This is a genomic window from Spirosoma flavus, assembly GCF_054778555.1.
The window spans coordinates 2,249,188-2,306,858 of record NZ_BAAGZL010000001.1; the positions used below are offsets into that span (position 1 = coordinate 2,249,188).

The 57,671-nt window shown below is 46.5% G+C and carries 43 protein-coding genes and 1 pseudogene (2 of these 44 only partly in view); 13 read left to right on the top strand and 31 right to left on the bottom strand.

Going from position 1 to position 57,671, the window contains the following annotated elements:
• On the top strand, window positions 1-761 hold the 3' portion of the coding sequence (locus ACYVF1_RS08750) for a DNA/RNA non-specific endonuclease (protein ID WP_461077638.1). The gene continues 193 nt to the left of window position 1, outside the view; 761 of the gene's 954 nt are visible here — the last part of the coding sequence; its start codon lies off the left edge, out of view; its stop codon occupies window positions 759-761.
• Between the two features lie 88 nt (window positions 762-849).
• Window positions 850-1,410, top strand: coding sequence for a hypothetical protein (locus ACYVF1_RS08755; protein WP_461077640.1), 561 nt, complete (start codon window positions 850-852; stop codon window positions 1,408-1,410).
• Between the two features lie 17 nt (window positions 1,411-1,427).
• Here the strand turns inward: ACYVF1_RS08755 and ACYVF1_RS08760 are convergent, their stop codons facing one another.
• Window positions 1,428-2,579: an amine oxidase gene (locus ACYVF1_RS08760; RefSeq protein ID WP_461077642.1), complete on the bottom strand. Its 1,152-nt coding sequence runs from the start codon at window positions 2,577-2,579 to the stop codon at window positions 1,428-1,430.
• 281 nt (window positions 2,580-2,860) lie between these two features.
• On the opposite strand from ACYVF1_RS08760, the gene ACYVF1_RS08765 reads away from it, so the two are divergent.
• From ACYVF1_RS08765 to ACYVF1_RS08780, 4 genes are all read left to right on the top strand, one after another.
• Window positions 2,861-4,042, top strand: a complete 1,182-nt coding sequence (locus ACYVF1_RS08765; protein WP_461077644.1) for a glycosyltransferase — start codon at window positions 2,861-2,863, stop codon at window positions 4,040-4,042.
• A gap of 344 nt (window positions 4,043-4,386) precedes the next feature.
• Window positions 4,387-5,703: a sensor histidine kinase gene (locus ACYVF1_RS08770; protein WP_461077646.1), complete on the top strand. Its 1,317-nt coding sequence runs from the start codon at window positions 4,387-4,389 to the stop codon at window positions 5,701-5,703.
• Window positions 5,704-5,910: 207 nt separating this feature from the next.
• Window positions 5,911-6,657, top strand: coding sequence for a ferritin-like domain-containing protein (locus tag ACYVF1_RS08775; RefSeq protein WP_461077648.1), 747 nt, complete (start codon window positions 5,911-5,913; stop codon window positions 6,655-6,657).
• A gap of 13 nt (window positions 6,658-6,670) precedes the next feature.
• Entirely contained in the window at window positions 6,671-7,456 is a 786-nt protein-coding gene (locus ACYVF1_RS08780; protein ID WP_461077650.1) for a ferritin-like domain-containing protein, read from the top strand.
• A 116-nt stretch (window positions 7,457-7,572) separates the two neighbouring features.
• Here ACYVF1_RS08780 and ACYVF1_RS08785 read toward each other — a convergent pair whose 3' ends face one another.
• The 5 genes from ACYVF1_RS08785 to ACYVF1_RS08805 all read right to left on the bottom strand — a co-directional run bounded on the left by ACYVF1_RS08785 (window position 7,573) and on the right by ACYVF1_RS08805 (window position 13,390).
• The gene (locus ACYVF1_RS08785; protein WP_461077652.1) at window positions 7,573-8,811 is read right to left on the bottom strand and encodes a glycoside hydrolase family 130 protein; all 1,239 of its coding nucleotides are present in this window, start codon (window positions 8,809-8,811) and stop codon (window positions 7,573-7,575) included.
• A complete protein-coding gene (locus ACYVF1_RS08790; protein ID WP_461077654.1) occupies window positions 8,730-9,485 on the bottom strand; it encodes an SDR family oxidoreductase in 756 nt (251 codons plus the stop codon). Before ACYVF1_RS08790 ends, ACYVF1_RS08785 begins: the two co-directional genes overlap by 82 nt.
• Before the next feature lie 29 nt (window positions 9,486-9,514).
• Complete coding sequence (locus ACYVF1_RS08795; protein WP_461077656.1) at window positions 9,515-11,794, bottom strand: hypothetical protein; 2,280 nt, start codon at window positions 11,792-11,794, stop codon at window positions 9,515-9,517.
• A gap of 190 nt (window positions 11,795-11,984) precedes the next feature.
• A complete protein-coding gene (locus ACYVF1_RS08800; protein WP_461077658.1) occupies window positions 11,985-12,704 on the bottom strand; it encodes a hypothetical protein in 720 nt (239 codons plus the stop codon).
• Between the two features lie 26 nt (window positions 12,705-12,730).
• The gene (locus ACYVF1_RS08805) at window positions 12,731-13,390 is read right to left on the bottom strand and encodes a DUF6766 family protein (RefSeq protein ID WP_461077660.1); all 660 of its coding nucleotides are present in this window, start codon (window positions 13,388-13,390) and stop codon (window positions 12,731-12,733) included.
• A gap of 673 nt (window positions 13,391-14,063) precedes the next feature.
• On the opposite strand from ACYVF1_RS08805, the gene ACYVF1_RS08810 reads away from it, so the two are divergent.
• The 3 genes and pseudogenes from ACYVF1_RS08810 to treZ form a co-directional block, all read left to right on the top strand.
• Window positions 14,064-14,744 (top strand): YciE/YciF ferroxidase family protein, encoded by a 681-nt coding sequence (locus ACYVF1_RS08810; RefSeq protein ID WP_461077662.1) that lies wholly within the window; start codon window positions 14,064-14,066, stop codon window positions 14,742-14,744.
• 178 nt (window positions 14,745-14,922) lie between these two features.
• Window positions 14,923-16,545, top strand: coding sequence for an alpha-amylase family glycosyl hydrolase (locus tag ACYVF1_RS08815; RefSeq protein ID WP_461077664.1), 1,623 nt, complete (start codon window positions 14,923-14,925; stop codon window positions 16,543-16,545).
• Window positions 16,542-18,248: pseudogene (treZ, locus tag ACYVF1_RS08820) on the top strand (malto-oligosyltrehalose trehalohydrolase); the annotation flags it as partial. The gene ACYVF1_RS08815 and the pseudogene treZ, both read left to right, overlap by 4 nt.
• A gap of 305 nt (window positions 18,249-18,553) precedes the next feature.
• Here treZ and ACYVF1_RS08825 read toward each other — a convergent pair.
• Both ACYVF1_RS08825 and ACYVF1_RS08830 read right to left on the bottom strand, forming a co-directional pair.
• On the bottom strand, window positions 18,554-19,243 hold the full coding sequence (locus ACYVF1_RS08825) for a DUF421 domain-containing protein (RefSeq protein WP_461077666.1): 690 nt from the start codon (window positions 19,241-19,243) through the stop codon (window positions 18,554-18,556).
• Between the two features lie 7 nt (window positions 19,244-19,250).
• Window positions 19,251-19,940, bottom strand: coding sequence for a YetF domain-containing protein (locus ACYVF1_RS08830; protein ID WP_461077668.1), 690 nt, complete (start codon window positions 19,938-19,940; stop codon window positions 19,251-19,253).
• Window positions 19,941-20,112: 172 nt separating this feature from the next.
• Here ACYVF1_RS08830 and ACYVF1_RS08835 point away from each other — a divergent pair, with 172 nt between their 5' ends.
• Window positions 20,113-21,846 carry an alpha-amylase family protein gene (locus tag ACYVF1_RS08835; protein WP_461077670.1) on the top strand — a complete coding sequence of 578 codons (1,734 nt, stop codon included), beginning with the start codon at window positions 20,113-20,115 and terminating at the stop codon, window positions 21,844-21,846.
• 171 nt (window positions 21,847-22,017) lie between these two features.
• On the opposite strand, the gene ACYVF1_RS08840 is transcribed toward ACYVF1_RS08835, so the two are convergent.
• From ACYVF1_RS08840 to ACYVF1_RS08900, 13 genes are all read right to left on the bottom strand, one after another.
• A complete protein-coding gene (locus ACYVF1_RS08840; RefSeq protein WP_461077672.1) occupies window positions 22,018-22,458 on the bottom strand; it encodes a hypothetical protein in 441 nt (146 codons plus the stop codon).
• Between the two features lie 530 nt (window positions 22,459-22,988).
• Complete coding sequence (locus tag ACYVF1_RS08845; protein WP_461077674.1) at window positions 22,989-24,077, bottom strand: type I restriction endonuclease; 1,089 nt, start codon at window positions 24,075-24,077, stop codon at window positions 22,989-22,991.
• Between the two features lie 56 nt (window positions 24,078-24,133).
• Window positions 24,134-24,985: a hypothetical protein gene (locus ACYVF1_RS08850; protein WP_461077676.1), complete on the bottom strand. Its 852-nt coding sequence runs from the start codon at window positions 24,983-24,985 to the stop codon at window positions 24,134-24,136.
• 11 nt (window positions 24,986-24,996) lie between these two features.
• Window positions 24,997-28,050: a tubulin-like doman-containing protein gene (locus ACYVF1_RS08855; RefSeq protein ID WP_461077678.1), complete on the bottom strand. Its 3,054-nt coding sequence runs from the start codon at window positions 28,048-28,050 to the stop codon at window positions 24,997-24,999.
• Between the two features lie 33 nt (window positions 28,051-28,083).
• Window positions 28,084-28,863, bottom strand: coding sequence for a hypothetical protein (locus ACYVF1_RS08860; protein ID WP_461077680.1), 780 nt, complete (start codon window positions 28,861-28,863; stop codon window positions 28,084-28,086).
• 21 nt (window positions 28,864-28,884) lie between these two features.
• On the bottom strand, window positions 28,885-33,114 hold the full coding sequence (locus tag ACYVF1_RS08865) for an Ig-like domain-containing protein (RefSeq protein WP_461077682.1): 4,230 nt from the start codon (window positions 33,112-33,114) through the stop codon (window positions 28,885-28,887).
• A gap of 50 nt (window positions 33,115-33,164) precedes the next feature.
• Window positions 33,165-34,430: a hypothetical protein gene (locus ACYVF1_RS08870; protein ID WP_461077684.1), complete on the bottom strand. Its 1,266-nt coding sequence runs from the start codon at window positions 34,428-34,430 to the stop codon at window positions 33,165-33,167.
• Window positions 34,427-35,362, bottom strand: coding sequence for a hypothetical protein (locus ACYVF1_RS08875; protein WP_461077686.1), 936 nt, complete (start codon window positions 35,360-35,362; stop codon window positions 34,427-34,429). The genes ACYVF1_RS08870 and ACYVF1_RS08875 overlap by 4 nt, the downstream gene beginning before the upstream one ends.
• A complete protein-coding gene (locus tag ACYVF1_RS08880; protein WP_461077688.1) occupies window positions 35,359-36,492 on the bottom strand; it encodes an OmpA family protein in 1,134 nt (377 codons plus the stop codon). Before ACYVF1_RS08880 ends, ACYVF1_RS08875 begins: the two co-directional genes overlap by 4 nt.
• Window positions 36,493-36,728: 236 nt before the next feature.
• Window positions 36,729-37,883: a hypothetical protein gene (locus ACYVF1_RS08885; RefSeq protein WP_461077690.1), complete on the bottom strand. Its 1,155-nt coding sequence runs from the start codon at window positions 37,881-37,883 to the stop codon at window positions 36,729-36,731.
• Window positions 37,884-37,902: 19 nt separating this feature from the next.
• Window positions 37,903-38,730 carry a hypothetical protein gene (locus tag ACYVF1_RS08890; protein ID WP_461077692.1) on the bottom strand — a complete coding sequence of 276 codons (828 nt, stop codon included), beginning with the start codon at window positions 38,728-38,730 and terminating at the stop codon, window positions 37,903-37,905.
• A 991-nt stretch (window positions 38,731-39,721) separates the two neighbouring features.
• On the bottom strand, window positions 39,722-40,402 hold the full coding sequence (locus ACYVF1_RS08895; RefSeq protein WP_461077694.1) for a M48 family metallopeptidase: 681 nt from the start codon (window positions 40,400-40,402) through the stop codon (window positions 39,722-39,724).
• The gene (locus tag ACYVF1_RS08900) at window positions 40,399-43,656 is read right to left on the bottom strand and encodes a type I restriction endonuclease subunit R (protein WP_461077696.1); all 3,258 of its coding nucleotides are present in this window, start codon (window positions 43,654-43,656) and stop codon (window positions 40,399-40,401) included. Before ACYVF1_RS08900 ends, ACYVF1_RS08895 begins: the two co-directional genes overlap by 4 nt.
• A gap of 80 nt (window positions 43,657-43,736) precedes the next feature.
• Between ACYVF1_RS08900 and ACYVF1_RS08905 the strand changes: the two genes are divergently transcribed.
• Together ACYVF1_RS08905 and ACYVF1_RS08910 are read left to right on the top strand one after the other, a co-directional pair.
• A complete protein-coding gene (locus tag ACYVF1_RS08905) occupies window positions 43,737-44,018 on the top strand; it encodes a DUF6364 family protein (RefSeq protein ID WP_461077698.1) in 282 nt (93 codons plus the stop codon).
• Window positions 44,015-44,458: a type II toxin-antitoxin system VapC family toxin gene (locus tag ACYVF1_RS08910; protein WP_461077700.1), complete on the top strand. Its 444-nt coding sequence runs from the start codon at window positions 44,015-44,017 to the stop codon at window positions 44,456-44,458. The genes ACYVF1_RS08905 and ACYVF1_RS08910 overlap by 4 nt, the downstream gene beginning before the upstream one ends.
• A gap of 48 nt (window positions 44,459-44,506) precedes the next feature.
• On the opposite strand, the gene ACYVF1_RS08915 is transcribed toward ACYVF1_RS08910, so the two are convergent.
• The 10 genes from ACYVF1_RS08915 to ACYVF1_RS08960 form a co-directional block, all read right to left on the bottom strand.
• The gene (locus tag ACYVF1_RS08915; protein WP_461077702.1) at window positions 44,507-46,216 is read right to left on the bottom strand and encodes a DUF262 domain-containing protein; all 1,710 of its coding nucleotides are present in this window, start codon (window positions 46,214-46,216) and stop codon (window positions 44,507-44,509) included.
• Window positions 46,217-46,348: 132 nt separating this feature from the next.
• A complete protein-coding gene (locus ACYVF1_RS08920) occupies window positions 46,349-47,599 on the bottom strand; it encodes a restriction endonuclease subunit S (RefSeq protein WP_461077704.1) in 1,251 nt (416 codons plus the stop codon).
• Window positions 47,592-50,039: a type I restriction-modification system subunit M gene (locus ACYVF1_RS08925; protein ID WP_461077706.1), complete on the bottom strand. Its 2,448-nt coding sequence runs from the start codon at window positions 50,037-50,039 to the stop codon at window positions 47,592-47,594. The genes ACYVF1_RS08920 and ACYVF1_RS08925 overlap by 8 nt, the downstream gene beginning before the upstream one ends.
• Window positions 50,040-50,332: 293 nt before the next feature.
• A complete protein-coding gene (locus tag ACYVF1_RS08930; RefSeq protein WP_461077707.1) occupies window positions 50,333-51,319 on the bottom strand; it encodes a DUF3871 family protein in 987 nt (328 codons plus the stop codon).
• Window positions 51,320-52,079: 760 nt separating this feature from the next.
• A complete protein-coding gene (locus tag ACYVF1_RS08935; RefSeq protein WP_461077709.1) occupies window positions 52,080-52,955 on the bottom strand; it encodes a phosphatase PAP2 family protein in 876 nt (291 codons plus the stop codon).
• 36 nt (window positions 52,956-52,991) lie between these two features.
• A complete protein-coding gene (locus ACYVF1_RS08940; RefSeq protein ID WP_461077711.1) occupies window positions 52,992-53,609 on the bottom strand; it encodes a sigma-70 family RNA polymerase sigma factor in 618 nt (205 codons plus the stop codon).
• Between the two features lie 126 nt (window positions 53,610-53,735).
• Window positions 53,736-54,176: an arsenic resistance N-acetyltransferase ArsN2 gene (gene arsN2 / locus ACYVF1_RS08945; protein WP_461077713.1), complete on the bottom strand. Its 441-nt coding sequence runs from the start codon at window positions 54,174-54,176 to the stop codon at window positions 53,736-53,738.
• On the bottom strand, window positions 54,160-54,600 hold the full coding sequence (locus ACYVF1_RS08950) for an arsenate reductase ArsC (RefSeq protein WP_461077715.1): 441 nt from the start codon (window positions 54,598-54,600) through the stop codon (window positions 54,160-54,162). Before ACYVF1_RS08950 ends, arsN2 begins: the two co-directional genes overlap by 17 nt.
• A 26-nt stretch (window positions 54,601-54,626) precedes the next feature.
• Complete coding sequence (locus ACYVF1_RS08955) at window positions 54,627-55,526, bottom strand: arsenite methyltransferase (RefSeq protein ID WP_461077717.1); 900 nt, start codon at window positions 55,524-55,526, stop codon at window positions 54,627-54,629.
• A 62-nt stretch (window positions 55,527-55,588) separates the two neighbouring features.
• Entirely contained in the window at window positions 55,589-55,918 is a 330-nt protein-coding gene (locus ACYVF1_RS08960) for an ArsR/SmtB family transcription factor (protein ID WP_461077719.1), read from the bottom strand.
• A gap of 319 nt (window positions 55,919-56,237) precedes the next feature.
• Between ACYVF1_RS08960 and ACYVF1_RS08965 the strand changes: the two genes are divergently transcribed.
• Window positions 56,238-57,671, top strand: the beginning of a protein-coding gene (locus ACYVF1_RS08965) for a SusC/RagA family TonB-linked outer membrane protein (RefSeq protein ID WP_461077721.1). Its footprint extends 1,779 nt past the window's final position; 1,434 of the gene's 3,213 nt are visible here — the first part of the coding sequence; it begins with the start codon at window positions 56,238-56,240; its stop codon lies off the right edge, out of view.

The window sequence follows — 57,671 nt, forward strand, 5'->3', positions numbered from 1 at the left end:
CGAACATCGACGGTACGTTGTTTAAAAGCATTGGCCGAAATGGGAGCTGGCGCAAGGATACCCGCATCAATGCCGAACACCAATGGGGCACCGAACTTTATGGCGCTGCCAAAAGCGATTTTGATAAAGGGCACATGACCAAACGCGAAGACGTGCAGTGGGGCGCCGATAATGCCATTGCCAACGAGGCTGGCCGGTCAACGTTTTTCTACACGAACGCGGTGCCGCAACACGCCCGACTGAATCAGCGCATCTGGAAAAAACTCGAAGATTATATTCTGCACGACGAGAGCGTTGACGATCAGCTACGTATCATGGTTTTCACTGGTCCCGTACTGAGCGATACCGACCCGGAATTCGTAACGCCTGTGCGCAATCAGACTGTACGGATACCGGTGCTGTTCTGGAAAGTGGTCGTATTCGCCAAATCCGACGGTACGCTTAGCCGGGTGGGCTTTCTGATGGGTCAGCGCACACTGCTCGAAAGTAATCAGATTGTCAGGGTTGACATTCTCGAAGAACTTGAGAATGAGGATAATCTTTTTCTACAGTTTGAGAAAGCCGATACATATCAGGTGAACGTATCGGTTATCGAGTCGCTTACGGGCCTAACCATGCCGGTTGCCAAAGACATTTATCAGGATGATCGGCCCACCAAGCTTGTGATACAGAAAGTGGACGTAACGCAGGAAATGTTTCCTATGGATATTCCCAGGCAGGCCGCAACGTTTGGGTTTGTGATTGAAGGGTTGGTATTATAGACTCAGGCTTAGCTGAAGGGTATGGCCGCTGCCTTATTTTTTGGCTGATTTCGCAGGCTGATACGTGGAAAACGGTGTTTTCAGGGGCATGCAGAACGATGAGACAAAGAACATGGCTTACTTTAGTCACCGTTCGTTTCCTGATGAAACTACGGCTCAGGAAGCGTTCGGGCGATCGATGGACAAATTGTTTCGGGTTAATGACTGGTCGGCATTATCGCATTTTGCGTCTGATTTTAAACTGCATAACCAGGCTGGCGAACCCAAAGCAGACGGTTATCCAGAAGTAGGCGATTTTATTCAGATTAAATTGCCCGGCCCAGTTCCCGAAAATTGGGTGCACGTTATTCATCGGACTATTGAAGAAAATCTTGCGTCGTTTACCGTGCGGCCCAGCCGTAATCCGCAGGAGTCTAAATCTGGCGAGATCATGCATTTTTTTCACGAGTTTGCCCAAAGCACCTTTCAGGTGGAACGCCTTGGAAATACCCTCACAGCCGCAGAGATCGGCTCGAATGAGGCCATTAATAATGAGGGCCCCGAGGCCGGAAATCGTGCTATAATCAACACGGTAATTGCCGAAGTGGGCTGGTTATTTTACCAAAAGTTGCAATGGAAACTGTTAACCGATTATCTGGTAGATGTTTAGAAGATAATCGGTAATTGTTATCTAAGTTTCTGCTGCACAGCTGATAACGCTTCGGCGTATGGCTCATTGAGGACTCGGCGGGGCGGCTGAACGCTTAAGTCGGCATCCCAAAGACCGGCATGGTGCCAACGATCAAGATGATCCCAGTCGGGCCGGTCGATGATCGGGTACAGACAAACGCCCCACAAAGGGACACCCGCCTGCCTGACAATTTCGCATTCCTGCCCGATCATGGAAATCCACTGAGGGCGGTGCTCGCCAGGGTGGCTGGTTTCGGTGATGGCTATGGGTTTCTGATACCGTCGATACGCTTTCATCATAAGCTTGTGGAGCGGAATCCAGCGCGGATCGGGTATGGGGTCTCCCCAGGGCAGAAAGTCAAAAAAATCAAGTACCCACTGATTGTTATAATAATAATTACAGCCTAGTATATCCAGGTAATCGGGAGAACCGCCCAATTCGGGAGCAATATTGCCAACGAGAATATCGACGGCCTGAAACTGATTTTCATCGGCGATGGCGGCATCGACAATCTGTTGGTTAGTGGCCGAAAGGGGCGGCACAATCTGAACCAGCGGTTCGGTCGTCAGAATCCGAATGGTTGGATCCAGTTCACGCATGGCCGCTACTCCTTCAATGTAAGCGCGCATCAGCCCCAGTTTCACCTCCCATCCTTGTCGGGTGCAATAGGGCGTGGTTCCCCGGGCATCGCCACCCAGCCAGGAAATAAAACTCACTTCGTTGATGGGCGTCACAATTAATGGCTCATCAGGATAAAGATCCCGATAGAACTGTACAAAGGCCCGGCACATTGCCGAAAAACGGCGGGCAAACATCGGATGTAAGGGCGACAGGTCGTCAGGATAGCCAAAATGACATAAATCCCAAAGCTGCTGAATGCCGTTGCGATGCCCAGCGGTAATGAGTTGCTTCACCGTGCTCCAGTCATACTGATAGGCTCGTTTTTCGACCTGGCTCCAGCGGATGCCTTCACGCACAGTACGAATATGAAACGGGGAAAGCTGCTGGTAATCGGCTTCTGCTACGTCGAGATGGCCCGTTGTCGTAAGCATATCGACCCGGTTACCAAAACAATTAAGCTGATCGGTGCATTCAAAGCCTGCCCACCAGAACGATTGAAAAGGATTGGTTGGTACTGATAAATCCATAAACGCAAAGGCGCATGCTGACCGTCATTGACTGACCAGACAGCATTGCCCAATATATGTCTATATCCGTAAAGCGTGCCGCTAAAGGAATTGTTTAGGGATTAGCTGCGCATTCGCAAATGGACCACCTGCTAACAATTTAGCAGCGCATCGGGTCTTCGAAAGAGCTACGAATCAACTCACCTAACAAACATATGCGTACACCGTTGATTGCTTGCTGACCCATTTGTAATGGGCATTACGTCACTCATTTTACGATTTACTAAATTTTATAGCCAATTATGACCCTGCCCGCTTTATCGATAGGACAGTCTGCTCAGACTCACTTAGGCGCTTCACATACGATACGTTCATCGAGTGAGGGCGTAACCGATCTGATTTGTTTTTCCCACCTACGCTGGAATTTTGTTTTTCAGCGGCCCCAGCACTTGCTCAGCCGGGCCAGCAAACAGTGGCGCATCTGGTTTATAGAGGAACCCATTTATGGCGATAGCGAACGGCTCGAAATTCGGTCGATTAATGAGCAATTGACGGTTGTTGTGCCCCATATTCTGCATAACAGCAGTGCTGATGCCGTTTTTTCCCAGCAGCGAAATGCGATTGATCAGGTTCTGGAGCAATACCAGATTCAACGATTTATTTCCTGGTATTATACGCCGATGGCTATGCCCTTTACCAGGCATCTGAACCCCCAACTGGTAGTTTATGATTGCATGGACGAACTCTCTGCGTTTTTGGGGGCTCCGGCGAATCTACTGGAGCAGGAAAAGCTACTGCTCGAACGGGCCGATCTGTTATTTACGGGTGGTCTGAGTTTATATGATGCTAAAAAGAACCGGCATCCGGCCGTGTTTGCCTTTCCCAGCAGCATCGACTTCGGCCATTTCGAAGCGGCCCGGCACGCGTTGCCAGAACCCGCCGACTTGGCGCCGATTCCAGGTCCCCGAATCGGTTTTTGTGGGGTCATTGACGAACGGCTGGATATAAATCTGTTGCGAACGTTGGCTACTCGGCGTCCTGAATGGCAGTTTGTGCTGGTGGGGCCCATTGTTAAAATTGATCCGGCTTCGCTACCGCAGGGGCCTAATCTTCATTATTTAGGAGCCAAGTCATATTCAGAACTTCCAGCCTATTTCAGTCATTGGCAGGTGGCTATGATGCCGTTTGCCATTAATGAAGCTACCCGATTTATTAGTCCAACCAAAACACCTGAATACCTGGCTGCGGGGCTGCCCGTTGTATCTACACCCATACGCGATGTGATACACACCTATGGAGGATGGTCGCCGGTACTTATCGCTGATTCGGCGGACACGGTTGAACAAGCTATCGTCAAGGCACTTTCTCATCAGGTAGATAACTGGCCTGTTGTTGATGATTATCTGCGGACCAACTCATGGGATGCTACGTGGACTAAAATGAATAATCTGATACAAACGCAGCTAAAACCGGTTTTTCAATAACCGTAGAGCAGTTGACAGTCAGATAAGATTTTATCAGCAGGTCACCCTCCCTAAAATAGCTTATTAATACGTTGGCTCGTACGGAAAAACGGCAGAATAACCTATTTACTGACAACGTATCGCTGTCGCCTGAGTTTTAACCGGGTAACAGCGATACGTTTGTTTATCCACAATACACGTTACGTCGGGTATCGCCCGCATACTGCGTCAACAACAAGCCCAGGATTCAGTTTAATCTACATTCCTAAGCAACTGGATCTGCTGTCAACGGGCCATCTCCGACGGTATATTAAGCAGATGCATTGTTAAACTATCTCCTTGAACGAAAGTGAAATCGTGCTACCATGGCTAAGCATTCAACTGAACACCAACAGGCACTCAGCGAACTAGTTAACTATTTATTTAACCGGCGGGAAACCGTGTTGAGCAACTGGCGAACCGCGTGTGGAACAGACCCTGACCTGAAGAAAATTTCGGTGCTCAGCCGGGAAGAATTTAATAACCTGATGCCCATCATTCTGGAGGCACTCGAGCAGCGCTTGTTGGGAAAACAACCCGATCCGAACCCAATAGTTGCCGCCCAGTCGCATGGGCTACAGCGTTGGCAGAAGTCGCTCGAGTTACCCGGCCTGGCCAAAGAATACAGTCATTTGTCCGTTATCTTATTTGAAGAACTGAGTCTGTTTCGCCAATTATTTCCTAAGGTAGATCCGGATGTGATTCTATTCGCGCAAAAACAGATTCTGCTGCTGATCAATGAAACCATTATCGGCAGTATTACCAAACACGACGAGCTGCAACGGTTGGAAGCGGCTAATCGGGCCGTCCGGCTGGAGCAGGCTTTACAGAAAATGGAGGAGCTTGCCCGTCAGCGTGGCGATGTTTTGCGCAAATCTTCCCACGATCTACGTAGCGGTCTGGGTATAAGCATGGGGGCCGCCTATCTGCTTCAGACGGAGGATTTAAGCCCCGAAGAACGGCAGCAGTACGTCGATATGCTTAACCGCAACCTGACCAACCTAGGATCACTGCTGACAGGCTTGATGGACCTGGCGCGGCTAGAAGCAGGTCAGGAACCGCTTCAGCTTGAAGAATTTGATGCGGCCCAATTGCTAACCGATTTAGTGGCAAGTGCTCAGCCAACAGCGGCTGAACGAAATCTTATTTTACGTGCCGATGGGATAGCTTCCCTGCCTGTAAAAACAGACCGGATTAAACTTTACCGAATTGCCCAGAATTTGCTGGTAAACGCGCTGAAATATACGCCCGCCCAAGCCGACCGCACAGGTATGATATCGGTAAGCTGGTCGACGGAAAATGAGCATCGGTGGGGGTTCAGCGTTCAGGATTCAGGTCCTGGCTTACCTAAAGGACTAATGGAACTGTTTCATAAACAACTCAAGCCCATGGTTGAAGGCGTAAGTGTGCTGTCTCCCGACGAAAGTCAGCCTGTTGCTCCCCTGCCCAATCAGGATCATAAAGTACCTGACGACCTGCCGATGGAAGAACCGTCGACGTTAAGTCAGGAAAAAGGAGAGGGGGTGGGTTTGCAGATCGTAAAACGGCTTTGTGAGCTGATGGGGGCTAGTATGGAGATTGAAAGTATTGCCGGACGAGGCACCCTATTCCGCATCCGAATGCCAATTCGCCCTGTTTTATAACCGGTCCGTTTCGTACACTAGTATTGAAAAAAATAGCCATGAAATAGACAGGTGATACGTTGATATAGACCGGCATGACCCATTTCCTCATTATGTTGCTCTATTAGTTGTTTTCTGTTGAGTTTGATTAACAAAGTCTTCTCTGGCTTGTAATGCCTTAGATTCTTCCGATGGTCGGAAGAGATTTTATTAACATTTAGTAACTCAATGGAAAAACTACAACACGATCCGACTGACCAAAAGCAAGGGCTGACGGACTCTGATTTCGCGACCTTCGGTCGGCGAAATTTCCTGCTCTATCTCGGAACATCGGCGGCGGCTGGTGTAGCATTAAGTGCCTGTCAATCTGAACTTGTTGACCCTACGACCCGGGGTGCCGGTCGTCCAGGCGAAACGATTGATTTGGGCGATATTGGCTACAACGACACCACCGTACTGAATTTCGCCTACACGCTGGAGCAACTGGAGTCTGCCTTCTACACCCAGGTCATGCTGACGCCTTACGCTGGCATGAACGGCTACGAACGGCAAATGCTGATGGAAATGCGGGATCATGAAATCAACCACCGCGAACTCTACCGGACACTGCTGGGTAGCGCTGCCATCCCCAACATCACGCCTAATTTCAGCATGGTCAACTTCAACAACCGGACCTCTGTGCTGCTAACTGCCCGTACGTTCGAAGCGATTGGTACGTCGGCGTATAATGGTTCAGGTAAGTTGCTCAAAGACCCCGAAAATCTGGCCCTGGCTGGCAAAATCGTCTCGATGGAAGCCCGTCACGTAGCCATCCTGAGCGAAATGCTTAGCCCTATGACGGCTTATTTTGCTGGTAACGATATTGTCAGCAAAGATACAGGCCTGGGTGAGGCACGTACGCCCGAAGAAGTGCTGGCCCTGGCAAGACCCTATATCTACGAAACCATTAACGGCAAAACCGCTCGGCAAGCCTAAACTTCTGACAAACATGAATTTACAAAACATACTCAATGAAATTGAAAAAGTGGACGCAGACGTATACGAACGTATTGACCACGTATCGCGTCGCCACGTATTTCATAATTTTCTGAAAAAAGCCGCTGCCGGGATTGCTCCCGTAGCTTTTGGCGCCCTTGTAAATAAGGCATATGCACAAGGTAATTCAACCGTTGTTGATGTGCTCAACTTTGCCTTGACACTCGAATATCTTGAAGCAGAATTTTACAACAAAGCACTCGGTTCCAGCGCCTTAATTATGGGCATGGAAGGCCAGCAGACGTTCCAGCAAATTGCTTTGCACGAAAACGACCACGTAATGGTCTTGAAACAAGCGCTGGGGGGAGCCGCCATTTCGAAGCCCAATTTTGACTTTACCGCCAAAGGGGCATTTCCGGACGTATTTTCGAATTATGCTACGTTCCTGAAAGTATCGCAGGCTTTTGAAGACACGGGCGTTCGGGCCTATAAAGGACAGGCTCCCCGCCTGATGCCGTTCCCGGAAGTGTTGACAACGGCGTTACGTATCCACTCGGTAGAAGCGCTGCATGCCGCCAAAGTGCGTTACCTGAACGGAGCGCGGGGCTGGATAACGAGAAATAGCCCTGGCACACCGGGTGTTCCGTCAGCTATTTATGCCGGCGACGAAAATACGATCCAGAAAGGTGTCGATACGTCTCAGTTGGGCGGTGTTGGCGTCGATCGGGCCACGGAATCATACGACGAGCCTCTAACCAAAGAAGCAGTGCTGGCTATTGCAGCTCCTTTCCTGGCGTAAAGGCCTGATGCTGCCTTTGGAATTTGTAGAGTTATAAAGCTGTAGGGTTATAAAGTTGCAGAGTTCCTGGCGCGTTAGCCGACTCTACAACTCTATAACCCTACAGCTTTATAACTCTATAACTTTACAACCTCCCCACCGATACTAAACTGTTCTTTCGGAATATGCGTAACCCGACAGGCCAGATCCGCTTCGCCCGAAACCACTACGTAGTAATCTCCACCGTCGGCGATGCCCGTCGTAAAAACAACATCGGTTAAATAAAGCTGATCGATGATGGGCTCCGTCAGCGCTGGATTGGCTTCGAGAATGGGCGTAGTATCTTCAAGCTGAAGAATCTGGCTGGGATCTTTGGCATCCAGCAACGCCCAGAATGTGCGATAAATACCCACTACGCCCCGTAATTCAACGCCGTGATACAGCATCAACCAGCCCTGATCCGTCAGAATGGGTTGCGTACCTCCACCCAGCTTCATCGTCGCGGCCGATCCTTTCCGCGCTCTGATAAATGATTTGTCATGCGGTTTCCAGTGCAGACCATCGGGCGAGGAGGCCAAATTTATCGACGGACCCGGATAGTACGTATCACCCGGACGAGCCGCAAAATACAGATCGCCCAGCGGCCGGGTCAGGGCGAAAATTTTCCCATCGATTCGCCCTTCAAACAAAACCATATCCTTATTCTGATGATCCAGAATAATACCCTGTAGGGTGTAATTCAGTCCATCGGTGGAGGTGTATAACGTAGTAGAGTGCCGCTCCGAACTAACCGAGCAGGTTGTCATGTAATACGTTCCGTCGATGCGCGTAATACGGGCATCTTCAACCCCATATTCCTGATACGTTTGCTGAGGTGAAATGCTTTTGTCGTAATGAATCTGGACAATTTCTGTCCCGTCAGGCGTCAGCTCAACCGGAAGCAGCCACGAAAGCGACGTCAGGGCCATCACCCGATAGGGGTAATTCAGTAACTGAAACTTGCGCGGGTCAGCCGCATTTACGCTGTTGAGGTCATACTCATCGAGCACGTAGCCCGCCACCGCATCCCAACGTATCGCGTGAATCAGCGCACCAATTATAGGTTGCCGCAGCGCTTCCGCGATACGTATCATGATCAGCAAATTGCCGTTGGGTAAACGGGTCAGACCGGGATTAAAGGCGCCTAGTACGAACGTATCGACCTGTAAATTTTCCCGCAGAGGTGATAACGTCAGGTCAACGTCGGTAGGGGAGAAGATGAGTTTATCGAGCGGAAAAGCCATGCGTTGGTACGTTAAATGAGTTGCAGATGCGGGCGTATCTGGACCGATACTACGTCGCAACGTAGCGGTTGGGTCAGAATGTAATGCACACAAACGGCAATGTCTTCGGCACGCAGCATTTCACCGGTTTCCTGTTTCTGTCGTTCTTCTGCCGACGTAGTACTTTGCATGTCAGACCCAACGGCGCCCGGCTCAACCAGACTCACTTTAATGCCCGTTTCATTGACTTCTTTCCGCAGACTTTCGGCAAATCCCTGAATGGCCGATTTTGTTGCTACGTACACCGAGCTGCCGGGTTCGCGCACGTCGGCGCTCATCGAGCCAACCAGCACAATGTGCCCTTTTTTTTGAGGCTCCATACGGGTCAGCGCTTCCTTTGTGGTGGCCAGATAACCAACCAGATTCGTTTCGATAACGTAGCGCCAGTCGGCGTCGGCCATGTCACGGATTGATTCACCGCCTAAAGCCGCGCAATTGATGAGCACATCGAGGCCGCCCATTTTTTCGTCGACTTGTTGAAAAAGGCGTTGAACATCTTCTGCCTTAGCCACGTCGGCCAGCAGGCCATCGATTTGCCCGCCCGCTTCACGAACAGCCGCCAGCGTTTCATCCAGCGGTTGCTGGTTTCGTCCGAACGTAATGAGCCGGGCACCATACGAACCCAGCAAAACGGCGATAGCCCGGCCAATACCCGTTGTTCCTCCGGTCAATAAAATACGTTTGTTGGCTAGTGTTTCTACAGAGGTATGCGCGGTTGATTGTTTCATAACGTTGTGTGTTGTTGAGATTTACGGGTTTATTTCTGCTGTTTTACCCATTCGATACGTAGCCGCATAGCTCCGGATACCTCAAATTCCTGGTAATTGTGCGTTGATTCGAGCGGTTTAAGTGGACGGCTGTCGGCTTTGTCTTCATCAACGATACGTACCGCCGGAAGGTCGTTGCTCTGTGCGATTACCCGAACCCGGCAAACCTGACTGGCCGTACCGCCTAACCGGATTATTACGTAGCCCTGCTTTTTATCTACTATCTGATATTCAGCCTGAGAAATAGGATAATCAGAAAAAATAATGACGGGTACGTTAGCCAGGCGCTTGTAACAATACGTGGTCAGGGTGTAGGCTAGCGCTCCTCCGTAAACTTCCTGGCCAACTGTGCCCGCCTGCTGCCAGCCCGTCGGCAAATCTTCAAGCGGAATGGGTAATTTAGGTTCGATACGTCCTTCGCGGGGTTCCTGGCTTATCATTTCCGGCTTTAGCTCGCTGGGGTAATAATAGCGCCCGCGATACAGCAGGTATTTGATGTATTCGGAAAAGAATAAGCGAACAGAATCGGGCACGTCGCGGTCAACTTCCTTGAGGTAACTCAACATTGTCGCCAGAATTTCCGCTTCTTCATACGCGGCCAGGTAAGGTGCGTCTTTCAGCGGAGCTACGCCCATGAATGTGTTACGTTCGTTTCCGAAGCCGAACCGGCAATCCCATATCCAGAACCGGGCAACTACGTTGGCGATACTCTGGCGGCTCAGGTCGAAATACAGGCGATTGCCCGTCGTTTTCCACAGCTTGGCCAGCGTCAACGCACTCATAATCGTGATATTGGTCTGATATAAAAGCTCAAACCCTTTGCCGCGCAACCGTTCGGCCGAACTGGCGGCTTCCTGTAAGTAACGCGGCTCTTGGCTTAATTCGTAGGCCTGCACCATCACGTGCGTGTATAAACCGGCCACATCCAGTTCGCCACCTTCGCCTTCCTGCGTTTCAGCTTTTATAACCTCCAGCGTTTTGACATTATAAAAGACCGGCCAGTTATACGAAAATTCATGCGCTGCTCGTATCACATACTCCAGCGACCGGAAAAAGAGATCTTTAGCTTCTCTGTTGCCTTTGGCAGCCAGCCGCCCCAGATTCATGAGCGTATGGAGCAGGTACCAGGAATCAATTTTTGTTGGATCCTGCTCTTCATTTCGGTTTTCTTCTTTAAAAACGCCCCCTGGTAACCAACGCATGATGGTTTCCTGCTTTTCGTCGAAAAAGGTGGGTAGGTTTTTCAGCAGCGATTCGCCCAGAGGAAGCGGCTTGTCGAGCCATTTCTGGTATTCCCAGAGCGGTATCAAAATCGCCAGCTGCACCATGCTTTCGGGCGGTTTCTGGGTGGCATCGACGTAAGCATTGAGGTAATACTGTTTATTAATTATACGGCCGCAATGCGGAGAACTCGTCAGGGCGTCAACGGTACGTTCGGCAAGTGCCGGCCAGTTGAAATACGTAGTATCGGGTTTGGGTAATTGCGGATAAATAGCGGCCAACGCATCCAAAAACAGGTCGCTCGCTTCAAATTCACTGGCCGGAATCGATGGTACTACGTAGATAAATGCATCGGAAAGAGTAATGTCCTTTCCGGCAGGCAGTGGGTTTTCAGAAGTAGGCAGCGCGAAACCGGCTTCGGGCCACTGTGCCGCTACTGTTCCGGCGGGTTCTGTCTGCGTAGCCTGGCAATAGTCACTTAAGGCGGTAAGGTTTTGCAGATAGAAAACTGAGCTTTGAATGGGCTGCACAATCGACAGAAACGCCAGCCCGGAGGTGGGGCCGCTTTGAGTAACATACACCATTCCCTCGGTTTTGGCGGAACTGAAACTGGAATCCAGAAAATACAGATCGCGGGGAAACGATTGAACAATAAACGGTTGATCCGCAGTTAGTGAGGTTGTATAACGTAGCAAATTTTCATTACTGGCAGGAAACGTAACGGCTACATGAAACGTACCGAGGCCACCTTCAAGCTCATACTCGATGGATGTTTTGGTTTTTCGTTTCTGCTTGCAACTTCGTAAGCCCTGCGGATCGAAGCAGGTCCGAATAGCGATCTGCCCGGCCCGACCCGTTGGCAACAGCAGCCAGAATGAATTTGACGTCAGGCAGCAACGTAGGTCTGTTTCTTTCCCTGACTGACGAATACCCGGGTACTGAGTGGCTTGTTTAAACTGTTCTTCGAGTCCGGCAACCCACTGCGATTGTTTATCAGGTTCAGCAAAAGATTGCCAGTATTCCGGTTTGTTGTAGGGTTTCTTGCTCATCTTTCTTACGTCATAATGCGCTGAATGGTAACAGTATAGCTAAAACTAACCTTCAGGTGCATTTGTGACAGGAAGTAAGAAAACGGTCTTTGGATTGAAGAGTAGTAGGGTTATAAAGTTTTTGACGCACTAGCCAACTTTACAACCCTATAACCCTATAAACCTATAACCCTATAACCTTACAACTCCTCTACTCCGGTACGTAGGTCAGCTGAACAACCAGGCCCTGCTTACCGTCCTGATTCGAACGGCGCCAGCCAATTGCCAGGGGTAGATGCTGTGTCAGATATACTTCGGCTCCGAGTATTAACTGTCCATATTCATGCGTACCTGTTGCCCATTCGCCCAGCAGGTGTACTTTTTCATACCAGATTCCGGCATCGAAACCAGCGTGCATGCCAACTGTCGCCCCGTCGCCCAGGTAGGGGTGCGTGCCCGTGAAACCGCCAACAATCACTTTGTAATGGTCATCTTTAAACGCACTACTCAGGTTGACGTACCCCCAGCCAACCCAGGTGCTACGTTGGGTTGGTAATAGATTAAGTCCCGTTTGCCCACCAACGTCGAAATGCAGATTATCAGTTAGATTCACTGTCTTTTGCGCATTAATCATCAGTAAAGGCGCGTAGGGCATCTGGGTTGTGGTGTCGTTACGTTGCCAGGTATGCTGCTGCGGCAGGTAATCCAGATTGTACAGATTAACCCCAACTTCCCAATCTCGCCCCAGGCCATAATCGACTGTTGTAGAGAAACGTAGCTCCTCGCGGCTGGCATCGACCTGCTGCTGCGCAAATACCCGATGCTTGGGCGTTACATCGAAAGATGGTACGTTGAAAATGGTCTGTTGAGCCAGGCAATTCAGGCTAATCAATAACAGGCCTAAAATGAAAATAGTGTTACGTATATTCATGTCCGTTCAGCTAAACTCTACCTGACTTATTCACCCGTTTTATCATTTGGTGCATCAACCGGCTTTGATTGAGGGGAGCCTTTCTGACGAAGAAAAATAGTCAGCACCACAATCGACAATACCGACAGGAATTCACTCTGCCAGTTCTGAAGCGACTGAAACCAGAAATCGCTCGATCCCAGGAATTGCCAAAACGTGAGTACTTCCGGATCACCTTTCAGCGCGTTTTCTGTATTGTGTTCTCTAAGTCCGCCGAGGGCGTGCAGCAGGAAAGAACCGCCGAAAAGCAGAAAAAAGGCAATACTCAGCGAGTTCTGATACAGCTTAGCAATCCAGCCACCCCGCTTTACGGGCCAGGGGGCTCCTCTACGTGTCGGCGACGGTTCACGGTCAACTTCTTCCTCTTTATCAAGGCTTTTTGATTCGGAAGATCCTTTCTGGTAAAGTGAAATCGTCAGTAGTACGTAGAGGCCCATCTGAAGAAACTCGCTCTCCCAGTTCTCAAAAATACCTTCGATATTATGCCCGGTTTGGAGGTATTCTCCGTAGGAGATTTCAGGTCGTTTATAATCGCTCAATTCCTCATTAAAGGCATGCCAGCCAGCAAGGGTTTGCCCGAATAATGTCAGGAGTGTAATGAATAGCAACGTGAGCGAAAGTCCATTATTCCGCAGAAATTGTTTCATGACGTCTAGGTAAAAGCCAATGGCTCTATAATGATGGCAATGCCTATAACCGCTCTAATCAGGTTTTGTTGATGGGTGTTCAGCTAAACCCGACGGATAGCGACAAAGAGTAGTAACGTGCCGAAACAAAGGGGCCGTTTCCTTACATTTTCAGGATAATTAGTTAGGATATTTTAGGCGTTTCGAAGCAGAAGGACGTCATACAGCCCGTTACGTTAAGCTTACTGCTAATCAGATAACGGTTTTATTACGTTCACCGAATATTGGGGTAAGAAAACGTTAAACTTCTCCTCGCTGATCATGCCAGTAATCCTGACAGCTACTAAACCCCGATTCAGGTTTATTAAGATGAATCCTCTGGTCATACTGAATTCAGGCGCTGACTATCATGTATCAACTTTATCAGGATGTAATGCACGAGTTTACTGATACGTATGACGTAGCACAAAAATCGGTGCAGGAGCTGGCAGCCGTTCAGCTACGTAACGCCTGTCAATAGCACGGCTACATTAATCATAGACTGTGTACATAATCCACTTATTATGTAGAAGTAATGGGACAATAGTGATTATCCTAAATAAGCTAACCTACAGGCAATCAGGAGTTGGCCCGATAATGGCACAAAGGCACAAGTAAACTCAACAAGTATTACCCAATTAAAATCACAGTAATCATGGCAACTTTTGGAGAAAGCATCGCTAATTTTTTCGGCGGCAACGACACAGAAACTCAGGAAGGACTTCAAAAATTATTCATTACGGAGCTCAAAGACATCTATTACGCCGAACAACAGGCCGTAGATGCGCTGGCTGAGCAAGCCGATGCCTCGACTACCGATGAGGTACGTAACGCTTTCCTGCAGCATCAGGATGAAACACGTAACCAGATTGCCCGTTTAGAGCAAATCTTCAGCAGCCTCGGCGTTGATGCTGAAGAAGGAACCTGCGATGCCATTGATGGCCTGATTGATGATGCCCAACGTGGTGTTTCGAACACCGATTCTGGTACGCTGACCCGCGACGCCGGGCTGATTATCTCTGGCCAAAAGATTGAGCATCATGAGATTGCCTCTTACGGTTCGGTTGCTACGTTGGCGCGGGTGCTGGGATATCAGCAGGCGGTTGGTTTACTCGAACAAACACTTGCCGAAGAAAAAGCAGCCGATAAAAAGCTTACTACGTTGGCCGAGTCATTCGTGAATAGCCGCGCTGCCAGCGAGTCTGACAATAACGATAACGACTCAAATCAGGCTACCGGAAGTATGGTAAATCCTGACGGTACCCGTTACGATAACCCATCGGATAACCTGCTTGGGTCTAATCCGTCAACTACAGGTAATGTAATTGGCTACTAGAAGTTATAGAGTTATAAGGTTAAAGGGTTGTAGAGTTGGCCGATACGTCAGAAACTCTACAACCCTTTAACCTTATAACTCTATAACTTCTAATACCCCCATTTCCTCACTTTCTCTAGCCAATTAGGAACGTATCATTCGAAACGGGTTTAACTGCAGAACCCACTCGTATATTCGAATGCACAAAGACCAGACAAGTTATTTTTGGTGGCAGGAGGGAATCATTTATCAAATTTATCCACGGTCTTTTCAGGATAGTAACGACGACGGAATCGGTGACTTACAGGGTGTTATCCAGCGATTGCCCTATCTGGAGGAACTGGATGTTACTGCCGTCTGGCTTTCGCCAATTTATCCGTCTCCCATGGCCGACTTTGGTTATGATATTTCAGATTATAAGGGCATTCACCCATTATTTGGCTCTCTGAATGATTTTGATGAATTAGTATCTGCCGTGCACGACCGGAACATGAAACTGATTCTCGATCTGGTGCCGAACCATACATCCGATCAGCATCCGTGGTTTCTTGAAGCGCGTTCTTCCCGAACAAATCCAAAGCGCGACTGGTACATCTGGCACGACGGTCTTCCGGATGGCAGCGTACCGAACAACTGGCTCAGTGTTTTTGGAGGGAGTGGCTGGGAGTGGGACGAGAAAACGGAGCAGTATTATTACCACGCTTTCCTGAAAGAACAGCCTGACTTAAACTGGCGCAATCCAGCCGTTCAGGAAGCCATGCTCGGTACGATGCGCTTCTGGCTGGATAAAGGCGTTGATGGGTTCAGGGTCGATGTCATGTGGCACATGGTTAAGGACAAAAACCTGCGCGACAATCCCGTCAATCCGAATTATCAGCCCCATATGCCTACCTATGATCAACTGCTGCCGGTGTACTCTACCGACCAGCCGGAAGTGCATGATATTGTGCTGGCAATGCGGTCAGTGATGGATGCCTACGAAAATCGACTGCTGATTGGTGAAATATATCTGCCTATCCATCAGCTGGTTGCGTATTACGGGATTGACGGTAAAGGCGCCCATCTGCCGTTCAATTTTCAGCTATTGTTACTTCCCTGGAACGCCCAGCAGATTGCTGCCGTAATTGACCAATATGAAGGCGCTTTACCCGAAGGTGGCTGGCCCAATTGGGTGCTCGGAAACCACGATCAGCCCCGTATTGGAAGCCGGGTAGGTAAGGAACAGGCACGTATCGCTGCGATGTTGCTGCTAACGCTACGTGGCACGCCGACCATTTATTACGGCGAGGAAATCGGTATGCGCGACGTAGCGATTCCATTCCGTGAGGTGCAGGACCCGCAGGGTCTGAACATGCCCGATAAAAACCTCAGCCGCGATCCGGCCCGGACGCCCATGCAATGGAACAACCACCCGAATGCAGGGTTCACCAACGGTACGCCCTGGCTACGGCTGGCCCGTGAATTCAGCCGCGAAAATGTGTGGCGGCAGCAGGAAGACCCGTATTCGATGCTGACTTTTTACAAGCGCCTGATTAAGCTACGTCAGCAGGAACCAGCCCTGAAAGTGGGCGACTATCTGCCCGTTTCTGCTGATACGCAGCTAATTGCCTACATCCGGCAGTCGGGCGACCATGCTCGATTCTTAATTCTGTTAAATCTTAGCCACCGCCCGGCGTACTTTACAGCAAAAGATGATACACTAACGGGTGTCGTTGAAATTGCTACGTCGCCAGAGTGGGAGGGTAGCGCCGTTACCAGCGCCATTGAGCTGGGGGGCGATGAAGGGCTTTTGATACGTCTTGATGCGATTCCGAACGAATGAAAACCATTGGGGCAAATTATACCGGACAAGGTGATTGCATTTTCACCGTTTGGGCACCCGAAAAAAAACACGTAGCACTACGTATCGTGCATCCTGTTCAACGCGACGTAGCGATGCCGGCCGTTGAATGGGGCTATTTCCGCGTTGAGCTACAAGACATTGAACCGGGTACCCGCTACGTATACGTACTGGACGATGATGCTACGTGCCCCGATCCGGCTTCTTATTCTCAGCCAGACGGTGTGCATGAGCCATCCGAAGTTGTTGATCAGTCGGCCTACATCTGGCACGATGAAGGCTGGCGTGGATTGCCCTTTCATGACTTGATTTTTTATCAGCTTCATGTCGGTACGTTTACGCCCGATGGTACGTTCGAAGCAATTATACCCCGGCTGGATGACCTGGCCAGTATTGGTATCAACGCCTTGCAACTGATGCCAGTCAGCCAATTCCCGGGCGAGCGAAATTGGGGTTATGACGGCGTATATCCATACTCCGTTCAGAACTCGTATGGTGGGCCTGAAGGATTGAAAAAGCTGGTCGATGCCTGTCACCAGCGGGGGATTGCGGTGTTTCTGGATGTGGTTTACAATCACTTAGGGCCAGAAGGTAATTATGTTTCCCAGTTTGGCCCTTACTTTACCAGTAATTACTGCACGCCCTGGGGAAATGCGGTGAACTTTGATCGTGAGTGGTCGGATGGCGTCCGCGATTTTTTTTCAAATAACCCTTTGTTCTGGTTTGAGCAGTATCACGTTGATGGGCTGCGTTTCGATGCCATTCATGAAATATACGATATTGGCGCCGTCTCAATCTGGCACCTGATTCGGGATAAGGTAAATCGTCTCGAACAGCAATTGGGGCGTGCGTTGTATCTGGTGGCCGAAACCGATCTGAACAGTCCCCGCGTTGTGAAATCGCCCGAACTGGGAGGCTATGGGTTCAATGCACAGTGGCTCGACGACTTTCACCATGCCCTGCACGTGCTCATCAATAAAGCTAAGAAAGCACGCTACGGGGATTTTGGCCGAATGGAACAGCTGGCGAAAGCATATACCGATGGCTTTGTGTCGAGTGGAGAATACGTAGCGTTTCGAAAACGAAAATACGGCGCTTCGTCTATAGGTGTACCCGGCGACCGATTCGTCGTCTTTAACCTGAATCATGATCAGATTGGAAATCAGACAGGTACCGAACGGTTGTCGCTGCTGGTTGATTTTGAACGGCAGAAAATTGCTGCGGCTACTTTGCTGCTTTCGCCCTACGTTCCCTTGTTGTTTATGGGTGAAGAGTATGCCGATGAATCGCCGTTCTATTATTTCGTTAGTCACTCCGACCAGCAGTTGATTGAAACCATCCGGAAAGGCCGAAAAGAAGAATTTGCCGATTTCATTGGCGACGCTGAACTGCCCGATCCAGCCGACGAATCGACATTCATGGATTCGAAAATACGGTGGAATACGCGAAATGAGGGCCGTCACGCCATTATGTTGAGGTGGCATCAAACGCTGCTCACGCTACGTCGTACATTGCCCCCGCTACGTAATTCGAGCAAAAAAGACATCCGGATTACGCTTTTAGGTCAGGCAGGTTTTGTTATGCATCGACAAACCGTCGACGGTCAACAGCAACTAACCTGCCTGTTTAACTTATCTGACGAAGTTGTTACGTATAATTTACCAGAGTGGGTCAATACGTGGGAGAAGCAGCTGGATTCGAAAGAAGAAGAATGGGCAGAACCGGGAATGCAAAATGAAGGCGCTTTACCCGAACGGCTAAAACCTGGCCAATTGATTTCGCTGGCGCCTTGCAGTGTTACGTTGTTTTTGGGTAAACTGACGACTGGCGATTAATTTAAATTCGACAAAGCCAAAAACTCGTTAATCAAATCCTGAGTTTTTGTCATTTAGACATAGAAAGGATCTTTAAGTTTCCTGACAGTTGAGTTAAGAAACCGTAAGATCCTTTCGGCGTTAGGATGACAAAAAACAGCTATCCGTATGTTAACCTATTTCATCGCCGGGACCCATTCATTGTGCTGGCAATTATCGCAAACGGCACTGCCTTTATCTGATTTTGGTTTGGCATTACCACAATGGTGACAAACCTGCTCACCAGCGGCTTTTTCCTGCTGATTAACAAACTCTTTATCCCATTCGGGTAAGATCGACAGGCCTGGTTTTGTCTCTGGTTCCTCAATGAGTGTAAAGGCGCCGTTGGCTTCCATATATAACCGTTTTACATGGCCCAAATGCAGAATTCCGCTGGAACGAAGCTTTGCAAAAAGCAATTCGCGCGTAATACGTGAGCCTTTCATATTCTCTAGCTGCATCACCGAATTGTTAACTAACGTAGTGTCCACATCCTGCGAGAATCCTTCAAATCGCTCGTTTCTGGCTGCATAATACGCGATGATACGTTGGGTAAATATGACAACCATTGCAATGATAACAACAGGAAGTAGGCCCCGGCTTGCATCCAGAATCGGGACGCCAATAGCGGCCGCCATCGAAATCATAGCCGTCATTTCATTCCGGCTTAATTTAGAGGCCATTCGCCGGCCCATCAATCGCATCGAAACAAGCAGCAGCACATAAATAACGGCTGTTCTGACCAGAATTTCGATGTAAAAACTACCCGGAACCTCGCCCACGAGTATACGAAGCCAGTCGGAGAGGTGAATATCTTCTTTCTTCATAGGTCAATCAAAGAACAGCGTCTGCCCAGTTAGTAGCCTGACAGACTGGACAGGGGCCGGGGTTAGGCGTCGCAGGTATGGTGTTGCCACAGTTGGTGCAGGCTAATAGTTTTTCCTTTGGATGCTGGTGGATTCGGCGAACTTCATCGTCCGAAGGCGGCAGGACGGATAACCCGGGTTTTTCCTGCTCATCCTGGTATATACTGAACATACCGTAAGCTTCCAGATACAGCCGTTTTACCTTACCGAGATTATAAACATTACCGCTACGTATGGCTGCAAAAACCTGCTGGTGCGACAGCCGATTCTCCGCCATCTTATCCAGTTGGATGATACCATCTTTAACCAGAACAGTTTCCGTGCCCTGAATCTGCCTTTCTGTTTTGCTGCTTTTAAAGCCCAGCAGATTTGTTCCTCTTAAAAAAATCAGTGCACATAAAAGCGCCAGTACACTAGCCAGCAAACCCCGGTCGGGCAATTGCATGGCGGGCGAAACAATGGCCCCCATCGTCAGCATCACGATTAATTCCAGATTGGTGAGTTGGCCATTCATGCGTTTGCCAAGTAAACGCATGATTACCAACAGAATCAGATAAATTAACGTAGTGCGAATAAATACCTCTACTAAAAATTCTACTGGAGCCTCCCCAACCAATATTCGCTGCCAGTCGCCTAACTGAATGTCTGATTTGTCCATGACCGACAAACTGCATGCATACTAAATTGATTGATCTTACATGAACAATCTATGTTTTATTATATAAATCGAAGTGTATGTCCAATCACCGCGCCCATTACCTTATTAGCCTGAAAATCAGTCAACAAAAAGATTAACATGCGGTTGCTCAAGTACACTTTATAGTAATTTCATGAGGCTACTGATTTTGATTTGCTACGTAGGTATTCTGCTAGGTTGTCAGAAAAAAGATGAATCCCAAAAAACTCCACCAGCCCCTGTTCCAGCCGATTTTATAGAAGAACTCTGGTATAAAAACAGTCTATTGTATAGCGTTGACGTAGAAGTATTTAAAGACTCGGATGGCGACGGCGTCGGTGATTTTAAGGGCCTTACGCAGCAACTCGATTATTTAAAACAGCTGGGTGTTGAAGCGATCTGGTTAGCGCCTTTTCAGCCGACGCCAAACCTGGATGATGGCTACGATATTGCCGATTTTTATGGCATCGATACGCGATTTGGTACCACGCAGGATTTCGAAGAATTCATGCGTCAGGCCAGCCAACGTAGCATCCGGGTTATCATGGACTTGGTAACCAATCACACGTCTAATCAGCATCCCTGGTTCAAAGAAGCCCGTCAGCGTAAAAACTCGCCCTACCGTTCGTGGTACGTCTGGGCTAAAGAGCGGCCCGAAAAATGGGACAAAGGCATGGTGTTCCCCGGTGTTCAAAAGGATGTCTGGACGTTCGACAAGCAGGCTGGCGAATATTTTTATCACCGTTTTTACGATTTTCAGCCTGACCTGAACATGCAGAATCCAGCGGTGCAGCGCGAGATGCGTAAGATTATTCGCTACTGGCTCGATAAAGGCATAGCCGGCTTTCGGGTCGATGCAGTTCCGTTTCTAATTGAAATCGCAAAATCAGATTTCGACCCGGAAAAACCGGAACATCAGTTCGACATTATTACGCAGTTGCATCAGTACATTCAGTGGCATAAAAAAGACGCCATTCTGCTGGGCGAAGCCAACGTCGACCCCAAAGAACAGGAGCCTTATTTTGGAAAGGACGGCCAAAACATGCAGACAATGTTCAATTTTTTTGCCAATCAGCATCTGTTCTATGCCCTGGCAACTGGCGAAACAAAACTGCTACGTAAAGCGCTTGCGGACACCCGAAATATCCCGCCAACTGCCCAATGGGCGCATTTTCTAAGAAACCACGATGAGATTGACTTGGGTCGGCTAAGTGAGGCCGAACGCGATAAGGTCTACCAAAAAATGGGCCCGGATACCAACATGCAGCTCTACGACCGGGGAATCCGCCGTCGGTTGGCGCCAATGATGGGCGATCCGAAACGAGTTGAATTGGCGTATAGCATCCTTTTTTCGCTTCCCGGAATGCCGGTTATTCGGTACGGCGAAGAAATCGGCATGGGCGATGACCTCAATTTGAAAGAGCGTTTATCCATTCGCACGCCCATGCAATGGTCAAATGCGCCGAATGCGGGCTTCTCAACGTCGGCTAAAACAGTACGTCCAGTTATCCATAAAGGACCTTATAGTTACGATAGAATCAACGTAGCGGCTCAACTTTCGGACAGTGCTTCTTTGTTGAATAAAGTCGCCCGATTTGCCCGTCTGCGCAAACAATGTCCTGAAATCGGCTGGGGAAATTGGGAAATCCTCGAAACTGGTTCAGAGCATGTGCTGGCTATCCAATACCACTGGCAGGGACGTTCGTTACTCGTACTTAACAACTTCAGTGCTGAGCCACAGTCCTGTACATTAACCAACGTAGTGAAGCCAGGCAGCCTGCTACGTAACATAGAGAGCAACCAAACCGGCCAGCCAATACGTAGTGAAACCAGTACGTTCCGGTTACCCGGTTTTGGTTATTCCTGGTATCGGATGGAGGCAAAATAAGCGCTATCTCGTTTTCTTACTGTTGGGTAGGCGTAACAATTTATTGGCAAACAAAAGCGGTGGTAATACCGAAATGTAGCACTTAATTATGGGGTCAACAGGGTTAGATAGTAGTAGAAAGATTTCACAAAAAACTTGCAGAATGAGCGTATTTGAACGTTTGCGATAAGATTAGTTGGTCTTGATAAATTTTTGAACTGCCATAAAGAGAATGGTCAGGGCAACACCGATAATCAAGACGAATAAAAACGTTAAATGCCTGACTCGTCCGGATCCCGGCAGTGCCGCTTCTCCGCTGGTTTTGTCAAGATGGGCCACGATTCGGTCGGCGTTAAGAGTCTTGTTAAAATATCTCCGGCCACAGACAAAATCGTACTGTTTACCCTGGTAATATGCATAAACATGATCCGGATATTTCAGCGTACCCGCCCCCTTTTTCCTACCGGTTACCTTCATTAAGACAGAGGGGCTACTGCTGGCTATTTCATCATTTCGAGCTGCATCCAGATAAATCATATACGTAATGAAACAAAGCAACCCTGCCGCGAATACCGATAAAAGAAGTGTTGACCATCTACTTCTTTGCGTTTTTGGAGTTGTTTCGGGATTCATAAAACGAAAGTAAGGCTAGCCTTGACGTTCTGATTAAGCAATCAAGCTAGAAGTAAAATTTACGAAACTCTAATTACATCTTAGTTAAAATTACACGGAACCTGTTTAAACGTTCGGAAAAACGGTTCTAGGATAAACGTTTAAACAGATTCATGGCTAGAAAATTACCCCTATACTTTTGTCTGGCTATTAAATTATTTCAGGTATAACTAATTAATGATGAAGTTATGTATCCGCACCTTTTCTATCTGGTATTGTACTTTCTACTACTTGCCGATACAGAAAGTAATTAAAATATATATGTGTCAGATAATGAAGGCTTTGACGCCAGATGTATTGTAGTGAGGTACAAATAGAGGTCAAATGTCAAGAAATTGTATGGAGTTGGATAGTGAGAAAGTAATTAGCAGTTGTGTACGAGGAAATTGACTTTGTGTAATCAAGCAAATAGTAATCGCTTGGTAATTGCAGTTAAACAAGCGATTACTAAAAACAATCCTGTATAAAACTGCCTATGATTTGACGAGCTTTCAGTAAGCCGATAGCACCTTGATAAGTGAATCACTGTGTTGGAAGATGTCATTGATACTGGCTATTTCGTGACGTTGCTCAGTACGATTTTCATCAAATACGGTTATTGCTTTTTTAGTGCCATTTAGATGTAAGCGACAAATCGGTTTACGATTATTATTGTCCAATAGAATTGCAAAGTAGGATTGAGCATCACGGTGTACAATACGATTGGCGTCAATCGTACTACGAAGAATTGCTCTGACAATATAAAAACCTTCAAGTTCCTCTTGTGTAGTAACTACATTAGGCTCCTTTTTCTCCTCGATGGCTGGTGCAGCGATTGGTTCAATCGACACGGGTTGGGAGGTAGTTATTTCATCCTGTCCTAAAGCTGTTTTCAGTCGTTCGGTTATCTGGTCAGAAAATGTGTGTTGAAACGATTTTCGCACCAAGCTGGTAAAATACTCCATCATCTTGGCTGTGAGTGTCCCTCCGTACACTTGACGTGAGAAATGACGAACTAATGCATCCGATGGATTAGTCATCTCTTGTTGAATAAGGGCTTTCAATTCACCCGTATATTTCAGCTCACTGGCTGTGGAAATGATGGTTTCCACATCGAAGTACGATTTATGGAATTTCTTAAGCTCCTCTACCTGGTTATCTCGCAGGTCCAGCATGTTGATTTCCAGGAATGGTTTTTCATCCATTTTATTAGGTTCCTGTAAATCAGTGTAAAAACGATAAATAACCCCATTTGTCAGCACACCAAATCGGGCCTTAGTAACGTGGAAGTAACGTAGTAGCTGGTTATCATGCAGAGTAAGAGCTTGCTTCCAGTGCTTGCATTCAATGAGCATACAAGGCTCGGCAGGCCCACCGTTAGAATTTTCCCTAAGAATGGCATAATCGACTTTTTCTCCTTTTTTAGTACCAATATCGCTGATGAATTCAGGTACTACTTCAAAAGGATTAAATACGTCATAGCCTAGAGTTTGCAAAAAGGGCATTATTAGCGCCGTTTTAGTTGCCTCCTCCGTTTGAATTGAATCTTTTAAACGAGCTACCCGCTCGCCTAGTTGTTTGATTTGGTCTTTAAAATCCATAGTAAAGGACAGGTTAAGGTGTAGTTAAAATAATTGTTTATGCTAGATAGTTTGGTTCATTTATCAGCTGGACAGCACTTGGCGTAGTTATTTATTCTTTGCTCTCTAGTATGGCCTAAATTATCAATCTCACTATAAGTTAGGGTGCAAGTTGGAGGATCGCAAAATTCACTTCCTAACACTCGAGACCATTTAACGGGGGGGGGTATTGACGGGCAATTCATCGTTACCTGTGCTTCCGTTACTTTCCCATTTTGAGTAGCATGGAAAGTAAAAACGGTACCGTTACGTTTATTAGTGGGTATTATAAATACGTTCTTCGTTGCGCCCGAATTTAGCCCTTCCGCACTATATGTGATTAAGCTATTGTCTCCTCCTTCAGGCGTTAGTGTAACCAGTCTAGCTGTACAATTCAATTTGGCTTTCAATAAAAGTGGTACCGGATTTGAACATTCAGAGGTAATTGATTTACTGACTTCTTTACCATTTTGGACGGCATAAGCCAAAAACACTTTGTTGTTACGTAGTGAGTCAGGAATAATAAATTCGTTACTACGTTGATCAGGGCTTAGTCCTTCTATTCTGTAAATTATTGAATCTTCATTGCCACCAGTAGTTGATAATGTGATCAATCTAGTTTGACAATCTAGGCTAGCATTCAGAATTAAAGGGTCTGGGTCTGGGCTTGGTTCCATTAAAAGCCAAATGATGCCCGAAATGAGTAACAGTACGCCTATTGCGCCAGCAATTTTTGGCCATGGTGGACCAGGAGGTTTAGGCTTCTCTTTAATATTAGTGCTATTGCAGTTTGGACATTCTACCTCTCCATCGTCAAGTGGAAATTCTCTTGGGGGAATCTCGTCAGCCCAGTGACATTCTCCGTGATTTAGACAAATATAGGTTTTCATGCTGGTGAGGATTAGGAATTAATGATGTCAAGCGCCTGGGTGCCAGCATTTCGGAACGCTACAAAAACTGGGTCGGTAATACTATTGCCTCTTTTGACCTTAAAGGCATTAATTTCTTTAACCACCTTCTCTTGTAGTTCTTTCCGTTTGCTTATATGTAGAAATTCACCAGACAATTTAGCTTCAACCTCTTGCTTGAGGGCTGCTAAATCCTTTATTGGCATATTTTCCTGTGCATGATGCAAGTCGCTACCTAGGAAGACTGGGTCAGCATCTAGGCCATACTTATCTTTTCGTAGCAAGGCTAGTTGCTTCATCCCCCGTTCATCTTCGAGTTCTGCGAACAGACCCATTGCAACGGCGATAATTAGAAAAGGAGTATATTCATTACGAGTGATTGTCTTAATATATAGATCCGGGTGTTGCGTACCATCTCCTTCCAAATGAAGTAGCATCCGGTTCTTTGCTTTCTCGGCGTCATTTGGGTGATGAACCACCTGTCTGTCATAGCCCTGTTTAAGGTAATTGAGTTGCCCGACGAATCGTAGTGGAAACAGATTTGTCACCGTCATTAGTACAATTTCGTGCTGCCGACGTGGATCGTTCTGCGGCACGATAGAAACGCTGACGTTGCCCGTCGTTGAAATATTCTGACGGAATGCTTGCTCCAGTTGTGTAACGAATGCTTGTGAACTAGGTACGTGGGGGATTATAATCGTGTATGTAGTGACTCTATTAGGCCTCACTGGAATACCGTCGCCTCTTTTGTTGATCTCATCTGAATTAAACCGAAGATAACTGCCTGATTGCTTGACGATGTCTCGAATAAAGACAGTCAGCGCGTTAGGGTTGCCAGCGTATTCTTCCTGTAATTTGTCGATGATGCTCTGCCCCATGAACTGCTGCGGTTTATTGAGACTGGCATGCCACACAGCCGCATTCTCTTCCGAAGTTTCGGACAATGTGTCTTGAAAAACTGTTGAAGTGATTTTACTATTGAAGTTGCCGAATGTCGGATTGCTCCCCAGAATGCCCAGCAGTTTGCTACGAACGTTACCAGCTGTGGTATGTTGGAGATTCTTATTTTGGACGAAATTTGGTAGTGCCTGAGTAACTTTATTTCTATCGTAAAAGCGTACGACGTGCTCATTTAAATCCCGACCATTATCCTGCAAACGCTCCTTTAATTCGGTGGAGAACTTCTCAATAGATACTGACAGTGTTTGAACTGTTTTAGCAATGTCTTTTTGTAGGGCAGCCAGAAGAATGTCATAACTGCCTAGTAACGACTTGGCAAACTCCCATCCCGCTAATGTCGTGCGCTGGCGATACCATTGCGATAGTACCTCTGTATGGGCAATGAGCATGTTTTTGTGTTTGCCCATACCCCGTGATAAGACGCCAATGCTGCTATATTGCTTATTGTTATCGCTGAGCTTATTTTCTTCGTTAGGTATCTCCGATCGAAGCTTCGTTATGCGGCCATCGACTTCATTTATTTTATCGCGTACCCAAACGCTAAGCTGCTCAGTAATTTTCTGAATATCGAACATGGAATATTGTCCAGATTTCCATAAATCGATTAATTTGCTTTCCAATGACTGAATCATTTCAGTTGCAATAGCGTGTTTGGCCGAATCCTTGTTAGCGTAAAAAGTCTTGACACCGGCCCCACGATACTCATTATCAAACTTTTCAGCGAACAGTCGCTCCACCTCTCGCAGCCACTGCGACCAGTCCTCGTTCATAGCAGTATTCATCATCGGCCCGGCCACTACAGGCCAGTACTCGCTAATTAAACGCCAGTTTTTGTTTGCCTTATCGCTTTCAAGTATGCCTTTGGAATAAATCAAATGGTCGTTGGTAAGCGACCATGCTTCCAAATTTGCTTTGTCCTGTACATACGATGTGAAATCGATATTCTTAGCCTTGTTATCCCAGCCGGTATTATCGTTCCAGTTGTTGTACAGCAAGTGTTGAGTTGCCTGATTGGCCAGGGTCAGCGTTGTATATTCTCTAATTTCCTCTTCTGGAATTGCAATCCGCTTTAAACCAAATGTGAGGAAGCGTTTGCTTCGCTCCATCATATTCGGATCATTTGGCGAAGGTTCTGGGCTACTATCGCCATTCTCTGCGTTCTCTTGACGGCTGAACTCAGCCTGAGGATGAGCTTGCTGCCCAGCTACCTGTACTGTCTCAAGCGCAACTATTTTCTGATAAAGAAAGTCGGCAATAACTTCTGGTAATCGCTGATCGACATCAACCAGATAACCATTCTCATTCTGATTCGAAAATAGATAGCAGCCATTGAATGGGTCTTGCAGGTCTAATTGTAATTGTGTACTATTTTCGGCTGTTAAGTCAACCGGCTTAAATGTGCCAATGCTTAGAGCATTCAGTTCGCGCAGAGCTGCATAGCCATTAGCATGATAAAATCCAGTCATATCCCGGTTGGGCTTAGGCTGTTCATCAGGTAAAAACGCATAAATCACAATCCGATACTGCCCTGGTCCCGTCGGTCTGTATTGTTTCCTAATTTGTGAAACCATGTCTACAACTGTACCGCTACCGGTTCCACCAGCCAAGCCACAACAGATATGAAAGGTTACGTTTTGGTCCATCGAAGCCTGCTGGAGGTCTTGCACTTGTGCTCGAAGTGCATTATTGACGGCTTGGATATTCGTTGCCATAAGGAATCGGCCCAAGCGTCGCTTCTGCCCACCCGCAGCATCACCAACTAAGCTACCTAGGACGTCATTCCACGTAGAACGGTCGCCAATCCACGGCTGAATACCCGGATATTGATCGACGGAGTTAAGAACTGATTTAAGATCTTGCCCCTTAATACGCACTTTACTGTTTTCACCGAGTTGAACGCTCTTGCCCAAGATTTTCCAGGTTGAGTCCTCAATGCCCATCAGTTCCTCACTGGAATCGACGTACAAATAGCCTATGTGGGTTTTATCTGGATTAGTCTTTCGGAACTCCTGATAAATGGTTTTACGAAAAGCACGAATGACCTTGCCACCTGTACCCCCCAATCCAATGAGTAAATGATTTGCCATAGTAAATGATTGTTTTAATTTATAAGCAGGCAGCTATTTCCTAATTCGTATGTCTTTATAGGCAGCATATCCGATTGCCCCTAGAGGGATAGACATAACCATTAGGTATAAGACTAGCAATACAATGCGCGATAAGGTAACAGTGCGTGGTGTTTGCAGGGAAAGTTGAGTTTTTATAGTCCCAGCAGAGATATCAATTGCTTTTTCCGCCGAATAAGTACTGCCGGGATTGTTCATAAAATAGTTTGCTACGTCACTTGATATATTATCTGCTGATTTTGCTGCATTTGACCAGATAATTTTACTCAAAAACGGATGTTCTTTATCAAAATGCGCACAAGCAGCACTAGCATATATCTTAGCTGCCAGCTCTTGTGAGGCTTTTTTCGTTACAGGAATAAGATGGCCCCCTTGTTCTGGAACTGGTTGGTTATCGAAGTTTTCGACATTTAGTGCTTTTATTTTATAGTAAGCATCTCTAAACGCTGCCTTACCCCACTGCTCGTCAGCTTTGATTTCATAGCCCTCCCAAACGCTGACTATAGTCGTTGCAACATCCTTCATGTACTTTAGCCCGCTGAAAGCTAATACGAAAAAGAAAGTTAGAACGCTAGCTATTAAAGTTAGAACTTGATGAGTTGTCGTTAATCGAAAACGCCGATTCCAAAGCTTTACGTAGTTGTTGCACAGAAACCAGGATAGGCCAGCTATAAAAAGGGCAATTAATAGGGTAAGCATAAGTGCAGAGCGGCTTCTGGCAATTAACATGACGCCCTTGGTCAATAAACTAATGAGTTCAAACAGTGTGGACATAGAAAGTTATGACTTAGTAGTCTATTGTTTGGTAATTCGCTTTATGATTATGTCGGTTTTCGTCTTTACTTTCAAAAAATACAGTCCAGCAGGTTGGCCATCCAGTTGAAAGATTTCAGTCTGGGATGTGGGAGTTGATAATCGTGTGACCTGCCGAAGGATTGTACCCTTCACGTCAATAATTTGTAAGGTTGCCTCCTGCTTTATAGGTAAATGCCATTCAACCAATAAATTATTAGTAACGGGATTAGGGTAAGCGACGATTGATATTGGTTCGGGGCTTAATTGGTTACCCAGAGGGACGTTGACACGTAGCACATAAGGAGCTCCTACTTCACCTGGCCCACATGAACTAGTTAGGTTACTAATTGTATAGGTGGTTGTACTGGTTGGGCGTACCCATGCTACATAGAGCGAATCTTTTGAGTTGTTAATGATTACTGGTTTAGTGTTCCAGTTTGTAGTGAATGTCCAAGGTGCATCACCAGTTAGCCGGACACGAATAGCAGTGCTGTCTCCCGGATATATGGCACCGTCGCCGGAAATTGTAGCTGTAGCTTTGGGTGACACACGGACCTCAACGGTACTATTCAAGCTTTCACAATTATTGGCGTCTTTCTGGGTAACATAATACGTTGTTGTATTAGCTTGGTTTGTACTTGGTAGTACTCGTGTCAATGCTGGACCAGAATGATCGGCAGCAGAATACCAGGTCAAATTGGAGCCGGTAGCTGAGAGTGGAATACTCGTTGCTCCAATGCAGAACGCAACTGTTGACTGAACTCCTGGTGCGGAGGGTAATGGTACAACGGTCACATTAATCTGAGCCTTAGAGCCATCGCATCCATCAATCTTTTGAGCAACTAGGTATGTAAAGGTGCCTGGCTGGGATGTAACGGGGATAGGCGCCACTTCACCGCTGCCCGTAATTCCTGGCCCTTGCCAAATCAGATTCGAGCTGGGGGAAGCGGTTAAGGCCCCCACTTTACTTGATTGGCATAGGATCTGATTCGCAGTAACGCTAGGAGCCGCAGGACGAGCAATTACAGATACAGACACGGGTTGTCGTAAGCTTTCGCATCCACTGGTGTCGGTTTGTGTTACATAAAAGGTTAGAACTGTTGCGGTTTCCGTGAAGAAAGCGGGCGATGTGTTGGAACTAGTGCCGCCCGTAGCTGTTGAATACCATTTTAGGCTTGATCCGTTTGCAGTTAGCGGACGGGGAACTTCATCAACACACAATCGGACAGAATTTGCAACAGGCGGTGATGGAGCAGAGCGTACAATAACACTGACTGTTGTACGTGGACTCTCACAAGTATTAACAGTCTGCGTAACCGAATAAGATTGTGAACCTGCCGATAATGTGCTAGGAGTAGGAGAGCCTTGTAATTTACCAGACTGATTATACCAGCTCAGGTTGGAGCCAGTAGCTGTCAGCGAACTAGCCGTGCTAAATTGGCATAAATAGGTGGGTGCTGGAATCGCTGGGGCATTGGGTATAGCAAAGACGGTTGCTTGAACAGCAGCCCGTGGACTTTCACAACCATTAATGGTTTGAGTTACATAAACTGTTTGATTGCCAGTATTTTGGTTATTCAGCGTTGGAGGTTGAGTTGAGCCAGTACCACCAGTGGCCGATGTGTACCATAAGGCGTTTGGTACAGAACTGGAAAACTGACCCTGTCCTCCCTGGCAGATTGAAACGCTGTTGACAGCTGGGGCGGAAGGCGTAGCTACTATCGATACTTGTACTGACTGACGAGTACTTTCACAGCCATTAGCATCTGTTTGAGATACGTAGAAAATATAAGCAGTTGCCGCGTCGGTGACGAAGCTTGGTGAGTTTGCCTGACCCGTGCCACCCGTAGCGGTTATATACCATTTCAGATTAGAACCTGTCGCCGTTAGGGAACGCGGGTTTTCTCCTACACAATATCGCGAATTGGTGACTAAGGGAGGATTTGGAGCAGCCATAATCTGGACTGTAATTGCGGCCAGCGCGCTCTCACATGTGTTCACAGTTTGGCTTACTGAATAAGACTGGGTTCCTGCAAATGATGTATTAGGGGCAGGTGAACCTGGGAGTTTACCAGACGAATTATACCATGTCAGGGAAGATCCTGTTGCAGTTAGTGAGCTTGCAACTGCATTCTGGCAAAATGATGTAGATGCTGGTAAGCTGGGAGCGGCTGGTAGATTGCTGACCACCACTTTAACAGCACTCCGTGAGCTTTCGCAGCCATTTGTTGTTTGAGTAACATAGAATGTTTGTTCTCCTGCTGTCTGACTATTGACCGCTGGTGGCTGCGAAGACCCTGTTCCCCCTGAAGCAGTAGAATACCAAAGTGCATTAGGAACAGAAATTGGTAGTTGTGCCTGCCCCCCTTGACAAAGGGTAACGCTGTTAACGGAAGGTGCAATTGGTATAGCAATGACAGATACTGATAATGGTTGACGTGCACTTTCACATCCGTTAATCGTCTGGCTAACGTAATACGTGCTGGATTGATTATTTGGTGGGGTTGGTACACTGTTTAGGGGTTGAGTACCAGTGCTGGTTGTGTACCATTTGAGGTTCATTCCTGTAGCACTCAACGGCATTGTTGTGTTTCCAGAGCAAATGGTTAAATTAGTTACGTTCGGATTATCAGGACGACTCAGAGTTATTGGACTTGATACAGGGGTAATGGAATTACTATAATCTGGCGTACCGGAGGTTGTCGGTTTTTGTACCATTACCTGAATGCGGTAGCCTGTCCCCGAAAATAAAGTTGAAGGAATGATTACAGAAATAGGACTGGTCATCCCATTACCTATATTCTGCGCGTTTTGAAAACTTCCAGACCCATCAGAGATCTGAACTAAATAAACAGCACTCGTCGGCAGAGAACTGCTGGCTGTAAACGATACAAGAGTTGCCGTTCCAGGGCAGTAAGTTCCTGGTAGTGGGCCTGTTGTAATGGTTGTTTGTCCGACAGTGATTTGAGCGAATCCATTAATAACATTGCTTACTCCGCATCTACTGTCTGTAAAGGCTTTTATAAAGGTTTTGTCATAATCGGTCGACGCCAAAAACGTGGGGTTTATTGTCGTTGAATTAGAAGATGAAAGCCCCGCACGCGTAATACCGTTGTCAGTATACGTAAACGACCATGGAGCGGTACCTGTAAAGTCTAAACGTATAGGTGCCGTTGTGCCAGCCGAAATAGTTGAACTCCCTGATATTGTCATTGTGGGCAGTGACGATACGGTGAATGAGCCGATATTACTTTGTACGTTAGTTGCTGTGGCGGCTATCTGAAAACGGTACGTTCCAGTTGTCAGGTCAGTGGGCAATGTAGCTCTGATTGGCGAAGTAGAACTTAAACCCGGCAGGTCTTGTGATACACTACCATTTGTATTGACTAACTGAACTTTAAATGTATTACCACTCGGAAATGTACCCGTCGTTGAAAAGGGGAAGGTCACTGTCGAGCCTGCACAGAAACTACCCGAGAGGCTACTCGTTGAAATACCGGTAATCGTTGGGGAACTAGTCCTTATCGTAAATGAAGAACTGAGACTGCCATATACATTATTCATAAGTCCCTGTGTGACTACCTGAACCCGATACAAACCGGAAGTTGTTGCTGACGGTATCGTCGCCCTAATCGAACGAAGCCCTCCGGCGCTGGAGCCCGCTTGTTCCCGACCGCTGTACTGATCTGTAGCGTTGAGCAAATCACCTACCAAAGTTCCATCCGCCGTTAGTAGTTGCACTTTGAACTTACGGGCCGTAAGGGCGACAGGAAATGTTCCTGCTCCTGTTCGGTAATAAACTATTATTTCGGAGCCGGGTGAGGTCTCCGTTACTACGTTTGTATTAACAGTAGTAATACTAAGTGGCTTTACTGTAATGACGATAGAACCGCTAACTGGTCCTGAAAATGCTTTGATTTTAGATTGATCAATGACCATACTAGCGACCGGACGAATCGCTACAAAACCATCGTTACTTATCTGTTTGGTTACATTTTCGCCTGGAGAATCGATCTCGAAATACCGTGTTCCATTCCCGCCAAATTTGGCGTAAAAGGAAGCGTCCCCGATTTCGGAACCTGCTTGAAAAACATTTCCATCGAAAGCCAGTTCGGGATTAGCCGCAGGATCACCGTATGTCAGTGTTAGACTGGTCTGGGCATTTGCTGCTATTAAATAATTAAAAAAAAGTAGGATAACCAGCCAGTATCTATGTAAACCTATATCCATGAAAAACAGAACTTATCGTGTGGTCGATTGCGCTAATCTTAATTCTACGTCTATATTTTTCCCGCCTTTAGCAGATGCCTGATGCCATTAATAAGCAAGCCACTACCAATAATACCGCTGCCATAAACAGCATAAATTCCCGGCTGGGCATAATTAGTAAATGTCATTGGTGTTGCTGGAGAACCAGCCGGTTGCTGAGATAAAGTCTGCCAGATAGCATATTCATTATTCAATGCGCTCAGGCGATTTATATAGTCGCTATGACTTTGTTGTAGTGAATGGTAGCCAGCGTAGCCAGCACCCAGCGCAAACGTCCCAGTAACGATCTGAAGCCAGCCCAATGTTTTATACTTGTGTTTAAGTCGCTCCCGTTCTTCATCAGTTGATAGTGATGTTTGTAGGAACGTTAGTACTGTACCATCAATTCTTCGGAAAGTGAGTCGCTGATCATCATTGGTTAGCATGATGCTGATCTTCTCCTGACTAACTGCGCCTTCGGAACTGCGCTGGAAGAAGCCAAGGGGTAGTGCTTGAGTCGATGATTGGATTACATTAAGCCAACGCTTATCCCAACGAACGGTAACTGAATCTGTATTTTCAGTGCTTTTAAATAATAATTCGTTACCTCTGATGTGAGGTTTTGCCCTAAAATCCTGGGTAATGACAGGAGCACTCAGTACGGTTAGACCCTCGCCCGGCCTTAAAAAGCCTAAGCGTATAATAAATGTACGCCACTTGCCGTCGACTTTATCAGCTCTTAGTTCCGCCACACGCTGTAGTGGTTTATACGGCGTGTTGAACTGATTATGCTTACCTGTAAAAACTGAGGTGAAGAATACTTTTATATACGGATACTCTTTCCCTTCCACAACAGCTGAAGAAACAATTTGGGAGAATTTTATAGTAGGGTTGGCTGACTTCGTATAAAATAAATCCAGGTCTCGCAGATACCGTTCAACCTTTAGATCAGCTGTATTATCTGCATTTACGTGTTTGGGATCAATGTCATCTTCTATAATGATAGCATCATTGTAAAATAGTTGGTTTTGATTCGGCAAATAGCTGTTTCGAATTACGGAATTTCGCTCCGACTCTGTAATATCTGTGCTGCTCAATAACCCAAGTAGAGTCTCTAAATTTGCAATCTTGTCTTTAGCCTGAAATGTAATTTCATCCCTGTCGCGCTTCGTTATTGGCCCTTTTTTTTGATCACTATTGACTCTAGCCGTATAAATCTTTACGCCTTTCTGTGCGAGCACAGGTATGTCTACCAGCAATAGCGCTAATAAAAAGAATAATGTTAATGTGTACTTCATTGGCAGTTAGCGTAAAAAATACGTTGCCGGATACCATCACTTCGTGAGTATCCGGTTGAATAGTTGGCTTTGTTATACTGGTACTGATAATTAAATGACTGATCTCGAATTATACGTCCATTCTCGGATTGCCGAAGGTTACTCGTAATGACGTTATGAACTGATGTGTGTCCTCCGAGGTCGAGTAAAGGAATGCCTCGGAATAATAGCTGGGTTTTATTCCAATGCGGACGGTTGTCGTAAGTGAAGTTACGTTCGGTCTGAGTCGTTGCAGTCGTGAGCTTTTCGCTTTGTAGCTGACCTTGGTTGTCATATTGGAAGATGGTGACTGTTCCATCTTTCAGTGCTTTTTTTGTTACTTTTCCATTTGTCAGCTGTATGTCAGCGTTTAACTCCGTGGCTAATGAAAGTATTCCGGCTGCATTAAAAGTGAAGGTCCGAATCGCCGATTTTTGAGCATCTGTTTCGACGTAAGTTTTAACTTTCCCCATTTCATACGTATAGAGCCAAAATCCAACAGCTTGCCCGGATTGAGCATTAGTAATAGTCACCTGCTGTACTTGTCCCTCCTGATACGTATATGTATAGGTTTTGCTTTCTTGGGTCTGAATACCTGTAGAAGTATATGAAATGCGCTGTTCACTTAGTGTAGTCAGATAATGATCAGCAGAGTACACGAATTTTTGTTTGGTACTATTTGTGAGTCGATCATTCACCCACTGACGATATACGATTTCTTCTACAGAACCGAACGTATTGTATTGATAGTAAGTAGTATCGTGAACAGCTTCATTGACATTTACAATGCTATAAACCTGACAAGTTACTGGAATAGCAGAGGAAGGTATAGCTGGTTCTTGATGACAGGCGATCGTTCCAATGAATAAACAGACAAGCCAAAAAACAGCCACTACCGGGTAAAATTTTCTCATTGAGCCGTAATTAGTTTTAAGGACACCCGTCGATTCAGTACTCTGTTAGCTTCCGTTGTGTTGGGCACTATGGGCTGAATACTGCCTATTCCTTCCTTGACAAGACGATGTTCTGGAATACCCTTACTGGTTAAAAAAGTAGCGGTTGCGCGGGCTCGATACAAGGACAGTGTTTGATTAATTTGCGGGTTACCTACATTATCAGTATGACCAGTAATCTGTAAGGTATACGATGCGTGTTTTTTTAAATAATCTGCGACTTGTACTAACACGGCTTGTGAGTCACTTCTTAGCTGATAGCTACCTTGCTCAAAGTAAATGATTGGAATAGAATCAGGGAGGATAAGTGAAACCTGACTGCCTAACTCAGTCATACCCGATGTTGAAGTCTTTGTTTTAGAATTGATAAACGCTTGATCTGATGAGTTAGGTTGGGGTTGGAGGACAGTCGTAAAATTCAGACCAGTATGCAGTCGCATAGGCTGTTTAACTTTTTGTGTTGGGTAACTGACAATTAGTTCAAATGATTTGGGTAGTAAGTCGTAGGCAACAAACTGGTGATCATAGCCTACCAAAGGAGAGAGCAGTATCGTCTGTTTTTTGGCGAGAAGCTCACACTGATAAGCGTTCGGCGCATTGACTGTCAATATTGTTAGATTGCGTTGTAGCCTAATTTCATGTTTATACGTACGGCCATCCAGATGCTCAATAAGCATATTGCCCACATAAGGTTGGTAGCCAGTCGCATTAACCTCCAGGGCGACTATGTCTTTTTGCTGAAAATTAACGTTTACTGATCCATCTGGTCCTGATTTTATGCACTTTTTGGCTCCTGTTTTTGTGTAGAAAAAGCAAACAGTAGCGGACAAGGGTTTATTCTGAATTGCATCCGTAATCATAAACGTATCATGCTGAACACGTTGACTGGTTTTGGATAATGAGTCGGTTGTTGTAAAATCAGACTGGACATAACTCGTCTGTTCCGTTTGCATATACGGTTTATCCAAGCTTTGTTTATCCACTGATACTAGCGGCAATAACACCGTGATCAAATCGGTATTAATACCTTTCGGCAGTTGAATGGCAATATTCTGGGGCCGGTAGCCTGCATGTTTAATTTGCAGTGACATAACCCCACAGGGAAGCCATCCCGAGAACTTGCCTGAATCTCCACTAGTACTCAAAGGAATTCGTGCACTCGCAGTCAGGGCTATCAATTGGGCCGAAGAGACTGGCTGTTTAGTAGCTTGATCTATGACTATTCCTTTGACTTGGAGGCAGTTGGAGTTAGACATCTCCTGAGCTTGAGACAAAAGGGGAATCATCAATAATACAAAGAATAGCCTATTCACGGTCAAGAGCAAATTCACTGAACTGATACGCCAATGGAGCCTAGTAGCAAATTCCACTTTACATCGTCTTGACCATCTTTGATCAAATGATACCGCTCTAGTTTTACGCGTACGTTCTTTGGAGTTACATCACTATAAAGTGTACCATTACCACGACCGATAAAGGTTTGTTGTGCCGTAATGACACCGTAGTAATTGCCATCTGTCGCTTGTGTTAATTCTTTAAGATATTGTATCTCAGTCCACTCGATTTGGGTTGAGCTATATGGAAGTAGTTTTAAGTTGTTTAAGTAAGTACGAATTGTATATTTTCGTGATCCCGGTCTATTATTAGATGTCACTTCAATAGTAGCCGCAGGCATGAATAAAGAAGCTGCTTGATCAATAGCTTGATTTCTAGCATACATAGATTGGGACTTGTCTGTTATCACATTTAGATAAGAGGCAAATTCATCAACTTTGCTTATCCCTTTTTTGCGATAATACTGAAGTTCTGTATCACTAAGAGTCAATTTGCTACGTCGGGAATCTGCTGCCTGCTGACTAACATTTTGAGCTTGTGTGGGAGTAACCACGGGGGAGGGTTGTGGTGTAGCTTGGGCAGGAGTTACAGATGTTGGCGTGGTTGTTTGTGAACTAGACGCGCCGATCAGTTTTTCTACATCAGCCAAAACAGAGGTGACCTCGGATGGTTCTTTCAATAAGGTATGCCGGCCATCTTTGTGGAAAATGGCAATGAGTTCACTCTTGGGGATGGATGCCGGTTTATTATCATTAGTAAGATAATTAACTATGACCCCCTCATCGTATCGGATTGTTGCTGGAATGATCTCAAACGGTACAGCTTTCAGCAAGTAGTCTTTACCCTGCCAGGCGGTTGTTGTCAGAAACGTTTGTAATTCCTGTTTGGCTTGAGTTAGATCATTACTCAGCTTATTAATGACCAGGAAATTTCCTTTTCTGAAGGCAACAAGAACGTTCTGACGCTGAAAACTGCGTGTCCCCACTTTATCAGATTGCACTTTAAAAATAATCCGTTCTTCTGTTAGATCGGTTATTTGTGCGTTATCTATTCGATTTCCGTTAATCGTATAAATAGCGTCCTGAGCATATAGGAATGCTGTTGATTTAAGTAAAAGAATGAAGAGAAGTAGTAAATGTTGTTTCATAGGGTGTAGAGTGTAATTACTAACGCATTGATTTTACGAGTTGATTTGTCGCATCAGTTATAAATGCTTCGAGTTCATCCTGATCTAACGCCTGATAAGGTTTAGAGGTAAGCTTTCGCAACTCAGCCTTTTCACCTGGCCGTAGCCAGGAACTTCTAGTGAAAATCCCTTTCGAACCTGATTTCTTGTATATACCTCGGCACCCTTCCAGGCAGGGAGTATAATGAATTTTATAGGAGCCGACAATTTCGTTCGTTTTTACGTAAACCAGCTTAAACTCTACGGATGCGCCCCGCATGTCACGGTACTCATTAATAAGCTTCTGTTGATCATCTGATTCAGTATAGCACACATTAGTAGTGTAACCAATCGGATTATCCAAGCGGACCAATTCCAGAATTAAATCAGTATCGGTTAGGGAGCTGATATTAGAATAGGCAATACTTTGGTTAGCATCAAGTACCTGATTGAAAAGTCCTCTATCACGGACACTGAAGCCTTCTTTAAATAGTTGTTTCTCTATTGCATTATAGAGAGCTGTTTCGTCGTATTGAGAATCAACATATTGGACTTTAGCTGACGAACGGCCATTGCCCACTTGCCGAACTATGACCGGATTAATGACATCCGAACGTTGGTTAGTTGTGCCCTGTGTGTTGGTAACCCCCTTCCTAGTGTTCGGTACCCGAAGTACAATACGTGGTGCCTTCTTGATTAACATTATTTCTGTCAATGCATCCCCCGAACTAAGTTCTGGCTGTTTTTGGGCAAAGCGTACAACAGCTTTTTGGCTGCAACTCGCTGAAATAAAACACAGTAAGGTTAAATAGAGATATAAGTTCCTCATGTAAATGTAATAGTGTGAATACGATCTAAAACAGAATGGCAAACATACTTATTTAATTATCTATTTATAAAGGTTGATCAGTATATATTCAATTCTGGTAAACTCATTTACTTTTCGGTAGTAGACGACTGTAAATGATCATGATGAATCAAGCGCTGATATTTACTAAAACTGTTTATTACGATTCCTAAAAATAGATTTCTCCAAGCCTGTTAAACTCCATCAAGGCTATTCGGAGTGCCTAAATATTGGATTAAGTTAGTAGCAAATCTTACAAGGTACAAAGCCCATATTTTTGGCGTTACTCACACTAACTCGGCTAATGGCCGAGCGGCACCGATTAAGTCCATGACATTGGTAAGAATGATAAGCATACGCGCTTCGACCTCCGCAAATGAACACAGTGGCTGCAGCAGGCCTTTGACTCAGTTGCTGATGAGTACGGTAATTGGGAGAAGGATTTTGCCAGAATACCGTGCTAACCAATGACCAGCAAATAAAGCCTGTTAAAAGTAGACTTTTCATCATACATAGAAAAATTTGACTTGAAATATATCGGTTTGTGAGTAACTATTCTAATCGATTTACTAAACGGATGTTACTAATGGGTGGTTGCCTAAACTATTAATCTTCGCCTATCACATATAGGCCATTGACGTAACTATCATACTCTGCGTAGTAATAGTTGGGAAACCACGTTAATTAGCTGCCTTTCGATGGTGGATAATGTACAGTATCACTCTCCTCGTAAGTCAAATAACTCTACATACTAAATCGAAGAAAAGCCTTTTTTCATAGCTTTTCCTCTATATCTGGTAAGTAGAAAAAAGGTAAGTGGTTCCTACGAAAATTATTTAAAAATAATGCGACCCTAGCCGTTTTGCTCCCTCGTCGATATGAAGAACAGAAGGCAATGTTGCTGTTAATGATGGAGGTAAAGCGTGCCTCGTCTACGCGTACTTTTTCCTAATCGCTCATTTATTGTAAGCAATCATAAATCCATACCCGCTCCGTTGAAACGCAGCCAGCTTTTCCGTTCGCGGTAGTCAGGCATGATTTTGTCGACTTCGTTCCAGAAGGCATCAGAGTGATTATCAAACTTCAGATGGGCCATTTCATGCACGATGATGTAATCCAGAATCGATAGGGGAGCCATCAGACATTTCCAATGGAAATTCAGATCACCAGTGGCTACTGAGCAGGAGGCCCAGCGGTGCTGTAGATCCATCACCCGGATTTGGCCGTTTTCGACCCCCATCTGCTCTTTAAAGTGGTTAACCCGTTTGCTAATCCGTGGTACGCCCTTTGTGCGGTAAAACTCTTTGAAAATCTCCTGTGCTCTTCCTTTATCCTCACGCTTTAGGCAGAAATAGCCTTCTTTCAGCAGCAATGGAACGGGTTGGCTTTCGACCAGTTGTAGGCGATAGTTTCGTCCCAAATAGGGGAACGTTTCACCGCTGACAATTTCCCGTAAACTGCGGGTAGCATTCAGTTCATCACGCTCAGCTAGATATTTATACAGTTGAAAACGTTTGCTAATAACGGTGTCCTGAATCTGCTCATCCGTAAAATGCTCGGGGGCTAGAACACTAATGGTACCGTCTCGCTCCAGGTAAATACTGAGCGTTTTCCGCTGACTACGTTTGACGGTATAGGCAGGTACATCACTCATGTGGCTGACTGACCAATTAATTGATTATGCCGACGCTTGGCCAACGCCATGATTTCACTGGCGATTTGTTCCCGATGAGCAACTAGCTGAGGTATTTTGCTAAACAGCAATATATCACTGATTTCGCTCTTCATCTTCTCAATTTCATAGGCTCGATTCCAGAAGTCGATGAACCCGATGGTCGACTCCAACTTCTCAATGATGTCGGCATTCAGCAATTTACAGCGTTCGCGTGTTGCTTTGTCCGGGGCGTTACTGCCAAAGGCCAAATCCATCATTAAATCGAAGAAGGGTGCTTCTACGACGGTTACGCCTTCCTCGCTTTGCTTACGTCCGGCCAACGTTTCCTCCCGAAGGGCTTTTAAGTCCTGTACGAGCTTCTCCCAGTCGAGTTGATGCTGATGCAAAATGGCCTCCAGCTTTTCATAAAGCTTTTTGTAGAGTGATGGGTCATCCTCAAAGCTTACTTTGATGTGTTTACGAATGGCGTGTTCCATCTCCGAAGCGACTGCCTTCGGATTGGTGTTCTTGCTAACCTGTTCGTCAAACTGGTCGGAGAAAAGCTCAATGGGTGGAATCTTGGGGTCAATGCCCAGGTTTACCAGGTGCGCGTTGATGAGGTGTTTGATCTTCTCGCCAACGTCTTCCAGATCGAGGGTGGCGTCTTTGTAGCGTTGCCGGATTGTGAATAGGATATGAGCAAACTGCTGAGCGGGAATTTTGTAAACATTGCCAGCAGCATGTGGTAAGATGATATCCATGCTCTCAGCAAAACGCTTATAGTACACCTCAAAATCGGCACGAAACTTTACATCTTCTCCTAGCTCCACACAACGCTCCAGCAAGGCCGCTCGAACTTGCGAATCAGTGATAGTCTGCTGCACGTAGGCATCGATCTGGTCAATTCCGTTATCAATGAAAAGCTGAATCAGTCGTCGGTAACGTCCCTCCAGAATGGGAATCTCCGACGTAATGTCGCGAAATGAATCCAGAATGTCGGCTACGTCGTCGGCACTGTAAATGGTGAGTGCTTCACGGAGGTTGTTGGTGTTGCCGATGTAGTCTACGACGTATCCCCGCGTTTTACCTTTGTAGGTTCGGTTTACCCGCGCAATGGCCTGTAACAGATTATGCTCTTTCATCTTCTTGTCGAGATACATAATCTGCTCGATGGGAGCGTCAAAACCCGTCAGTAACATATCGCAGACTACCAGAAAGGCAATCCCAGTCAACGGTTTGGTATAGTCGAAACGCTCTTTGAAGTTATCGACGGCTTTATTGGCCATTGATGCCTTCCGGGCTTGAGTAATGATAGCGGGTTCGTTTGTTCCTTGTGAGGAGACGACGGCTTCAGCTTTCAGAAAGGCAATTTTTTCAATGAGTTCGGCATCAGGCTGCACTTTCGAATGCTCAGTATCTAGCCGATTCTGAATGGCTAGTTCGATGGCTCGTTTGTAGCGAACGGCTGCGAGTACGCTACTGGCAACCACCTGGGCTTTGAAGCCATTAACTAGAATGTTATCGACGTAGTGGTCTACCAGGTCAGTCGCGATAGCTTCGATACGTTTTTCGGCTTCCAGAATATCGCTATACGTACCGTACTTCTTTTTGATACGTTCAATTTCTTCCGGCGTATGGTCACGTACTAAATCCTCGAATTTTGCCTCGAACTGACTTTTGTTTCGGATGGCATCGTCAGACGTTTTGCCCTCATAGAGAATCTGCAACGTAGCACCGTCGTTGACCGCATCGGTTAGTTTGTATTGATCGATGTAGGAACCGAAACGGTCGTGGGTTTTCTTTTTGTGTCGGTCGGTAATCAGGGGCGTTCCTGTGAACGCAATCTTAGTCGAGTTTGGGAATGCTTCGAAAATATTATTGCCCATATCACTCCCCTGAGACCGGTGAGCCTCGTCAATCAGAATCAGGATTTTCTCGGACCGATTCACTTCACCAAATCGTGAGTAAACAGGAATCGGTTCAGCCGCCATACGAAGTGCCTGCCCGACCAGTGAATGGTCGGTGCGGGTACGTTCCTGGAACTTATGGATCATCACCATCACTACGTTGGAACTGGGTGTAGCGAGTTTGGCTTTGAGTTGAGCTGTGGTTTCTACAAAATCAATTGTCTCTCCAGTTAACGTAGCGGTTTCGCCCAGCTGATCTTCGAGGTCGATTCGGTCGTTTACCAGTAGCACTTTATAATCCTTTAAGACGGCCATAGAACGTAGCTTACGGACCAGCATGACCATCGTCAGACTTTTACCGCTGCCCTGTGTGTGCCAGATTACCCCTGACCGTTCGAGTGGGGTTTGTCCTTCCAGGAGCCGACGAATGGTTTTGCCAACGGCCCGGAATTGCTGATATCGACACGCGATCTTTACCTCACGACCTTCTCCTGAGGACTTGAACAGGGTGAAATGCTGGATAATGTCGAGTAGGGTAGCGGGAAGCAGCATTCCCTGGATGAGTGTTTCCTGAGAACGTACCTTTCCTAGTGGGGGCGTAAAGGTTTTGTAAGGCTCCGGGTAAATGTCTTTCCATTCGTAGTAATGATTCTTACTCGATGAAATGGTTCCGTAATACGCTTTCTCGCCATAGGTGGCAATGTTAAACTGGTTAAACCAGAATAAGCTCTCCTCGCCCTCCTTAAGCCCATCACGCTGGGTTGTTTCACGCTGGTTGCTATACCGTAGTAACTGCTTTACGGCTTCATCGAGGGGATTCGCCGTAAATTCATTCTGCACTTTACATTCGACCACCACTACAGGTAAGCCATTCACAAACAGCACAATGTCGGGAACGATAAATCCTTTGCCCATACCGGGCGTATCGATTCGAAATTGATTGATCGCCCTAAAACTGTTACGTTCGGGGTGAGCGAAGTCAATCAGTTTTACAGGTGCCGACTGCTCACCGGTCAGGTAATTCTGGTCAACGATGATTTTACGCTTGCCCAGCAGCATTTCCCAGACGTCCTTGTTGGCTTCGATCAACGGCTTACGGGTATGCGTCGTTACTTCATCGAATACCGCTTCCAGTTGAGTATCGGTTAACCAGGGATCACCCTGTTCGGTCGTGTTGATTTCGTAAATGGCTTTCTTGAAAACGGCCTTTAGGGTTACCTCGCGGAAACTGCTACGTTCACTTTTAACAGGGTCTTTGGGAATTCCGGCAGGCTGGTTGGTGATCGTCCATCCTAGGGATTGTAATTGCGTCAGAAAGGGTTTTTCGGTGTGAAGGTATTCAGACATCGGTTAAGGAATAAGTAATCGCAAGGTAACGATTTAAGCGCTTTTATTTTCTGTTCTGATTCCCCAGGTAATACGTATCTTTGCTGAAAAATAAAAAAGATACGTATATGGGTAAAGTGAAATTGACCCTGACGGTTGATGAGCGGGTAGTTGCCAACGCTAAACTGCTGGCCCGACAGCAGCATACATCATTGTCCGCCATGATTGAGCAGCTTTTGACACCCGTTGATACCAACATCCCTGAATCGGTGTCGGCTATTCCTTCTGCGTTACATTTGCGAGGTATTGCTAAAGGACCATTAAGCAAGAAAACGGATAAGCAGATTCGGGACATGATGTATAAAGACCGGTACGGGCTATGACTATCTTTCTGGATACGAACGTAGTGCTCGACTGGCTACTGGACCGGAACGATACATTCGCTGATGAAGCCACTACATTGTTTCTGGCGGCTGAAGAAAAGCGGATCACCATTTACATCTCTGCGGGTTCCGTCTATACCGTTGCGTATGTACTACACCGTTCAGGAAAAAAGGGACAGAAATTACGTGATGCCCTGGTAAGCTTTCTGAATTTGGTGCAGGTGGCGAGTGCTAATAAAAATACCTTTCTGGCGGCCAGCCAATTACTGACTATAACAGACTTGGAGGATGGGTTCCAGTATCAGACAGCCTTGGGTAACCAATCCATTCAGTATTTCGTCACGGGCAACATCAAAGACTTTCGTTCGACTGACCAAAGCCAGTTGCCCGTAGTGACACCCAATGAAATGGTTATGATACTGCCTTCAAACGAATCCTGATCACTATCAATCCTTGTACAACCAGAAATCTACTTTTTGCCGCATGGCTTATTGCAACTTTTCGAGTAGCAACGAAGTAAGGGTTTCTGTTCTGAGATGAATAAATTCCGTGAAATTATTGAAACCCAGAAATATATCGGGTGGAATATGAGACGCTGCCAGGAATACCTTGTTTTGGTTTGCTGACCAGTCAATAAAATCGTTGTTGCTTTTTGAGATATTGACTGAACTATTCAGCAAATGCAGATTGGCAATGGAGTTTGCATGTTGATTATAAAATTTCCTGTCCTGAGCCGTTAAATTATACTTGTCATAAACAGAATCTTTAAACTTACTGAGGGGGAATATATGATCTTGGTGGCACTCTTCCCAGTATCGAGTCTCCGTAATCATCATTAACAGTAAGTGTGACAGACGAGATCGGTAATGTTCACGGCTTAACCATTTCTCAACATCATCGCGGTCTATTTTTTTACCAAGGTTTATTTCTTCAAAGCTCTTGCCCTCGTTGATGGCCGTGCGAATGGTTTTCAACGTAGAGTCAGATGAACTGCCAAAGGCGCCGGTTAACTGGGCTTTGGTGAACCACTTTATGATCTCGGTTTTAATGGCAATGTGTTCATTTGTCTGAGACGCAATAAACGTATCGGAGTACTTATTTTTCTGTAAATAGTAAGCAATTGGGATAAAGGCGTACTGCGAAACAATATTCTGAGGCATAAAGCCATACTGGGCAATTAACTTTACGGTCAGACTCAGGTATTTTTTCAATATATGCCAGTTACCAGAAATGATCGCCAGATTTTCTGAGTTAAAGTTCTTGATCTTGTATTGTACTTCCAGATCAGACATAACCAGACAGGCTTTCAACACATCATCTTTGCCAAATTTGTAGTTAGGTTTGTGCAACTCTTCTTTGTTGAGCTGATCGACAAAATCAAAGAGCTCCTGTCGAGCCCCTTTTGGCTGAAAGAGTGTTCTGTTCGACTCCATATACGAAAGCAGTAAATCCGCCTTTTCCAGCTTTACTCCTCCATCGTTTGTGCGAACGAAAATATTCAGAACCTTCTCATCGTCGTTGGTTTGCACGACTTGTTCCTGAAGCACATTATCAGAACAGATTACTTTATGGAGCTGCCCTAGTGTCGATTTCGCTTGTTTGATGAGGGCTTTATCCGTCGTATTTTCCCGAATCAACTCGTCGTAAGCTTCTTTGAAATCTTCAGTACTATCATCCCGAAAATCCAGCACTTTTCCGACTTCAAACCATAATTCGCCGAGCTTCCCTGCTTCGCTACTCTTGAACTCAAACTGATACTTAGCCCCGTAGGTGTTATCGAGATCATTTTCAAGATCACCGAAGAGGTTTAGATACAGCTTCAGTTCACGCTTTTTGTTGTATAGGGTAAAGGAGTATTTACCTCGAAGCCCTATGTTGAGTGCGGATATACGCTGCTGACCATCCAGTAACAGAAACAGTTTGTTGTAGCCATTGGTATTAGCCAGTTCATTATGCGGATTATCTTTATCGTAGTCCTGAACGAAATTATATAACTCCCATTTGATCGATTCGGCGTTAGGATCTTTGTCAATACCCCAGGTCAGGATAGTACCGATTGGGTATTCCTGCATGACGGAATCGAAGAGTTTTTCAATCTTCTTTTCCTGAGCACTTTTGAGCCAGACAAACTCACGTTGAATAGAGGGTAATAAATAATCTCTGTTTACACGGTTTAGGATAACGTCTGCAATTTTCATGAGTGTGGTTAACGATTTAGGCGCACTTGTTTTAACTAAATTTAGTACATCAACTATGCCAATTTTCTTTTTTGTGATAATCGTTCAAGATGATAGATAATATTCTTCAGTAAAGGGCGGCAATTAGTAAGGCTATGCGCTCACCTCTATTTTCCCACTGAGCAAATCCTGCATTAAGCCTTGTTTGAGGGATTGAAGTTTAGAAAGGAAATGTTGAGACGATAATATTGTATTGGTAGCTGACATCATCCTTTTCATCATTTCAACCTGCTCATCAATTTTAGACAGTCTAATTTCTATGCTTTCGCACACACTCTTATTCATGTACGGTACGACATTAAACCCGACTATTCTTAACATTTGACTTTTTTCATATCTTAAAGAATAAAGAAGGTACTCAGGTAGTAAATCGTCATTTGGGACAAAAGCATGGAGTTGTTGATTCAATACAACTTCACAGCTATTTATTGCAGAAACCCCTAGTTCCCCAACGCAGGTCATAATTACAGAATTTGCTGGTACTTTTTTGTTTCCGCTTGTCTTTATCTCTTTGTCATTTAAACCTAAGTTCTCACGAGATTTAGACACATAATCACTCTCAAAATCAGGAGTTGTAATCCAAGGTGTTCCACCGCTGAAAGATTGAGATTTAGATCTACCCGGTACGATTGAGCGTGACACTTTTCCTGTGGTTGTCACCTCCCACTCCTTCGGAATCATGCCCAGCGATGATTCTTTATACAACTCTGGAGCGTCTTTGTAGCGGGGACGTAGCTGGCCGGTGCGGACATCAATGCCGCGAGTAAATAAATCCTGCAACATGCCCTGCTTGATGGCCTGATACTTGGCAATAATGGCCTCCGTCTTTTCAATCTGACCGTCAATCGTCGAGAGGATACGGGCTATTTTGCGTTGGTTGGGGAGAGAGGGAGCTTTAAATCTGATTTTCTGGATGCGGTGTAAAGCTAACTTCGGAACACCGCCACCTATACCGATTTCCTGCCAAATTTGTGCTTGTATTTCCTTTGAAGAAAATTTATAAACTAGATAGTTGATACTAAAATTTGAAGCATCTATTCCACTGAGTTTTGCTGCATTTTCAGTTAGCTGAGCATTATCAAATTTCTGAGGAATGACACCAAAATTTCCAATTGTTCCAGCAATAGTTACGTAAATGTCTTCGACTGTTATCTTGTAATTCTTTATTAATTTCTCAGTCTGCGAGGAGATATATTTTATATCAGAATCGTCAATACCACCATTTACCATATCTACCACTCGTAAATAGGGTATATTCTTAGTTTCTACAAAATCGTGACCTTTGGGTAAACGTTTGCCACCTTTAACATTAGCTATTTTACCGATTTGATAGTACTCACTCATAACCTAATTCACTCAAAAACTGGTTCAATATTTTATTTTCGGCTTCACGCTCAGTCAGCAGACCTTTCAACGTTACGTTGTATTTGCTGTGTAGGTTTTCAATGGCAGCTATAAAGCTCTGGCGGTATTGCTTCAGATAACCCTCGAACGTAGCGTAGAGCGTACGTTCCCAACGGGCAAGAATCAATCGTTCAGCTTCGGTAGCCGTGATACGTTGCCGGGCGGCATCCACCAGGTCTTCCGTCCGTTTTTCCATCGCTCTGGCTTCGAACTTCAGGTCTTTTAATTCTTTCACCAGTTTGTCGTGCCGGGCGATACGTTCAGCAGGAGCCATCACCAGTACGTCGTCGGCATCGTCGTCAAACAACGTAGCACCACCTTTCCGCTTGTCGGTTTTAGCCACCGCTTTCAGTTGTTTCAGGGCTTCTTTGGAGAGTACTCCGCTATCACTCTCATCAGGGTCATAGTCTTCGCTTTCGGCTTCTTCGAACAGCGCCTGCAACTCCGCCATTCGTGCCTGATTTTGTTCGTGCCAGTCGAGCAGGTCGCCAAACTGAGAACGTAGTATTTCTTCGTCGGGAATGAGAGCCGCTCCCCATCCGCTGGCCGCTACCGATTTCAGGTCACTCAGAATGGTTCCGTTGTTCCAGAAAGCCGCAAACGCTCCCCGAATTTTAAACGCGTCGAGCATACCCAATGGCAGCAACGTATCGGTAATGTCGGGCAGCAACCGCCGATACAAGTCGAACACGGCGCGTTGGCTATTGATAGCCTTGATAGCAGGTAAATGTCGATGCCACCAGTCTTGCAATGCCTGCTGATACGTAGCGTGCGTCAGCACAACACCGGAACTGGTTTCAATCAGGTCTTTGATCTGTTCCTTTGCTGTTACGTTGTCGGCGAACTGTAAGTAGTCAGGCTTGTATTCTGTAAACAGCATATCCCGGCAACCCGCATACGTAGTGAAATACGCTTGTAAAGCATCCACCTCCACCAGCGGGATACCTCCGTTGAGGTGTGCTTTCACATCCTGCGGTTCAGGCGCGGGAGCATTGTCGACGTAGCGTCGAATGTTGAGGTTATAGTCTTCGGCTGCCAATTCAGCCAACGGTACCAGCCGGGAGTACTTCGGTGCTTCGAGTTGATTGCGATATACGTTCGATATCTTCTCGATATCCTCTGGGCGCAGTTTATTCTGGTTTTTTCCTTCCTTGTATTCCCGGTCGGCATTGATAAACAACACTTCACGACGCTGAGCGGCTCCCTGTTTGTTAATGACCAATACACTGGCCGGAATACCGGTTCCGTAAAACAATCCGGCAGGCAAGCCAACAACAGCTTCCAGTAATCCATTCGTCAGCATCCACTCACGGGCAAGCTTTTCGGCTCCCCCACGAAACAGGACTCCATGCGGCATAATCACGGCCATCTTCCCGTTCGACTTCAACACACTAATCATGTGCTGCACAAACATGAAGTCACCTTTCTTACCCGATTCCGGCATGAACACCTGAAAACGGTCTTTGTGCTCCATGCCATTGGTGCTGTAGTTCTGCGAGAATGGCGGATTGGCAATGACCCGGTCGAACCTTTTTAGTTCGCCGTTGGTATCCAGATGCTGGGGTTTAGTAATGGTATCGTCATTCCGAATGTCGGCGGTGTAGATGCCATGTAGCAGCATGTTCATCCGGCACAGTGACCACGTAGTACCGTTGCTTTCCTGTCCGTATAGGGCCAGATTGCGCGTGTTCCCTCCCGATTGTGCTACGTAGCTCTGCGACTGAATCAACATACCACCCGACCCCACCGTCGGGTCGTAGATCGACATACCTTCCTGTGGCTCGATCAGGTTGGTAAGCAGATTTACAACTTCAGAAGGTGTATAGAACTCTCCTCCTTTTTTACCAGCACTATCGGCAAAATACTTGATGAGGTATTCGTAAGCAGCACCCATCAGGTCAGGGAACTCAAAATCTTCGTCCCGCAGCGGAATCAGCTCAAAATGCTCGATGAACTCCACCAGCTTGGCATCTTCCAGGGCTTTCTGCCCTACCTTTTTGTTGTAGTTAATGCTTTTCAGTACGTCCTGAAGCGTATTCGGATTGGCTTCCTCAAGTTCGGCCAGGGCTTTGTTAAGGAACGTACCAACATCTTTTTTCAGGTGCCGTATGTTTTCCCAGCGTGAGCGTTCGGGTACGTAGAAGTCGTATTTGGTAGGCGTTTCCAACTGAATCTGTATCAGGTCGTCAGTCAAGCCTTTATTTCTATAGTCTTGCTCCAGGCGTTTGCGGTCGGCATGGAATTTATCGCTCAAGCGCTTCAGAAAAAGCACGCCGAAAATATGCTCTTTAAACTCCGACGCATCCATGTTACCCCGCAGAATATCGCAGGCTTTCAGGAGCAGTTGTTCGAGTTTGGACAGGGAAAGTTTTTGATTCATCTGGGGCACTGGCTCTTACGTAAAAAAAGTATAAGGTTGACTGTGTGTCGTTCTTCGAAATGGGTAAATTTTTGCAAAAAAGACTGGCAATATACTGATACAGCGAGTAACCGTGGCAGGGTGTGCCGGATTAAAAAGTAATATTTACGAATCTCTAACTACCTCCTGAGTGGATTTACGCATGTGCGTATTGGATGACCCAAAGCGTGTTACCCTATATGGACATTGTGGCAGCGGACTGTCGAAAGGTAATGGAAACGGCAAGAGAGAAATTACCCTTGCCGTTATTGATTTTATTGCACATACCAGTTTGTGTTGTGCCCATCCAACCCAGCCCGAACTTGCTCCACAAATTGCAAGGCGTTGACCGACCTATCCAGAAACGTATCAATGTAACTCGACTTATTGACGCCTGTGAACAGGTTATAAAGTCGCCATAAATTGATACTGCCATCTGCTTCCCGGCAAAAGCTTTCATCCCGGTAGTAATCTTTGCAGACTGCCCCTAATTGAGTATCTCCAAACAGCAGAGGTTGAATGTTTTGCTTAGTCACTGTTGGTAAATGCTGGTACATACGGCAACGTCCCAGCAGCAAGGCAAACTGCTGCTCTGTAAGCGTGTATTCAGGTAAGCACTTCATCCGGTGTAGTAAGTTGTCCTGGTTGTAGGCTTGAAGCAACGTGTGGATGGCCATCCGCAGTTGATTCAGGCTCTTTACCTGTAAATCGCTATAATAACCATCTGTCCAGACGCATAGGTTCGTGCATACCTTGTTTTGGAAGCCGATAAAGACCTTAAAGTGTTCGTTAGCGCCCTTCCGGTTGTGGAGATTATCCAGGTTATAGGCTTTGACCCCGCCTATGGTCAGAGAGAGCGTATTGTCTCCTACCACTTCCTGGATGGAATCTATCTCAATCGCAAAAATCAGTCGTTCATAGTAAAGCGTCTTTTCCCAATCTTGAAGCTGATGCGCTGATTTGTTTCGGGCATCGGGTGTACGACCTTTTATGGGGTGAGAAACGCGGAGCTGGGGCATCATAATATGCTCACCCCGAAAGACATCGCTAACAGCGTCCAACGTGGCATCAACGAAATCGCTCTGACTAATCAGCGGCTCATTGTCTTTGACGAATACGGGGATGATATGCTGATGGCGTATTTCATCCTCCGTAACTACGATGGTATTGGCTTCAATAAGTGCCTTGAAACTAGACTGTGGCAATACGGCCTGGTTGACAGGTACGGGCAATAAGTCGATTCTAACAGGATTGTAGTCCATAAGGGTAAAACGTTATTGGTTGAAAGGATTGAAAAACGAGAGGTATGACCGTGGTTAATCTGGTATTACTGAATTTCTCCTCAGGAACCCGGCTGCTTAAGACCGTAGTGAATCCGTCATGAGGAAATATGTTATACCGATGCGAAACGTTGGTCTCCTGCTGAATCAGCGTAAACGGTTGAAGTCCAGCACGTACGTGCTATGTGTAAGTTGAGCGAATTGAGCGGCTGACACCTCTAGCATAAAGTTAACCTCCCAACAGTTAATGCGTGTAGGTTTAACCTAAGAGCAGCGTACGAAAATGACCGGGGGTAGGGGTAACGTTGATTAACACCGGGGGAGGGTACGGGGGTAGGTTCTTGCTCGTGCGCTTCCAGAACATTTTAGCCCCACCAAAATTTTACATAATTTTTTTGCCAGTTAGGCCATGATCCAGAGTAAAGAACGTATTGACTCTGTCTGCTTTCTCCACCAACAATGGTGAATCATAGCCATTATCTTGGATAGTCTACAGCTTGATCGATAAATACTCAGAGGCAATAAACAGAATAATCGGGGAGATGAGATACGTTCCTGCACGCGCACACGCTAAAAGTAAATTACTACATCGCCGGATTCCAGTCCGGATTTAGTAAAGGGATTATCCACACACAGGCTGACATGCGTCGATCGATTGTCCGAAGAATTCGAAGTTCAGTAAAGCTCACACCCTAGAAAAATCAAAGGAGCAGTGAGTTACTATACCCACTGCTAACCGTCATTAGTTTTTCCACTCTGCTCTGGCCGCTTCAAAATCACGTTGAAAGCTCGGGTTCTTGAAATAGTACGTTAACATTCGATGTGTTATCTGGCGAGCGGCTTCATTGTCACTGGGGTAGTGAATACCCATGATTTCACGCGAACGGCGGATTTCTTCGGCAAGTTTAAGAAAGTCAGCCCGGCGGTGTGGCAATAATTCACTCCAAGTATATGCCTGGATAAAGGCCCATAGAGTGTGCCCGCTGGCAAATGATGGAGAGCCGATGCGAGTCAATGGTTTTAATTCAGCTTCCAGATGATAAGGACGGGGACGAATATATTGATACTTGATAGTAAATTCCATGATCCGCATGTCCCGCATCATGCCTTTGAGCAGGATGGCCGTTTTCGGATACTTCTCTGCTGTGCAAGTAACTCCCAAAATTTCGCGACCTTCAAAAAATAGATCTTTCAGATTCTGGCTGTAACTAGGGTGCGAGGTAAGTAAATCCACCTGCGGCCAATAGCCAATATCGCCTAAGAACTCCACGCGCTTAATTTGCGCCGGTGTCCGGCTCCGCTGCAAGGCTAACAGATAATCTAATTCCTTCCGGGTTTGGTCGGATGAGTTGGCCGGTGGGCGAACAGCGGTTTTCAGCACTTCGACTTGCGATGCTATCAGGTAGTACGGTTTGACCAACACATAAGTAAGCGAGCTGCCATATTCTTTTGCAGGGTAGTGAATTGTATCTAGCCAGGCGCGGGCAGGGTTCTTCTTTGCGTTCAACGCGCTGAACTGTTGGTAATGATCTACCAACGGTTCTTGCGCATGGGGAGCCTGCCCATAAAGTACCGGAGCGAATAGAAACGATAGACCGAAAAGCAATGTGGTTTTCATAATGGATGCAATGTTTAGAATTGCACCCATGACGGGCTAAGTCCCCAAAAGATGCATCGGCAAGGCATTCTTTTTTTGCTGCTCGACTAGAAACGCTTGCAGCGTGACGCAATCCGGTCGAATGGCAAAGCTTTCAACGCGTCCCTGTGGGTCTACTTCCAGGTGAAAGCACTCGTAAAACAGTCCGTGCATTTTCTTTCGGGATCGCTGGATACGTGATTTGGTGGTAGGCAAATCCAACTGAAGCTGTTGAGCAATTTCCTTCTGCGGTACACCGTCCAGATCCATCGCCAACGGTAGCGCATAGGCGTCCGGCAAACAACGCAGCAAGGGTCGAACATAGTCGGCCATTTCTTGATAGGTATTTCCCTCTTTAGGGTGGGGAATCTGCTCAACCTCACTAGCACAAAGGCAAGCCGTTTTAGGCTGCCGGTAATGGTCAATCATGGCGTTGTGCGCTAACTGGAACAGCCATGAACGAACATTGACTACAGTATAATGGGGCTGCTGACTCAGGCGATACACTTTCAGAAAAATGTCCTGGCTAATGTCCTGCGCGATGGGTTCATTTTTTACGTACTTACGCAGGTAGCCCAAAATCATTGGCTGATGTTCTGGCCACCTGGCTACTAACTCAGGTAATGGGTTCGCCATTTTTATAAGTGGTTTGGAGCGTCCTTTTGTAGTGAGGTTCAAAACTGCGCTGCTATCAGCATGGCCAGAAAAATCCACAGAGTCAGAAAGCGGTCCAGAAAAGATAGACGGGGGGACTCATGGAATTTACTGTTTGGGTGTTCGTTTCATCACAATGGCCGATGACGGGCAAAGGCTACTGAATTGCCTAGTTTGCTGAATAGCTTCGGGTACGGTGTCCCGGTTCACAGGTACAAATCCGTATCGGTCAAAATAGCCCTCGGCAGAGGTGGTAATCAGATACAGTTCATGCAGCTGCGTTGTGTCGGCAGTGGCTAGCAACCGGTCGATCATCTGCGCTGCGATGCCTTTACCCTGGTGGGCTGGATCAACAGCCACCGACCTCAATAGGCCCACAGTCCCGAAAGATTCCAGACCGGCCACCCCGACGGGAGTTTGCTCGTATTTGGCAATCACGAAATGGGGCAGTTCTTCTGGTAGATCCTCGGTGAGCAAATCTCCTTGTTCAAGCAGGGCCACAACGGTTTCTTTCTCGTCAGGCCGTGCGTTTTCAATGTGCAGTTCCATAGCTAGCCGACGAGTTCAGCAATTTCGATGCGATGAATTCCTGTGAAAAAACTTTAATCTGGTCGCGCACCTGGCGGAACGAGGTCAGGGCATCGATGCCGGGTTGGTGGCCAGGATCGGGAAAGCTTTGGTGGATCTTCTCCGCGCTTGATGGGAAATAGGGACATTGCTCGCGGGCATTGTCGCACACAGTAATGACGTAATCGAACGGCACAGAGGTGTATTCGTCCACATGGTTCGAGGTGTGGTGCGAAATGTCGATGCCATCTTCGGTCATCACCTGAATGGCTAGCGGGTTCACGCCGTGGGGGGCAACGCCTGCGCTGTATACTTCGGCCCGATCTCCGGCGAAGGATTGCAAATAGCCTTCGGCTATCTGCGAACGGGCAGAATTACCCGTGCATAGAACTAGAAGTCGTTTCATTTTCAAGACTGGTTTCAGTTGTGGAATTAGTTGCAACAATCAGTCCCGCAACAGCTAGCGGTCTGGCTAGTTCTCAGTGGTTTAATCTCGGTGAGCGCCAACGGTTTTTGCGCAAAAACCGTCACGCTATAGATGCCCCGGTCTTGCTGACGATATTCGGCGATTTCCTCGGTAGACAGGTAATTTTGCAGCACCGAATCGGGTAGGGTAATTTCCCGTTCTTTCTGCACCTGAATATTCGTGAAACCGCTCTCACTGACGAGCTGCAAATAGGCGTCTTTATGGATCGCTCCCGATACACAACCCACGTACATTTCGGCATCCTGCTGCAAACCTGCGGGCAGCTCGCCTTTCAGTACAATATCGGAGATGCTGAAATGGCCACCTGGCTTTAAAATGCGGAAGGTTTCGGCGAAGGCTTTCTGCTTGTCGGGAACCAAGTTCATCACGCAATTACTCACGACCACATTCGCCAAATTTTCGGGCAAGGGCATGTCCTCGATGTCGCCATAGACGAACTCAACATTCGCAAAGCCCAAGGCTTTCGCGTTTTTGCGGGCGCGGTCAATCATGGTGGGGGTCATATCCAGGCCGATCACGCGGCCCGTTTCGCCGGCTTCGGCACGGGCCACAAAGCAATCATTGCCCGCGCCTGAACCCAGATCCACTACCGTATCACCAGGGTTAATCTGCGCGAATTGCGTAGGCAATCCACAACCCAGCCCCAAATCGGCATCGGCCACGTAGCCGTTCAACTCCTGGTAATCCTGCGCCATAACAATCGGCACGTTCAATTCGATTTCAGGTCCCGGCCTGGATTGGTCACAGCAGGAAGTAGGACCGCAACACCCATTGGCAGCGGGATTCTGGGCAATTGCGCCGTATTTCTGGCGGACGGTTTCTTTAATTTCCTCGGCGGTTTCCATATGTTTTTCTTATTGGTTTAATGTAATATTGCGATTGATTTAGGTAAAAAAAAGCCGCATACCTAGCAGCAGGTCGCGGCTCCTACATAAATGTCAAACAACGCGCCAAAGGCTTGGCGGGCTTCCTCCCATACAGTTTCATTGATGCAGTAGCAAACGCGGGGCGGGTTGATTTCGCCCTGAATGATGCCAATGCGTTTCAGCTCCTTTAAATGCTGAGAAACGGTGGCCTGAGCCAAAGGTAATTCGTCTACTAGGTCACCGCAAACGCAGGTTTTCTTCCGCGCCAGCGATTGTAGGATGGCCACTCTTGCCGGGTGTGCGAATGCTTTAGCCAAATCCGATACCCTGTTTTGCTCTTCTGTGAATATTTCAGTTCTTGTAACTCCCATGTAGCGAAGGTAGTAAAAATAGGATTCATTGTAATATTACGATGGATATTGTTTTGAAGTCTTGAATAATATCATGATACACATAATTTCATGCACGGGTAATTTGGAATGGCTTTAGGAAATATCCTCTTTTTGAGTTATATTTTTATGATAGCCCGCTTACCAATTGAGATACTACCGCTTCACTCTCTCGAATTTCTCCCGGACAGATTCCTACGTTTGAACTAGCAGATAGTTGACTAATTCCTTTCTTGGACATCTATCTCTCTTCGTACCTCGTATATTGATAATATTTCATTTCTTCTCTCTTTCCCGTTCTATGCGGTTATTACTACTGATTACCTTTGTTCTCTTATTTTCAGTTATTGCATCTGCCCAGAAACTAACAGGGCAGGTTGTCGACCAGGCATCGGATCAACCCATTGTGGGGGCCACTGTACAAGTAAAACGCACCCAGGCAGGTACGCTCACCAATGCCACGGGTACATTTACCCTAGCCAACTTACAACCAGCCGACGTTCTGACAATCTCTTACCTTGGCTATCAGACAAAGGAGGTGCAGTACACGGGACAAACCAGCCTGATTGTTGAACTAGTTGCGGGACTGTCACTCAATGAAGTAGTCGTTACGGCTCTTGGGCTGGAGCGCAACGCCCGCAGCTTGGGTTATGCCATCCAGAAAGTTGATGGCAGTCAAGTTAGCGACGTCAAGGCTCCCAACTTTCTCGACAACCTGTCAGGTAAAGTTGCGGGCGTGATGATTACGGGTGGGTCGACGGGGGTGGGAGCGTCCTCGCGTATTACGATCCGGGGCGAATCATCGTTCACCAATAACAACCCCCTTTTTGTGGTCGATGGCATTGTCATTAACAACGCTACGGTGGTGAACCGAGTTGACGACGATGCCAACGGGTTTCAGGAAATTGATTTTGGCAACGGTGCCATGGAAATCAACCCTGACGATATAGCAACGGTATCGGTACTGAAAGGGCCCGGTGCAGCTGCCCTCTACGGTACCCGAGCTTCCAACGGAGTTATCCTGATTACGACTAAAGACGGTTCGTCACAGAAAGGCATTGGCGTTAGTTTTAACAGTACTTTTTATACCGAGCGCCCGTTTCAGCTTCCCCGATTCCAGAACAGCTACGGACAGGGTAATAGCGGAACATTTAAGTATGTCGATGGCCTGGGTGGGGGGATTAACGATAATATCTCCTATAGTTATGGTCCAAAACTCGATGCGGGACTGCTGATTCAGCAGTACGACAGTCCCGTGAATCTGCCAGATGGTCGTGTAGTGCGTGGAGCCGACACGCGGGTATACAGTGGGCTACCTATCACCCCAACCCCCTTTGTGTCGCATCCTGATAACCTCAAAAATTTCTACGAGACAGGTCATACGGCCATCAGCAATCTGGCTATTTCTGGTAGCTACGACAAAGGCAGCTACCGGCTGTCGTACACCGATCTGAACAGTCAGTCAGCCATTCCGGGTGTCGATCTGAAACGTAAAACGCTAGCCGCCCAGCTTCAGTTCGAACCCAATAAGTGGCTGAAATTCAGCTCATCCATCAATTACATAAACTCGGGTAGTGACAATCGGCCTGCTACCAAATACGGCTCGGAAAATATTAACTACGCTATGAGCGCCTGGCTGGGTCGGCAAACGGACGTTGACCCAATGAAGCAGTACTGGCAGCCCGGATTGGAGGGGATTCAGCATTTTTCCTACAACTATACCTACTTCGACAAC

Bases quoted from the DNA above. Each gene is read 5' to 3' on its own strand.
- ACYVF1_RS08885 (WP_461077690.1), bottom strand. From the start codon at position 37,883: ATGAAACAACATTTACTACTTCTCTTCATTCTTTTACTTAAATCAACA.
- ACYVF1_RS08930 (WP_461077707.1), bottom strand. From the start codon at position 51,319: ATGGACTACAATCCTGTTAGAATCGACTTATTGCCCGTACCTGTCAAC.
- ACYVF1_RS08870 (WP_461077684.1), bottom strand. From the start codon at position 34,430: ATGAAGTACACATTAACATTATTCTTTTTATTAGCGCTATTGCTGGTA.
- ACYVF1_RS08775 (WP_461077648.1), top strand. From the start codon at position 5,911: ATGGAAAAACTACAACACGATCCGACTGACCAAAAGCAAGGGCTGACG.
- ACYVF1_RS08935 (WP_461077709.1), bottom strand. From the start codon at position 52,955: ATGAAAACCACATTGCTTTTCGGTCTATCGTTTCTATTCGCTCCGGTA.
- ACYVF1_RS08755 (WP_461077640.1), top strand. From the start codon at position 850: ATGCAGAACGATGAGACAAAGAACATGGCTTACTTTAGTCACCGTTCG.
- ACYVF1_RS08900 (WP_461077696.1), bottom strand. From the start codon at position 43,656: ATGTCTGAATACCTTCACACCGAAAAACCCTTTCTGACGCAATTACAA.
- ACYVF1_RS08860 (WP_461077680.1), bottom strand. From the start codon at position 28,863: ATGTCCACACTGTTTGAACTCATTAGTTTATTGACCAAGGGCGTCATG.
- ACYVF1_RS08915 (WP_461077702.1), bottom strand. From the start codon at position 46,216: ATGAAAATTGCAGACGTTATCCTAAACCGTGTAAACAGAGATTATTTA.
- ACYVF1_RS08825 (WP_461077666.1), bottom strand. From the start codon at position 19,243: ATGAAGAAAGAAGATATTCACCTCTCCGACTGGCTTCGTATACTCGTG.
- ACYVF1_RS08765 (WP_461077644.1), top strand. From the start codon at position 2,861: ATGACCCTGCCCGCTTTATCGATAGGACAGTCTGCTCAGACTCACTTA.
- ACYVF1_RS08940 (WP_461077711.1), bottom strand. From the start codon at position 53,609: ATGGCGAACCCATTACCTGAGTTAGTAGCCAGGTGGCCAGAACATCAG.
- ACYVF1_RS08830 (WP_461077668.1), bottom strand. From the start codon at position 19,940: ATGGACAAATCAGACATTCAGTTAGGCGACTGGCAGCGAATATTGGTT.
- ACYVF1_RS08925 (WP_461077706.1), bottom strand. From the start codon at position 50,039: ATGAATCAAAAACTTTCCCTGTCCAAACTCGAACAACTGCTCCTGAAA.
- ACYVF1_RS08955 (WP_461077717.1), bottom strand. From the start codon at position 55,526: ATGGAAACCGCCGAGGAAATTAAAGAAACCGTCCGCCAGAAATACGGC.
- ACYVF1_RS08895 (WP_461077694.1), bottom strand. From the start codon at position 40,402: ATGAGTGATGTACCTGCCTATACCGTCAAACGTAGTCAGCGGAAAACG.
- ACYVF1_RS08890 (WP_461077692.1), bottom strand. From the start codon at position 38,730: ATGAGGAACTTATATCTCTATTTAACCTTACTGTGTTTTATTTCAGCG.
- ACYVF1_RS08845 (WP_461077674.1), bottom strand. From the start codon at position 24,077: ATGGATTTTAAAGACCAAATCAAACAACTAGGCGAGCGGGTAGCTCGT.
- ACYVF1_RS08880 (WP_461077688.1), bottom strand. From the start codon at position 36,492: ATGTCACTGCAAATTAAACATGCAGGCTACCGGCCCCAGAATATTGCC.
- ACYVF1_RS08855 (WP_461077678.1), bottom strand. From the start codon at position 28,050: ATGGCAAATCATTTACTCATTGGATTGGGGGGTACAGGTGGCAAGGTC.
- ACYVF1_RS08805 (WP_461077660.1), bottom strand. From the start codon at position 13,390: ATGAAACAATTTCTGCGGAATAATGGACTTTCGCTCACGTTGCTATTC.
- ACYVF1_RS08920 (WP_461077704.1), bottom strand. From the start codon at position 47,599: ATGAGTGAGTACTATCAAATCGGTAAAATAGCTAATGTTAAAGGTGGC.
- ACYVF1_RS08960 (WP_461077719.1), bottom strand. From the start codon at position 55,918: ATGGGAGTTACAAGAACTGAAATATTCACAGAAGAGCAAAACAGGGTA.
- arsN2 (WP_461077713.1), bottom strand. From the start codon at position 54,176: ATGGAACTGCACATTGAAAACGCACGGCCTGACGAGAAAGAAACCGTT.
- ACYVF1_RS08770 (WP_461077646.1), top strand. From the start codon at position 4,387: ATGGCTAAGCATTCAACTGAACACCAACAGGCACTCAGCGAACTAGTT.
- ACYVF1_RS08815 (WP_461077664.1), top strand. From the start codon at position 14,923: ATGCACAAAGACCAGACAAGTTATTTTTGGTGGCAGGAGGGAATCATT.
- ACYVF1_RS08910 (WP_461077700.1), top strand. From the start codon at position 44,015: ATGACTATCTTTCTGGATACGAACGTAGTGCTCGACTGGCTACTGGAC.
- ACYVF1_RS08810 (WP_461077662.1), top strand. From the start codon at position 14,064: ATGGCAACTTTTGGAGAAAGCATCGCTAATTTTTTCGGCGGCAACGAC.
- ACYVF1_RS08840 (WP_461077672.1), bottom strand. From the start codon at position 22,458: ATGAATCCCGAAACAACTCCAAAAACGCAAAGAAGTAGATGGTCAACA.
- ACYVF1_RS08835 (WP_461077670.1), top strand. From the start codon at position 20,113: ATGAGGCTACTGATTTTGATTTGCTACGTAGGTATTCTGCTAGGTTGT.
- ACYVF1_RS08875 (WP_461077686.1), bottom strand. From the start codon at position 35,362: ATGAGAAAATTTTACCCGGTAGTGGCTGTTTTTTGGCTTGTCTGTTTA.
- ACYVF1_RS08800 (WP_461077658.1), bottom strand. From the start codon at position 12,704: ATGAATATACGTAACACTATTTTCATTTTAGGCCTGTTATTGATTAGC.
- ACYVF1_RS08795 (WP_461077656.1), bottom strand. From the start codon at position 11,794: ATGAGCAAGAAACCCTACAACAAACCGGAATACTGGCAATCTTTTGCT.
- ACYVF1_RS08790 (WP_461077654.1), bottom strand. From the start codon at position 9,485: ATGAAACAATCAACCGCGCATACCTCTGTAGAAACACTAGCCAACAAA.
- ACYVF1_RS08850 (WP_461077676.1), bottom strand. From the start codon at position 24,985: ATGAAAACCTATATTTGTCTAAATCACGGAGAATGTCACTGGGCTGAC.
- ACYVF1_RS08865 (WP_461077682.1), bottom strand. From the start codon at position 33,114: ATGGATATAGGTTTACATAGATACTGGCTGGTTATCCTACTTTTTTTT.
- ACYVF1_RS08950 (WP_461077715.1), bottom strand. From the start codon at position 54,600: ATGAAACGACTTCTAGTTCTATGCACGGGTAATTCTGCCCGTTCGCAG.
- ACYVF1_RS08780 (WP_461077650.1), top strand. From the start codon at position 6,671: ATGAATTTACAAAACATACTCAATGAAATTGAAAAAGTGGACGCAGAC.
- ACYVF1_RS08760 (WP_461077642.1), bottom strand. From the start codon at position 2,579: ATGGATTTATCAGTACCAACCAATCCTTTTCAATCGTTCTGGTGGGCA.